This is a genomic window from Qipengyuania qiaonensis, assembly GCF_019711515.1.
Classification (GTDB): Bacteria; Pseudomonadota; Alphaproteobacteria; order Sphingomonadales; family Sphingomonadaceae; genus Qipengyuania; species Qipengyuania qiaonensis.
The window spans coordinates 57,672-102,500 of record NZ_JAIGNO010000009.1 but is presented as its reverse complement, the minus strand read 5'-3'; the positions used below and the strand labels follow the sequence as shown (position 1 = coordinate 102,500).

Annotated in this window: 44 protein-coding genes, 3 tRNA genes and 2 rRNA genes (2 of these 49 running past the window's edge); 21 read left to right on the top strand and 28 right to left on the bottom strand. The window is 61.5% G+C overall.

The genetic code is table 11. The features are described 5' to 3' along the window. The 4 genes from K3174_RS13295 to K3174_RS13280 form a co-directional block, all read right to left on the bottom strand. Positions 1–1,477: ribosomal RNA gene (locus K3174_RS13295) — 23S ribosomal RNA — on the bottom strand (it extends 1,313 nt beyond the left edge of the window). Positions 1,478–1,761: 284 nt separating this feature from the next. Beyond that, positions 1,762–1,837 (bottom strand) — tRNA-Ala (locus K3174_RS13290). Between the two features lie 16 nt (positions 1,838–1,853). Further along, positions 1,854–1,930 (bottom strand) — tRNA-Ile (locus tag K3174_RS13285). A 183-nt stretch (positions 1,931–2,113) separates the two neighbouring features. Continuing rightward, positions 2,114–3,599 (bottom strand): 16S ribosomal RNA (locus tag K3174_RS13280). Together the 16S and 23S rRNA genes with 2 tRNA genes alongside form the textbook arrangement of a ribosomal RNA operon. A gap of 631 nt (positions 3,600–4,230) precedes the next feature. On the opposite strand from K3174_RS13280, the gene K3174_RS13275 reads away from it, so the two are divergent. Continuing rightward, on the top strand, positions 4,231–5,769 hold the full coding sequence (locus K3174_RS13275) for a lipopolysaccharide biosynthesis protein (RefSeq protein ID WP_221559340.1): 1,539 nt from the start codon (positions 4,231–4,233) through the stop codon (positions 5,767–5,769). Here the strand turns inward: K3174_RS13275 and K3174_RS13270 are convergent. Further along, the gene (locus tag K3174_RS13270) at positions 5,690–6,559 is read right to left on the bottom strand and encodes a glycosyltransferase family 2 protein (protein ID WP_221559331.1); all 870 of its coding nucleotides are present in this window, start codon (positions 6,557–6,559) and stop codon (positions 5,690–5,692) included. The genes K3174_RS13275 and K3174_RS13270 overlap by 80 nt on opposite strands. A 157-nt stretch (positions 6,560–6,716) precedes the next feature. Here K3174_RS13270 and K3174_RS13265 point away from each other — a divergent pair, with 157 nt between their 5' ends. The 3 genes from K3174_RS13265 to K3174_RS13255 all read left to right on the top strand — a co-directional run bounded on the left by K3174_RS13265 (position 6,717) and on the right by K3174_RS13255 (position 11,131). Further along, the gene (locus tag K3174_RS13265) at positions 6,717–7,661 is read left to right on the top strand and encodes a retroviral-like aspartic protease family protein (RefSeq protein WP_221559329.1); all 945 of its coding nucleotides are present in this window, start codon (positions 6,717–6,719) and stop codon (positions 7,659–7,661) included. 51 nt (positions 7,662–7,712) lie between these two features. Further along, positions 7,713–9,515: an ABCB family ABC transporter ATP-binding protein/permease gene (locus K3174_RS13260; protein WP_221559327.1), complete on the top strand. Its 1,803-nt coding sequence runs from the start codon at positions 7,713–7,715 to the stop codon at positions 9,513–9,515. Positions 9,516–9,625: 110 nt separating this feature from the next. Further along, positions 9,626–11,131 carry a SulP family inorganic anion transporter gene (locus tag K3174_RS13255; protein WP_221559355.1) on the top strand — a complete coding sequence of 502 codons (1,506 nt, stop codon included), beginning with the start codon at positions 9,626–9,628 and terminating at the stop codon, positions 11,129–11,131. Here K3174_RS13255 and K3174_RS13250 read toward each other — a convergent pair. From K3174_RS13250 to K3174_RS13235, 4 genes are all read right to left on the bottom strand, one after another. Further along, positions 11,122–11,517: an ACT domain-containing protein gene (locus K3174_RS13250; RefSeq protein WP_221559325.1), complete on the bottom strand. Its 396-nt coding sequence runs from the start codon at positions 11,515–11,517 to the stop codon at positions 11,122–11,124. The two genes, K3174_RS13255 and K3174_RS13250, sit on opposite strands and share 10 nt — an antisense overlap. Further along, positions 11,517–12,818 carry an ATP-dependent protease ATPase subunit HslU gene (hslU, locus tag K3174_RS13245; RefSeq protein WP_221559324.1) on the bottom strand — a complete coding sequence of 434 codons (1,302 nt, stop codon included), beginning with the start codon at positions 12,816–12,818 and terminating at the stop codon, positions 11,517–11,519. The genes K3174_RS13250 and hslU overlap by 1 nt, the downstream gene beginning before the upstream one ends. Positions 12,819–12,891: 73 nt before the next feature. Then, positions 12,892–13,452 carry an ATP-dependent protease subunit HslV gene (gene hslV / locus K3174_RS13240; RefSeq protein ID WP_282099719.1) on the bottom strand — a complete coding sequence of 187 codons (561 nt, stop codon included), beginning with the start codon at positions 13,450–13,452 and terminating at the stop codon, positions 12,892–12,894. 53 nt (positions 13,453–13,505) lie between these two features. After that, positions 13,506–13,973: an outer membrane protein assembly factor BamE gene (locus tag K3174_RS13235; RefSeq protein WP_221559322.1), complete on the bottom strand. Its 468-nt coding sequence runs from the start codon at positions 13,971–13,973 to the stop codon at positions 13,506–13,508. Positions 13,974–14,135: 162 nt separating this feature from the next. Here K3174_RS13235 and K3174_RS13230 point away from each other — a divergent pair, with 162 nt between their 5' ends. From K3174_RS13230 to K3174_RS13215, 4 genes are all read left to right on the top strand, one after another. Then, entirely contained in the window at positions 14,136–14,651 is a 516-nt protein-coding gene (locus K3174_RS13230) for a ubiquinol-cytochrome C chaperone family protein (RefSeq protein WP_221559320.1), read from the top strand. Further along, positions 14,648–15,184, top strand: coding sequence for a YceD family protein (locus K3174_RS13225; protein WP_221559318.1), 537 nt, complete (start codon positions 14,648–14,650; stop codon positions 15,182–15,184). Before K3174_RS13230 ends, K3174_RS13225 begins: the two co-directional genes overlap by 4 nt. Before the next feature lie 266 nt (positions 15,185–15,450). After that, positions 15,451–16,818 carry a hypothetical protein gene (locus tag K3174_RS13220; protein WP_221559316.1) on the top strand — a complete coding sequence of 456 codons (1,368 nt, stop codon included), beginning with the start codon at positions 15,451–15,453 and terminating at the stop codon, positions 16,816–16,818. 74 nt (positions 16,819–16,892) lie between these two features. Beyond that, the gene (locus tag K3174_RS13215; RefSeq protein WP_221559314.1) at positions 16,893–17,240 is read left to right on the top strand and encodes a hypothetical protein; all 348 of its coding nucleotides are present in this window, start codon (positions 16,893–16,895) and stop codon (positions 17,238–17,240) included. A 10-nt stretch (positions 17,241–17,250) separates the two neighbouring features. Here K3174_RS13215 and K3174_RS17015 read toward each other — a convergent pair whose 3' ends face one another. Next, on the bottom strand, positions 17,251–17,379 hold the full coding sequence (locus K3174_RS17015) for a hypothetical protein (protein WP_282099718.1): 129 nt from the start codon (positions 17,377–17,379) through the stop codon (positions 17,251–17,253). Positions 17,380–17,752: 373 nt separating this feature from the next. On the opposite strand from K3174_RS17015, the gene K3174_RS13210 reads away from it, so the two are divergent. The 5 genes from K3174_RS13210 (at position 17,753) to K3174_RS13190 (ending at position 20,454) form a co-directional block, all read left to right on the top strand. Then, entirely contained in the window at positions 17,753–18,046 is a 294-nt protein-coding gene (locus K3174_RS13210; protein WP_221559312.1) for a putative quinol monooxygenase, read from the top strand. A 37-nt stretch (positions 18,047–18,083) separates the two neighbouring features. After that, entirely contained in the window at positions 18,084–18,494 is a 411-nt protein-coding gene (locus tag K3174_RS13205; protein ID WP_247712172.1) for a MarR family winged helix-turn-helix transcriptional regulator, read from the top strand. 2 nt (positions 18,495–18,496) lie between these two features. Then, positions 18,497–18,709 (top strand): putative antibiotic biosynthesis monooxygenase, encoded by a 213-nt coding sequence (locus K3174_RS13200; protein WP_221559307.1) that lies wholly within the window; start codon positions 18,497–18,499, stop codon positions 18,707–18,709. After that, positions 18,706–19,077 (top strand): carboxymuconolactone decarboxylase family protein, encoded by a 372-nt coding sequence (locus K3174_RS13195; RefSeq protein WP_221559305.1) that lies wholly within the window; start codon positions 18,706–18,708, stop codon positions 19,075–19,077. Before K3174_RS13200 ends, K3174_RS13195 begins: the two co-directional genes overlap by 4 nt. 321 nt (positions 19,078–19,398) lie before the next feature. Beyond that, a complete protein-coding gene (locus K3174_RS13190) occupies positions 19,399–20,454 on the top strand; it encodes a hypothetical protein (protein WP_221559303.1) in 1,056 nt (351 codons plus the stop codon). Positions 20,455–20,720: 266 nt separating this feature from the next. Here the strand turns inward: K3174_RS13190 and ssb are convergent, their stop codons facing one another. The 5 genes from ssb to K3174_RS13165 all read right to left on the bottom strand — a co-directional run bounded on the left by ssb (position 20,721) and on the right by K3174_RS13165 (position 24,924). Continuing rightward, a complete protein-coding gene (ssb, locus tag K3174_RS13185; protein WP_221559301.1) occupies positions 20,721–21,242 on the bottom strand; it encodes a single-stranded DNA-binding protein in 522 nt (173 codons plus the stop codon). A 275-nt stretch (positions 21,243–21,517) separates the two neighbouring features. Then, positions 21,518–23,365 (bottom strand): ferrous iron transporter B, encoded by a 1,848-nt coding sequence (gene feoB, locus K3174_RS13180; RefSeq protein ID WP_221559299.1) that lies wholly within the window; start codon positions 23,363–23,365, stop codon positions 21,518–21,520. Continuing rightward, a complete protein-coding gene (locus K3174_RS13175; RefSeq protein ID WP_221559297.1) occupies positions 23,362–23,601 on the bottom strand; it encodes a FeoA family protein in 240 nt (79 codons plus the stop codon). The genes feoB and K3174_RS13175 overlap by 4 nt, the downstream gene beginning before the upstream one ends. A gap of 54 nt (positions 23,602–23,655) precedes the next feature. After that, positions 23,656–24,315, bottom strand: coding sequence for a COQ9 family protein (locus K3174_RS13170; RefSeq protein ID WP_221559295.1), 660 nt, complete (start codon positions 24,313–24,315; stop codon positions 23,656–23,658). A gap of 3 nt (positions 24,316–24,318) precedes the next feature. Next, positions 24,319–24,924, bottom strand: coding sequence for an ankyrin repeat domain-containing protein (locus tag K3174_RS13165; protein ID WP_345719656.1), 606 nt, complete (start codon positions 24,922–24,924; stop codon positions 24,319–24,321). A 69-nt stretch (positions 24,925–24,993) separates the two neighbouring features. Between K3174_RS13165 and K3174_RS13160 the strand changes: the two genes are divergently transcribed. Genes K3174_RS13160 through K3174_RS13130 form a run of 7 tightly spaced genes read left to right on the top strand, consistent with a single transcriptional unit; the run spans position 24,994 to position 29,459 of the window. Then, positions 24,994–25,593 (top strand): SCO family protein, encoded by a 600-nt coding sequence (locus tag K3174_RS13160; RefSeq protein WP_221559293.1) that lies wholly within the window; start codon positions 24,994–24,996, stop codon positions 25,591–25,593. Further along, entirely contained in the window at positions 25,581–26,042 is a 462-nt protein-coding gene (locus K3174_RS13155) for a YcgN family cysteine cluster protein (protein ID WP_221559291.1), read from the top strand. Before K3174_RS13160 ends, K3174_RS13155 begins: the two co-directional genes overlap by 13 nt. Beyond that, positions 26,039–26,761, top strand: coding sequence for a M48 family metallopeptidase (locus K3174_RS13150; protein ID WP_221559289.1), 723 nt, complete (start codon positions 26,039–26,041; stop codon positions 26,759–26,761). The genes K3174_RS13155 and K3174_RS13150 overlap by 4 nt, the downstream gene beginning before the upstream one ends. Positions 26,762–26,804: 43 nt before the next feature. Next, positions 26,805–27,260, top strand: a complete 456-nt coding sequence (locus tag K3174_RS13145; protein WP_221559287.1) for a hypothetical protein — start codon at positions 26,805–26,807, stop codon at positions 27,258–27,260. Beyond that, a complete protein-coding gene (gene ribD / locus K3174_RS13140; protein ID WP_221559285.1) occupies positions 27,178–28,218 on the top strand; it encodes a bifunctional diaminohydroxyphosphoribosylaminopyrimidine deaminase/5-amino-6-(5-phosphoribosylamino)uracil reductase RibD in 1,041 nt (346 codons plus the stop codon). The genes K3174_RS13145 and ribD overlap by 83 nt, the downstream gene beginning before the upstream one ends. A gap of 19 nt (positions 28,219–28,237) precedes the next feature. After that, entirely contained in the window at positions 28,238–28,855 is a 618-nt protein-coding gene (locus K3174_RS13135; protein WP_221559283.1) for a riboflavin synthase, read from the top strand. 16 nt (positions 28,856–28,871) lie between these two features. Further along, positions 28,872–29,459, top strand: a complete 588-nt coding sequence (locus K3174_RS13130; protein ID WP_345719655.1) for a protein-methionine-sulfoxide reductase heme-binding subunit MsrQ — start codon at positions 28,872–28,874, stop codon at positions 29,457–29,459. Here the strand turns inward: K3174_RS13130 and K3174_RS13125 are convergent. From K3174_RS13125 to K3174_RS13105, 5 genes are all read right to left on the bottom strand, one after another. Continuing rightward, entirely contained in the window at positions 29,444–29,956 is a 513-nt protein-coding gene (locus K3174_RS13125; RefSeq protein WP_221559279.1) for a ComEA family DNA-binding protein, read from the bottom strand. The genes K3174_RS13130 and K3174_RS13125 overlap by 16 nt on opposite strands. Positions 29,957–30,089: 133 nt before the next feature. Further along, positions 30,090–31,340, bottom strand: a complete 1,251-nt coding sequence (locus tag K3174_RS13120) for an SAM-dependent methyltransferase (RefSeq protein ID WP_221559277.1) — start codon at positions 31,338–31,340, stop codon at positions 30,090–30,092. Continuing rightward, entirely contained in the window at positions 31,337–31,885 is a 549-nt protein-coding gene (locus tag K3174_RS13115; RefSeq protein ID WP_221559275.1) for a GNAT family N-acetyltransferase, read from the bottom strand. Before K3174_RS13115 ends, K3174_RS13120 begins: the two co-directional genes overlap by 4 nt. Before the next feature lie 6 nt (positions 31,886–31,891). Continuing rightward, entirely contained in the window at positions 31,892–33,073 is a 1,182-nt protein-coding gene (locus K3174_RS13110) for an amino acid aminotransferase (protein WP_221559273.1), read from the bottom strand. Positions 33,074–33,181: 108 nt separating this feature from the next. Then, positions 33,182–33,979 (bottom strand): DUF1134 domain-containing protein, encoded by a 798-nt coding sequence (locus K3174_RS13105; protein ID WP_221559271.1) that lies wholly within the window; start codon positions 33,977–33,979, stop codon positions 33,182–33,184. 231 nt (positions 33,980–34,210) lie between these two features. Here K3174_RS13105 and K3174_RS13100 point away from each other — a divergent pair. Beyond that, positions 34,211–34,302, top strand: a tRNA-Ser gene (locus K3174_RS13100). 537 nt (positions 34,303–34,839) lie between these two features. Here K3174_RS13100 and K3174_RS13095 read toward each other — a convergent pair. From K3174_RS13095 to K3174_RS13060, 8 genes are all read right to left on the bottom strand, one after another. Next, complete coding sequence (locus K3174_RS13095; protein ID WP_247712171.1) at positions 34,840–36,072, bottom strand: dipeptidase; 1,233 nt, start codon at positions 36,070–36,072, stop codon at positions 34,840–34,842. Then, complete coding sequence (locus K3174_RS13090; protein ID WP_221559268.1) at positions 36,072–37,667, bottom strand: serine hydrolase; 1,596 nt, start codon at positions 37,665–37,667, stop codon at positions 36,072–36,074. Before K3174_RS13090 ends, K3174_RS13095 begins: the two co-directional genes overlap by 1 nt. Further along, a complete protein-coding gene (locus K3174_RS13085) occupies positions 37,664–38,782 on the bottom strand; it encodes a YkvI family membrane protein (RefSeq protein ID WP_221559265.1) in 1,119 nt (372 codons plus the stop codon). The genes K3174_RS13090 and K3174_RS13085 overlap by 4 nt, the downstream gene beginning before the upstream one ends. Beyond that, positions 38,779–39,804, bottom strand: coding sequence for an N-acetyltransferase DgcN family protein (locus K3174_RS13080; protein WP_221559348.1), 1,026 nt, complete (start codon positions 39,802–39,804; stop codon positions 38,779–38,781). Before K3174_RS13080 ends, K3174_RS13085 begins: the two co-directional genes overlap by 4 nt. Positions 39,805–39,884: 80 nt before the next feature. Then, positions 39,885–42,209 carry a TonB-dependent receptor gene (locus K3174_RS13075; protein ID WP_221559263.1) on the bottom strand — a complete coding sequence of 775 codons (2,325 nt, stop codon included), beginning with the start codon at positions 42,207–42,209 and terminating at the stop codon, positions 39,885–39,887. A gap of 105 nt (positions 42,210–42,314) precedes the next feature. Beyond that, positions 42,315–43,652 carry a peptide MFS transporter gene (locus K3174_RS13070; RefSeq protein ID WP_221559261.1) on the bottom strand — a complete coding sequence of 446 codons (1,338 nt, stop codon included), beginning with the start codon at positions 43,650–43,652 and terminating at the stop codon, positions 42,315–42,317. Then, positions 43,649–44,647 carry a dipeptide epimerase gene (locus K3174_RS13065; RefSeq protein WP_221559257.1) on the bottom strand — a complete coding sequence of 333 codons (999 nt, stop codon included), beginning with the start codon at positions 44,645–44,647 and terminating at the stop codon, positions 43,649–43,651. Before K3174_RS13065 ends, K3174_RS13070 begins: the two co-directional genes overlap by 4 nt. Further along, a protein-coding gene (locus K3174_RS13060; RefSeq protein WP_247712170.1) for a serine hydrolase domain-containing protein crosses the window boundary here: on the bottom strand, positions 44,647–44,829 show its 3' portion. Its footprint extends 1,842 nt past the window's final position; 183 of the gene's 2,025 nt are visible here — the last part of the coding sequence; its start codon lies off the right edge, out of view; its stop codon occupies positions 44,647–44,649. The genes K3174_RS13065 and K3174_RS13060 overlap by 1 nt, the downstream gene beginning before the upstream one ends.

Genomic DNA, 44,829 nt, shown 5'->3' with positions numbered 1-44,829 from the left:
AATAAGGTCGAACAACTTCCACGATCCGTCACACATCTCCAGGCCCACGAATATTTACGTGGTTCCCATCGACTACCCCCTTCGGGCTCGTCTTAGGGGCCGGCTAACCCTGCGCCGATTAGCGTTGCGCAGGAACCCTTGGTCTTTCGGCGAGAGGGCATCTCACCCTCTTTGTCGCTACTCATGTCAGCATTCGCACTTCCGATACGTCCAGCGTCGGTTACCCTTCGCCTTCACTCGCTTACGGAACGCTCCGCTACCGCTGCAGTAAACTGCAACCCTAAGCTTCGGTGCATATCTTTAGCCCCGTTACATCTTCGCCGCAGGAACCCTTATTTAGACCAGTGAGCTGTTACGCTTTCTTTAAAGGATGGCTGCTTCTAAGCCAACCTCCTGGTTGTTTTGGGATTCCCACATGCTTTCCCACTTAGATATGACTTGGGGACCTTAGCTGTAGGTTAGGGCTGTTTCCCTTTTGACGACGGACCTTAGCACCCGCCGTCTGTCTGCCGGATAAGACTCGATGGTATTCGGAGTTTGGTTAGGTTTGGTACCGCTCGCGCAGCCCTAGCCCATCCAGTGCTCTACCCCCATCGGCATACATCCGACGCTCTACCTCAATAGATTTCGCGGAGAACCAGCTATTTCCCGGCTTGATTGGCCTTTCACCCCTAAACACAGCTCATCCGAGAATTTTTCAACATTCACCGGTTCGGTCCTCCAGTGCGTGTTACCGCACCTTCAACCTGGCCATGCCTAGATCGCCGGGGTTCGGGTCTAATTCATCGAACTCAGTCGCCCTATTCAGACTCGCTTTCGCTACGCCTACACCTAACGGCTTAAGCTTGCTCGATAAATTAAGTCACTGACCCATTATGCAAGAGGTACGCTGTCACCCCCTATGGGGCTCCAACTGCTTGTAAGCATCCGGTTTCAGGTACTGTTTCACTCCCCTAATCGGGGTGCTTTTCACCTTTCCCTCACGGTACTGTGTTCGCTATCGGTCATGTGCGAGTATTTAGGCTTGGAGGGTGGTCCCCCCATGTTCAGACAGGATTTCACGTGTCCCGCCCTACTCGAGTCCTTCATCATCACTTTCGCATACGGGGCTGTCACCCACTATGGCCACTCTTTCCAAAGTGTTTTGCTAGTTGAAATGAAGGCACTGGCCTGGTCCCGGTTCGCTCGCCACTACTACGGGAATCTCTGTTGATGTCTTTTCCTCCGGGTACTGAGATGTTTCAGTTCCCCGGGTTCGCTTCACCAAACCTATATATTCAGTCTGGTAATACCCTATCCACCTCTTTCCGCCCGAGCCGAAGCTCGATCGAAAGGAAATGGTGAGGGTGGGTTTCCCCATTCGGAAATCGCCGGATCAAAGTTTGCTCACAACTCCCCGACGCTTATCGCAGCGTGCCACGTCCTTCATCGCCTGCACATGCCAAGGCATCCACCAAATGCTCTTACCTCACGCTTGAGAATCCACACCATCAACGACAGACCTGCATAAAAGTCCGAAGTCTTACGATAGTGCGGAGGAATATCTCAGCCAGATAAATCAATTTGATTGATCTTGCTTGTGATGCACGCGCTCGATCATCCACCGGCCGAAGCCAGTTAGTTGATCAAACCCATGCGCCACGGCATCGATTTAAAAACCCATTCACAATGTCAAAGATCGCAAGGCGCAAACCGCCTTGCTACCGGCCCTAAGTTTTACCCTGGGCCGGATAGCTTTTCGTTTCATCTCTGGAGTTTGGCTGGTGGAGCCTATCGGGATCGAACCGATGACCCCCTGCTTGCAAAGCAGGTGCTCTCCCAGCTGAGCTAAGGCCCCGCACCATTCCAAAACTTGGTAGGTCCGAGTGGATTTGAACCACCGACCTCACCCTTATCAGGGGTGCGCTCTAACCAACTGAGCTACGGACCTACACCACCGTCGCCGGCGATTAAGCCGCGAGGGGCGTGAGCCGGCTCAGGCGTCATGCCGCAAGACGCAAGGCCTTGAGGCAATCTCCAGTGATGAAAGGACATGAGGACGACGGCAATGTTCTTTGAAAAGTCGCGAAGCACTTCCCGGCTCGAGGCCAGGCGCTTTCGTGACGATCCTTAGAAAGGAGGTGATCCAGCCGCAGGTTCCCCTACGGCTACCTTGTTACGACTTCACCCCAGTCGCTGAACCCACCGTGGTCGGCTGCCTCCTAAAAGGTTAGCGCACCGCCTTCGGGTGAATCCAACTCCCATGGTGTGACGGGCGGTGTGTACAAGGCCTGGGAACGTATTCACCGCGGCATGCTGATCCGCGATTACTAGCGATTCCGCCTTCATGCTCTCGAGTTGCAGAGAACAATCCGAACTGAGACATCTTTTGGAGATTAGCTAACCCTCGCGGGATCGCTGCTCACTGTAGATGCCATTGTAGCACGTGTGTAGCCCAGCCTGTAAGGGCCATGAGGACTTGACGTCATCCCCACCTTCCTCCGGCTTATCACCGGCAGTTTCCTTAAAGTGCCCAACTAAATGATGGCAACTAAGGACGAGGGTTGCGCTCGTTGCGGGACTTAACCCAACATCTCACGACACGAGCTGACGACAGCCATGCAGCACCTGTCACTAGGTCCCCGAAGGGAAGGAATCTGTCTCCAGAAACCGTCCTAGGATGTCAAAGGCTGGTAAGGTTCTGCGCGTTGCTTCGAATTAAACCACATGCTCCACCGCTTGTGCAGGCCCCCGTCAATTCCTTTGAGTTTTAATCTTGCGACCGTACTCCCCAGGCGGATAACTTAATGCGTTAGCTGCGCCACCCAAGCTCCATGAGCCCGGACAGCTAGTTATCATCGTTTACGGCGTGGACTACCAGGGTATCTAATCCTGTTTGCTCCCCACGCTTTCGCACCTCAGCGTCAATAACTGTCCAGTGAGTCGCCTTCGCCACTGGTGTTCTTCCGAATATCTACGAATTTCACCTCTACACTCGGAATTCCACTCACCTCTCCAGTATTCTAGCCATCCAGTTTCAAGGGCAGTTCCGGGGTTGAGCCCCGGGATTTCACCCCTGACTTGAAAAGCCGCCTACGTGCGCTTTACGCCCAGTAATTCCGAACAACGCTAGCTCCCTCCGTATTACCGCGGCTGCTGGCACGGAGTTAGCCGGAGCTTATTCTCCAGGTACTGTCATTATCATCCCTGGTAAAAGAGCTTTACAACCCTAAGGCCTTCATCACTCACGCGGCATTGCTGGATCAGGCTTTCGCCCATTGTCCAATATTCCCCACTGCTGCCTCCCGTAGGAGTCTGGGCCGTGTCTCAGTCCCAGTGTGGCTGATCATCCTCTCAGACCAGCTAAGGATCGTCGACTTGGTAGGCCATTACCCCACCAACTATCTAATCCTACGCGGGCCCATCCAAAGGCGATAAATCTTTGGTCCGAAGACATTATCCGGTATTAGCTCAAATTTCTCTGAGTTATTCCGAACCTAAGGGCAGGTTCCCACGCGTTACGCACCCGTGCGCCACTCCCTCCGAAGAGGGCGTTCGACTTGCATGTGTTAGGCATGCCGCCAGCGTTCGTTCTGAGCCAGGATCAAACTCTCAAGTTTGTGTCACACACCAATCAAGCACGGGGATAACCCCGCCAGCCTGCTTGGCATGAGCTTCAAGGAGCCGATACCTGCACTGTCAAACGTAATGGATACGAATGGACATGCATCATCGAAACCGCCTGTGGAGGCGATCAGGATGTGGCAATCGGCTTAAGGTTAAACCGGTACACGGAGCCTTGAGGTCCCCGGACCGGGCGCCGTCGCCCACATGTCCCTTCATCAAAAATCAACAATGTCAAAGAGCCGCTCAACAATGTTAGAAGGGACAGCTTTTGTTCCCCCGATTTACACCGGGGGGACCGGCTATCTCTCTATGTTGGCGACCGAAGCAGTGGGCGGTGGAAGCCGCCAGCGCCGCGTCGGTGAGGGCCATCTAGGCCTGGTGTTGGATTCGGTCAACGGCTTTTTGCAATTTTATTTCGCATTTTTTGCAAACTCGCGGAAATCCGAGGGTTTGAACCCATCTGGCGCCCGGCCGATCTAGGATCGCTGCGGTAGCCTTCAACCGCACCGCTATGTGAGACTCAGAAAAGCAGCCGATTCACGGTCTGAATCGGACTCGATTCATGGGTGAATCGCGAATCTCACCGCTCGCTTTCGGCTCGAATCGTCATTAGCACCCTTGGACATGACGGCAGACAGGGTCAGCGACCAGGAAGCACCGGAAGGTTTTGGTGCGCGCGTGCGGAACGCGCTCGCGTGGAGGTGGGGCAGCCAGCTTGTCGCGCAGTTCATCACCTGGGGCTCGACCATCATGGTGGTCCGCCTGCTCGATCCGTCCGACTATGGTCTGTTCGCGATGAGCCAGGTCGTAGTGTCCGCACTGGGCTTCCTCAATGGCTGGAGTTTCGCCAGTTCGCTGATCCAGGCGGAAAAGGTGGGCGAGCGGGAAATCGGCCAGGTATTCGCGCTCCTGTTGCTGACAAACGGCATCCTCGCGTCCGTGCAGCTGACATTCGCCCCCATAGTCGCGGATTATTACGGGCAGCCTGCTGTGGCCGAACTGCTGCGCGTGCAGGCCCTGATCTTCCTGACCATCCCCTTCACCGCCCTGCCCACGGCACTGCTCGCGCGGCGACTGGAATTCCGCAGTCAGGGAATCGCCAATCTGGTTTCGGCGATCTTTGCGGCTCTCACGGCGCTGGGTCTGGCCTGGACCGGCTTCGGCGTCTGGGCGCTCGTCTACGCCCCCATTGCCGGTTTCTGCGTCCGGGGTGTGATCATGAGCGTCGCCGCCCGGCTATGGGTGCGCCCGGTATTCGACCTGAAAGGCGCGGGCCGACTGATCGGCTTCGGCGGCGCGCTGACGCTGTGCCAGTTGTTCTGGATCATCCAGAGCGAAAGCGACATCGTCATCGCGGGTCGCCTGTTCGATACTCACGATCTGGGGCTGTATTCGGAATCGCTGTTCCTGACCCTGATCGTCACAGGACGCTTCATACCTCCGCTGAACGAGGTGGCGTTCCCCGCCTATGCCGAATTGCACAAGTCCGGCCGCAGCCTCGGCCCCTATTTCCTGAAAACCGCGCAGAGCGTGCTGCTCGTCGTGTCTCCCATCTATATTGGCCTGGCGCTTACCGCTCCCGAAGCGATACTGGTGATCTTCGGCCCAAAATGGGTGGAGATGGCACCGATAGTCTCCGGCCTCGCAGTGGTCATGCCACTAATGGCCGTCCAGATCATCTGTTCACCCACCTGCACGGCGACCGGGAAAGAGCGGATCTACCTCGCCACCAGTATCGCCGGGGCCGCGATTTTCGCGACGTCCTTCTATATCGGCGTGCAATTCGGACCCGAAGGGTTGGTGCACGCCTGGTGGTTAGCGGCGCCACTCTTGCTCGCTTTCACGCTGGCCCTGACCTTGCCGCAGATCGAGCTACCGGCCGCGCGCCTGCTTGGGGCTGCCATCCCGCCGGCTGCCGCTTGCGGGGCAATGGTGCTGGTCGTGCTCGGAATCAGGACTCTGCTCCCGGACGACATTCCCGCGGCGCTGGCACTGGCGGCATTGGCATGCGGTGGGGCAGCCACCTACGCCGCGATCTTGACTCTGGCCTGGCCCGACGTCGTGCGGTCGAGCATCGCAATGCTCAAACGCCGGCCTGCAAGTCCGATGCCGCCCGCATCCGGGCAAGCGCCTTTCGGTCAAACCAATACCATCGTGGATTGAGCCTCGGCCTGAAACCCGGCACCGCCGCGGCGTAAGCCTCGGCCAGATGCTCCGGCAGACCCTGCGGGCCGCGCGACCGCATGATCCCGGTGATGATGCGGTTCTGAAATCGGCGAACCGCATAGTTGGTCATGCGCTGGGACTGGTTTCGCAAGCCCGTGACCGTGATGCTGTTAGGCTCGCAATAAAAGCCGGCGTCCAGGCACACTTCGACCAGATCGTGCCGCCATTCCGATTCCGGCCCGAGATCGGTGTGAGCCAGCGCGCAAATCAATCCGTCGTCGCCGACAAGATCGTTGGGGAGTCTGACTCCGCTCGCCCGAAACCGCCGGATGAAATCGCCAGCCAGGGCATAGCAATCGCCGAACAGGCCGCCTTCTTCCACCATAAGCCGACGATAGTGTTCGGCGTTGCGCCCATTCATGGGAATGGCCGAAGCCGCATTGATATGGGACCGCCGTGTCAGGCATGATTCGAGCGCGGCTATGGCCCCCGGGGTGAGCTCCGCATCGCCATCGACGAACACATATGTATCGGCCTGTGGCGCCTCGTCGAGAACGAAGCGGTTCCAGCTGCGTGCCTTGCCGCCCTCGGCATATTCCACCAGCCGGACGCCCCGTGCTGCGAAACCGCGAACGATCTGTGCGGTACGGTCGGCACTCCCGTTCACCACCACCGTTACCTGCACGCCCGGCTCGTCCAGCGGCAAGCTTTCAAGACAAGCGGCAATCCGCGCTTCTTCGTTATGGGCCAGCACGGTGACCAGCACGCGATTCGATTTTCCGTTCATGCGACGATGTCACCAAGCTTGCCGAGCGCACTGCCATTACCCCGATTGACTTCCCGCGTCAGCCACGTTTCGCGCAAGGCGGTTTGGCCACGGGCCGACCGAGTGGTATGATCGCCCGAGCCGTAGACACCAAGACCTGCGGCCGGGGAGATGATCGATGTTCCGCGGAACGGCACTTGCCGCCCTTCTGTGTCTTGCGACCGGCAGCCTCTCTGCGACGGCGCCCGAAGCGGAAAGCCCGTCCGCCGAGGAGGCAGCGCTCGCAAGCGACAGGTACGAACGGATGACCGTGCCCGTAACTATCGGCGATTCGGGATCCTATCGCTTCCTGATCGACACGGGGGCGCAGGCGACGGTGGTCACGCACAGGATCGTCGACAAACTGGGCCTGACACGTCGCGGGCAGGCCAGGCTCGTCGCGATGGGCAGTTCGCAGATGGTCGATCTGGTCGAAGTCGACGAACTTCGGTTCGCCGATCGCCTCATTACCGGGCTGATGTCGCCCCTGCTCCATGCCGGGCATATCGGCGCCGACGGCATTCTCGGGCTCGACAGCCTTCAGGATCTGCGCGTCCTGATCGATTTCCGCCGGGAGCGCATGCTTGTCGCCGATGCAGATATCCTCGGCGGCAATTCGGGATACGAGATCATCGTGCGCGCGCGGCGCAAGCTGGGACAGATGGTCATCACCGACGCCGAGGTCGACGGCATCCGCGTCGCCGTGGTTATCGATAGCGGGGCACAGAACAGCATCGGCAATCGCGCGCTGCTGCGAAAATTGAAAACGCGCGACACCGGCCTGTTGACCAGCATTGACGTTCACGGAGCAGAGGTGCTCAGCGATCTCTCCTATGTCCGCGAACTCGAGATAGGCGGGATGACCATGGGCAATGTCCCCATCGGCTTCACCGACAGCCCGATCTTCCAGGCATTGGGGCTCGACAGGCGACCGGCTCTGATCCTCGGCATCGGCAACATGCGCGTGTTCGACCGCGTGGCGATCGATTTCCGCACCCGCCAGGTGCTCTTCGATGTGCCCGGACAGGTCGACGCATCCCGTGCTCGGGCGATGTTCACGACTGGCGGGCCAAAGCTCCGCTAGCGCGACAGACACCTTGCCCCGCCGCATTACCTATACCAAGTAAGCGGCCGCATGCCGCCCGATACCGTCACTCCCCCCCAGCAAGACGATCCCGAAGGCTGGGCCACGATCCGGCGCTTCCTCCCGTATCTCTGGCCCAAGGACAACCGTTCGCTGCGCCGGCGCATCGTCGGGGCGATGATCTTCGTCCTGCTCGCCAAGGCGACCACGCTGGCCCTGCCCTTCGCCTATAAGGGCGCGGTCGATGCCATGACCACGCCTGCCAACGAAGCGGCGATGGCGGCGCTGGCCTTCGTCATCGCCTATGCCGCGGGGCGCCTGGCATCGGTGGTGTTCGACAATCTGCGCAACATCATCTTCGAACGCGTCGGGCAGGACGCCACCCGCCAGTTGGCAGAGGATACCTTTGCGCGACTGCACCAGCTTTCGCTGCGCTTCCACCTGTCGCGGCGCACGGGCGAGGTCACCAAAACGATCGATCGCGGGACCAAGAGCATCGATGTCATGCTCTATTTCCTGCTGTTCAACATCGCCCCGACGGCCATCGAACTCATCGCCGTCGGTGTCATCTTCTACATCAATTTCGGCTGGGAACTTGTCGCGGCGACTGCGGTTACCGTGGCCGCCTATATAACGGTGACGCGCAAGATCACCGAATGGCGCAACGAGCTGCGGCGAAAGATGAACGAGCTCGACGGCACGGCGCTCGCCCGCTCGGTCGACAGCCTGCTCAATTACGAGACGGTGAAATATTTCGGCGCCGAAGGGCGCGAACACCAGCGTTATGCCGAAGCCACGCGATCCTATGCCGAAGCTGCGGTGAAGAGCGAGAATTCGCTCGGCCTGCTCAATATCGCGCAGGCGGTGATCATGAACCTGCTGATGGGCGGCGCAATGGCATTCACCGTATGGCAGTGGAGCAAAGGTAGGCTGACCACCGGCGATCTGGTGCTGGTCAACACCTATCTTCTGCAGCTGTTTCGCCCGCTCGACATGCTCGGCTTCGTGTATCGCACCGTGCGTCAGGGTCTGATCGACATGGCCGAGATGTTCCGCCTGATCGATACCGCCGCCGAGGTGAAGGACACGCCTGGCGCCCCGGCGCTGGTGGTGCGTCGGCCGACGGTCGTCTTCGACAAAGTCCGTTTCGGCTATGAAACCGACCGCGAGATTCTACATGGGCTCAGCTTCGAAGTGCCCGCCGGCAACCATGTCGCGATCGTGGGGCCCTCCGGAGCGGGCAAGAGCACGATCGGGCGTCTGCTGTTCCGCTTCTACGATCCGTGGCAGGGACGCATCCTGATCGACGGACAGGATATCGCCGAGGTCACGCAGTCCAGTCTGCGAGAGAAGATCGGCATAGTCCCGCAGGACAGCGTGCTGTTCAATGACACGATCGGCTACAACATCGCATACGGCCGCGACCGAGCGAACCGCGACAAGGTGATCGAAGCGGCACGCGCCGCAGCGATCCTGCCCTTCATCGAGCGCCTGCCGGACGGTTTCGACACCGAGGTGGGCGAACGCGGCTTGAAACTGTCGGGCGGAGAGAAGCAGCGCATCGCGATTGCGCGGACGCTGGTCAAGGATCCGCCCGTCCTGCTGCTGGACGAGGCGACGAGCGCTCTGGACAGCCGTACCGAGCAGGCGATCCTCGCGACGTTGCGGCGCGTGTCCGAAAATCGCACCACGCTGGCCATTGCGCATCGCCTTTCCACCATTGCCGATGCAGACCGGATCCTCGTCCTCGAACAGGGGCGGCTGGCAGAGGCCGGGACGCATGGGCAGTTGCTGCAGAAGCGCGGGCTCTATGCCGAAATGTGGGCGCGCCAACAGGCCGAAAGCGAAGGCTGAACTTCCGCCCCCGCCCTTGTGCTGCAATGCAACATAGTCCATAGAGCTGCGCGATCTCTCGCATGCGCCGCCGGCTGCGTGCGTTCTCCGAACCTGACAGGACATTTGCCATGCTCGACCGTGCCGCGATCCGCCGCGACTGGTTCTCCAATATCCGTGCCGACTTGCTTGCCGGCCTTGTCGTCGCGCTGGCACTCATTCCAGAAGCGATCGGTTTCTCGATCATCGCCGGTGTCGATCCCCGGGTCGGGCTTTATGCTTCGGTCGCCATCGCCATGGTTATTGCCTTCACCGGCGGACGACCGGGGATGATCTCAGCTGCCACCGCCGCTGTTGCCGTGGTAGTCGTGCCGCTCGTGCGCGATCACGGGGTCGAATATCTCTTCGCGGCAACCATCCTGATGGGCGTGTTCCAGGGCATAGCAGCGTTGCTGCGCCTCGATCTTCTGATGCAGTTCGTCTCGCGCTCGGTCATCACCGGCTTCGTAAATGCACTCGCCATTCTCATTTTTACGGCGCAGTTGCCGCAGCTCGATCCCGGTGCTGCCGGAATCGGCTGGATGACCTACGCCATGGTCGCTGCAGCGCTGGCGATGATCTACCTGATCCCCAAGTTGACCACCGCCGTGCCAAGCCCGCTTATTGCGATCATCGTGCTGACCGCGCTGTCGATCTGGATCAATGCCCCGGTCAACACGGTCGCCGATATGGGCGAACTGCCCGAAGGTCTGCCCTATTTCGCCCTGCCCGATGTTCCGTTGAGCTGGGAGACGCTGGCTATCATCGCTCCCTATTCCGCAACCATGGCCGCGGTCGGCCTGCTCGAAAGTCTGCTGACCGCGCAGATCGTCGACGACATGACGCATACCGGCAGCGACAAACGCCGTGAGAGCGCCGGTCAGGGCGCGGCGAACATCGTCGCCGCTTTCTTCGGCGGCATGGGCGGCTGCGCGATGATCGGCCAGTCGGTCATCAACGTGACCAGTGGCGGCCGCGGGCGCTTATCGACCTTTACGGCGGGCCTCGCCTTACTGATCCTGCTCGCGCTGCTCGGCGACCTCGTCGGTCAGGTGCCGATGCCCGCGCTGGTGGCGATCATGATCATGGTTTCGGTCGGCACCTTCAGTTGGAACTCCATCCCCAATATCGCCAAGCATCCGTGGCAGAGCAGCGTCGTCATGGTGACCACGGTCGTGGTGGTAGTTGCCACGCACAACCTCGCGCTGGGCGTGCTGGCGGGCGCGGCCCTCTCGGGCGTGTTCTTCACCCACAAGGTGATGACGATGTTCGAGGTCGTGCGCGAACGCGAGGGCGAGAGCGCGATCTATCGCGCCGGGGGCCAGATCTTCTATGCCAGCGTCGAACGCTTCGAAGCCGCGCTCGGTCCCGAAAGCATCCAGCCCGATCCCGCAGACCACGTCGTGATCGACGTATCCAAAGCGCATTTCTGGGACATCAGCGCAGTCGGCGCGCTCGACAAGGTGGTCGAGCGGATGCGCCGCAATGGCCGCAGTGTGCAGGTCGTCGGCCTCAATCGCGCGAGCGCAGACCTGGTCGACAAGTTCGCCCTCACCGACAAGACCGGCGTCGAAAGCGGGCTTGCGCCTCACCCCTGACCTGCAGCGAGTTCCTTCAGGATTTCGAGCGCCTCGGCGGCGCGACCTTCCGGCACGAAGGCATGGTCGTGGTGGAGCGCAGCGACCATGTTGCAGGCGATCCCGGCCTCGGCCAGCACGCCGGAAACCGCCGCCGTCAACCCGACGCCTTCGAGGTCGGAGAATACTTCCAGCACGATCCGCGCGAAAACGGGCGCTCCCTCCGACGCGAGCTGGACCGGGACGATTGCCGAAACCCCTTCATCCTCTCGAAACGTGCCCAGCGCCGCCCCCAGCAATTCGGAAGCCCGGTCCGGCGTGACCGGTACGAAGCACCAGCGCCGCTCGTCGAGTCGCGGGCTCATTTGTTCGATCATCGCCCGACCGTCACGTGTCGGGCTGGTCATCACAGGATATACTTGCTGAGATCCGCATCGCCGGCGAGCGTTTCAAGGCGTTCGCGCACATAGGCCGCGTCGATCGTGATCGTTTCGCCCTTATGGTCTTCGGCCTCGAAGCTGATCTCCTCGAGCAGACGTTCCATAACCGTTTGCAGGCGGCGGGCCCCGATATTCTCGACCGTCTCGTTCACGCGGGCAGCCAATTTGGCGACTTCCGCGATCGCATCTTCGGTGAAATCGAGCGTCACCTCCTCGGTGCCGATCAGCGCCTTGTACTGCTCCACGAGGTTGGCGCGCGTTTCCTTCAGAATGCGCACGAAGTCCTCTTCGGTCAGTGCCCGCAGTTCGACGCGGATCGGCAAACGGCCCTGAAGTTCCGGCAGCATGTCGCTGGGCTTGGCCACGTGAAACGCGCCCGATGCGATGAAGAGCACATGGTCGGTCTTCATCGGCCCGTATTTGGTCGCCACGGTGGTACCCTCGATCAGCGGCAGCAGATCGCGCTGCACACCCTCGCGGCTGACCGATCCGCCGCGAACGTCGGACACGGCGATCTTGTCGATCTCGTCCAGGAAGACGATACCGTTGGTCTCCGCATTCTCCAGCGCGACGCGATTGACGTCGTCCTGATCCATCCGCTTGTCGGCCTCTTCATCGACGAGGCGGTCCCAGGCATCTGGCACTTTCAGTTTGCGCCGTTTCAAAGGGCTCTTGCCCATCGCCTTGCCGAGCATGTCCGACAGATCGATCATGCCGACACCGCCGGGCATACCGGGAATATCCATTTGCTGGCCCGGCTGCTCGCGCACTTCGATCTCGACCTCGGTGTCGTTCATCGCATTTTCGACGATGCGCTGGCGGAACGCCTCGCGCGTCGCTTCGCTGGCATTGTCGCCCACCAGCGCGGTGAGCAGCCGGTCCATCGCTGCCTTGCTGGCCGCTTCGCGCACCGCCTCGCGGCGACGCTCCTTCTCCAGCCTGATCGCTTCTTCGGCGAGATCGCGCGCGATCTGGTCGACATCGCGACCGACATAGCCGACCTCGGTGAACTTGGTCGCTTCGATCTTGATGAAGGGCGCTTCGGCGAGCTTCGCCAGTCGGCGGCTGATTTCCGTCTTGCCGCATCCGGTGGGGCCGATCATCAGAATGTTTTTCGGCGTCACTTCATCGCGCAGCTCGGGGCCGAGCCGCTGGCGGCGCCAGCGATTGCGCAGCGCCACGGCGACCGCACGTTTGGCGTCTTTCTGGCCGATAATATGTTCGTCGAGGGCGACGACGATGGCTTTGGGGGTCAGGTTGTCGGTCAATTCATTTTTTCCAAAGTCGCGCTCACGCGCGGTGGATGGGCGAGGATGAGTGGGTTTGCCGAGGGCAAATCCGTCACACCGTTTCGAGCGTCACATTGCCGTTCGTGAATACGCAGACGTCGGCGGCGACCGCCATGGCCTTGCGTGCAATGGTTTCGGCGTCGTCTTCGTAATCGACCAGCGCCTTGGCAGCCGACAGCGCGTAATTGCCGCCCGAGCCGATGGCAGCGATCCCGCCTTCGGGTTCGAGCACGTCGCCATTGCCGGTCAGCACCAGCAGGTTGTCCTTGTCCGCCACGATCATCAGCGCTTCGAGATTGCGCAGATACTTGTCCATGCGCCAATCCTTGGTCAGTTCGACCGCGGCGCGCAGGAGCTGGCCGTTATGCTGTTCGAGCTTGCGTTCGAGCCGTTCGAACAGGGTGAAGGCATCCGCGGTCGCGCCCGCGAAGCCGGCAACGACCTTGCCGCCCTCGCCGATCCGGCGAACCTTCCTGGCATTGGGCTTCATCACCGTATTGCCCATGGAGACCTGTCCGTCTCCGGCAATCACGGTTTCAGTGCCGCGCTTGACGCCAATGATGGTGGTGGAATGCCACTGGGTCAGGCCGTGGCGATTGTCGTTTGCATCCATGCCGCGCGATATGGGGGGCGCAAAGCAGTGGTCAAGCTATGCGCTCGACAGCGTCAGGAGCCCGGGCCCTGACCGCCGACGCCCGGCGCGCCGACCGCACCGATATTTCCGAACAGATCTTCGAGGAAAGTGCGTTCCCTGCCCAGCGTCGGCGTCGCATCGCCATCGGGGCTGAGATAGACGACCTTGTCCATTCCCGTCCGTTCGGCGGACACGACGTTGCCGGCCTGATCGAACTTTACCGCCAGCACCGAATGTTCCCGAATGCGCGGACGCACGAAGGGTTTGCGCGCGGTCGTGCTGGACACATAGTACCACGTTTTCTCGCCATACTGGCTTTCGAAAGTCGGCCGGCCGAGAACGCCTGCCACGCTCTGTTCGTTATCAATGCCGGGCTGGACCGATTGCACCAGCGCCGCATCGACGATGTAGCCGCGCGGCTCGCGGATGGAGGTGCAACCGCTCGCGGCAATGGCGCCTGCGCCGATGGCGGCGAGACCCAGAATTTTCGCTCTGTTCATGGGAACAGCAAATCTCCGTCTTCCGGCAGGTGCTTGGCCGCGGGCGGCCACCTGCCTATATGCTCGGCCAACGCCTTAATCCGAAAGCGTCGGCCCATGCAACTCGGCAATGGGCGGCGCTTGGGGATCGCGGCCTGTATTGCCGCTGAACGGAGTAGTCTCGTGTCTTTCCTCGCCCGCCTTTTCGGCACTCGGCCCGACCCGCGCGAAGAATGGCGCGCCCTGTGGCATCGCATTGTCGGCGAAGCGCGCGATCCCGACTGGTATCGCATGTGCGGCGTCGCCGATTCCGTCGAAGGGCGGTACGACATGATCACGCTGGTGCTGACCCTGGTCATGCTGCGGCTGGAGGACGAAGGCGATCAGGGCCCTGCCACCGCCCGACTGACAGAGCTGTTCGTCGACGACATGGAAGGCCAGATGCGCGAGGCGGGGATCGGCGATCCGACCGTGGGCAAGAAGATCAATGCGCTGATGGAAAGCATGAACGGGCGCATCGGCGCCTATCGCGAAGGCCTGCGCAGCGATCCGAAAGTGCTGGTGGAGGCGGTGCGCCGCAATGTCACCATGGCCCAGCCCGACGAGGCCGAGGCGCTGGTCCAGCGCATGGCGGCCCTGCATGCGCGGCTCGAACGGACCGGGCTCGATCAGCTGCGGGCGGGCGAGATCGCGGCATGAGCGCGGTCGAACTCAGCCGTCCGGTCAAGCCGCGCGTTCTGCCCGCCGAGCCAATCGTGGTGGAGGCCAGCGAGGCCGAGCGCGCCGCGCTGGCGGAACGGTTCGGCATAACGTCGATCCCGGCGCTTAAAGCGACGATCGCGTTCGGGACCCGGGACGACGCGGTGCTGGCCAATGGCACGCTGACCGCCACCATCGAACAGCCCTGCGCGGTCACGCGCGAAGACCTGACCTACGATGTCGAGGAGCCACTCGCATTGCGCTTCATACCGGCAGGATCGCTGCCGGACCATGCGCCCGACGAGGAAATCGAACTCGACAGCGAGGATCTCGACGAGATCGAATATGAGGGCGACACCTTTGACCTCGGCGAAGCGATCGCGCAGACGCTTGCGCTGGCCATCGATCCCTACCGCGAAGGCCCGGGCGCCGACGAGGCGCGCCGCAAGGCGGGCATCGCAAGCGACGAGGATCAGGCGCCAAGCGGCCCACTGGCCGAAGCACTGGCAGGGTTGAAGGGCAAGGAAGGGTAGCGTCCGCTAGTGGGGTGGTTTTGCGACAGTCTGCTTTCGGTGGTTGGCCGGGTCAAAGCGGACATCCACTGAACTTCGTCCAGGGCTTTGTAGCCGGTGGTCACCCAGTTGACCAGCGGCAGGACGGCGAACACCGCGCCAAGGGCGAAGAGCGGCACGTGGCGAGCAGCGCAAGATAGACCGAATTCGATCTAAGCGATCTGCCGATGGTGGATCGGACGGGCTGCGGGCACATTGGAGGCATCGAAATCGGAAAGGAGCCCCCCGTGTCCGTCGAAGCCACCACTGCCGCGAACGATATCCGTCAATTGACCCAGGACAATGGTCTCTTGGGCACGAGTCGAAATGGACAGATGCAGGAGGTTCGCGACATTCTGGACGGACTGTCGCCCGCCGACCGGAACATCGCGATCAGCCAGCTGTCCGACGCCGATCTCCAGGCCCTGGCCGATGATGTCAACGCTGGCGGCATCCTGGGGGCGCAGGGCCTGTCGGCCGATGAGAAACGCGATATGTTCGTCGACCTTGCGCGAGGTCTCGAGGGCGATCAGCTGGCGCGGATCAGCGAGGCCTTCGACGATCGCGCGGATGTGATTGCCTTGGGCGACGCCGTCGCCACCCATGCCACCGCCGAAGTCAAGGTGGACTTCGTCGCCGCCACCGCGGACCGAACGACCGATAATCCGACGACCGACCATGTCAGCATTGGTTCTTCGTACTCGCAGAACGGCGACGCCGATGCCGTGGCGATCGGATCGGTGATCGCCAGCCTGAACGGGAACGCGTCCGCCGTGAACCGGAGCCTGGCCAGTCTGAGCGACGACCAGCTTCAGGCCGTCGCCACCGCCGGTGCCGGCCAGGTCAACTTCTACAGCCGAGCCGGGGTGTCGATCAGCCTGAGTCCCGACCGCCTGACGGACTTCCTGGACGCTGCAGCCACGGCTTCCAGCGCCGAACAGAAGGGCCGAGCCTTCGAAGCGGGTGCCACCACGCTGAATGCCATCGGGCAGGACACGGGCTTTGGCGTGATCAATCCGGAGCTGGGCACAACCTCCGAAGCGATCCAGGCCTCGCTGACCCGAATCCTGGATGCCGATACCAATGGCGTCCTCCGTTACCTCGAGACAGCGGACCGGACCGGCGGGGCTCTGTCGGCCTACACGACTCAGACCCTGTCCCAAGACGGCGGGCAGGAACAGATCGGACGGCTGATCGAGCGGGTGCAGCAGGGCAATGGTCTGAACCAGACGCCCCAAAGCCGCTTCGAGACCCTCGAAAACGGCCATTATCGGAACGCTCAGGTGATGGGGTATCTGTCCGGGGCGATCCAGGTAGGGATCACCAAGAACGCCGAGAGCGCCCGCGAACAGGCCGAGCTGGTGACGGGCATTTTCTCCGAAGTAGTCGGCCTGGGCACAGGGAATCTGCCAGGTCCGGTTGGATCGACGATCGGCGTCCTGACCGATCAGGTCATGGACCAGATTGTCGACGAGCTGGCCAGTTCCGGCGATCTCAGCTCGGCGATGTATGAGCTCACCTTCCCCACCGACACTGGCACCAGTCGCCCCTATGAGGGGCCGGCCGAGGCCGACTATGATTCCGCTTCCAGCCGTGTCATACTCGCCAATCGCTAGGGAGCATGGGTTGATCGGTGCGTGTTTTTTGGACAGGCTTGGCTTTAATGTCGGCCCTACTGGCGTGCGCGCCGATGGCTGAGGAAGTGCCACCGCCTCCCGACGGCGCGAGTCCCTATCGACCGTCGACCGGCGTGCCGGAACAGGTTTCGCGCATGGAGATTGCCTTGGCCTCGCGGATCGAGGAGCGCTACAAGCCGCTCGACTGGACGCTATACTCGCTGCCTGAAACGACCCCTGAAGACGAAGTTCTGCGCTATTACGAAACCCGTCTTTCCGACTGGGATGGGTCGGGCGATGGAAATGACCGCGATGTCCGTTATCGCATCTGGACGCGTGAGGATCAGGTCATCGCGGTCGCGGTGTTGCCCCGGACCGTCGAAACCGGGGCATCCGTGCTGATGGTTCTGCAGGATCGCTGACACGGAGTGTTCAAGTGCGGTGTTTGGCAAGAGCGACTTCGTTGGGGTCGCCGAGTTCGTCTGGATGTTTGGTGCCGGCAGTGGGACTATCGCCTGCTCGGAGATAGGCGGCCAGGTCCTTCGGACCGACGGTATCCATTTCAGTCGGCGGGTTCGACGTTCCGACCACGATACGGCGGCGGTTGCCAGCAGACGGGTCTTGGCGAACATAGTACGGTGTCTACCGGATTCGATGGACATCCTGCTGCCCAATTTCCGTCGATATCACCAGGCCGTTCGCCGATACGAGGGGCGCGCTGATGGAAAATCGGGGCGGCATACAAATTGCACAATTCGCCAAATCTGACGATGTGGCCCGTTACCACCGAATGCCATGTGCGGTGCAGTGTTGTAGTTAGTAGTTGTCACCCGCTCTTGGGTGGTTTTGCGACCGTCCGCCTCCAGATCGAGGACAGGGTTGACCAAACACGTGCTCCAACCATATAGTTATCATGGTAACCATGAGGGATTTCATGAGCAATCAGTTGAATGTCGTCGCGCGCATCGTTCCGAAGTCGGAGCATTTAGATGCAGCACGAGATGCAATCCGGAACATCCTTGAACAAACCCGGGCCGAACCGGGCTGCATCGAATTTCGCCTTAGCGAAAGCGCGAGCGAAGGCTCTTTGCATCTCTACGAGGAATGGCGCGATGAGGCAGCGCTCGCATCGCATCACGAGCAGCCATACACGAAGGCTGTTTTCGCGGCCTATCGGGACTGGCTAGCCGAAGAACCCGAGATTTTGCACCTGCGCCCAGTGCGATAGTATTGTGTTTTTTCTCAAGGAACTTCCCAGTCGACAGATGGTCGATGGCTACGCCGATCGTTTCGATGATGTCGATGCCGGCAAGGTGCTCGATGCGCTTCAGATCTTGCGCACCGCAAGTCGGCTCATCCGCGAACTCGAAGCCTACTTCGCTCGGCACGACCTTTCCCAGCTACGTTTCCTGACCTTGATCGTCATCGACCGCGAACCCGATCGGGATAGTCTCGCCGTGAGTGACATTGCCGACAGACTGGACGTATCCCGCCCCGTCGTGACGCGAACGCTGCAAGGTTTGGAAAAAGCTGGCCTCATCCGAATTTCCCATAACGAAAGCGACGCGCGCTCACGGAACATCTCGCTTAGCGATAGCGGCAAAAGCACGCTCGAGAGAGTCTTGCCGGGATATTTCGCGATTTTGCACCGCCACGTAACCGGTGCCGACGGTTGATCATGCGGATCGTGATTTTTCGAACCGTTCTGGTCTGGATGATCGTCTGGCCGCTAGTGACCGGCATACTCATATTGCTCGGCCTTCTGGCGAACGATCTGGCGTTGGTCGTTCAGACCCTCGTTCTCACAGCAATTCTCGTCCCTCTCATCAGCCTGTGGCTCGCACCGGCGATGCAAAGATTGGCGACGCACCTATTGAAAGGAAAACAATGACAGATAGATTCCAGCGGGGATTGGAAAACCTGAAGAAGATCGACGGCGAAACTGGGCAGAAGGTGATCGACGGCCTCCAGAGTATATCGCCCGATCTCGCTCGCTATACCATCGAATACCCCTTCGCCGATATCTACGCGCGACCAGGCCTAGGCCTGCGTGAACGCGAGATCGCGACGATCGCCGCACTGACGGCCACGGGGACGGCACAACCGCAGCTAAAGGTTCATATCCAAGCGGGCCTGAATGTTGGCCTGACAAAGGCCGAGATCGAGGAAATCATCATACAGATGACCGTCTATGCAGGTTTTCCCGCTGCCTTGAACGGAATGCAAGCAGCCAAGGAAGTGTTCTCGAACACAGAATAGGTGCCCTTTCCTGGAGCATTTATATCTCCTTCGAGGAATGCGACAAAAGGAGTTCGATGTGCGGTATTAAGGTCGAAAGCCGATTTTCGCCGCTGACTTTCTTTCGTTCTTTTATGCCCCAGCGCGTCGGCAATGGCAGAGAGATCACCAATCCGTTCTGGGCAAGCGAGAATACTATGTGCCGGTGCGACGCCGTCTTGGACGAAAGATGGAAATCGAGGAGAATACTACGCTGGCGAATTAGGGCTTCGCTGCACAGGCCCAATTTATTATGATCCAATGATGTTTGGCACCCTTCGCCGCGGATGGAAACTGGCTGTCATGACCTTGCCAGCGGTGCTGATCAGTACGCCCTTGGCAGCGCAGCTATCCCTACCGCCGTGGGAGGGGACACCTGCGGCAGGTCAGACGATGCTGGAATGGATCGATCCGCCGATCCTGTCCTACGAGATCCCGCCCGATCGCCGGGCGGATACCAGCTCCTGCAAGGAACGCAGTGAAACGGAGCTCGACGAGGTCGTGCTGACCTGCGAGCCGTTATTGCAGGCAGCGAAGCTTTTCCTTCGCATGGAGTTTGCGGCGCAGGAGCCGACCGGCGACCGTCGGCGCAATCAGGACGAGGCGCTGGCCCATGCCGACACGCTGATCGCGATGACGGAAGAAAAGGCTTGGCCGCTCCAGAGATATTTTCTGATGAAGGCGCTCCTGCAGAAGGCCAATATCCATCAGCGGCGGGCTGAGCCCTCGCAGGCTCTCGACGCATTGTACGAAGCGAGCGAGAACATCTTCGGGATACCTGGTTTCGACTACGAACTTCACCAACTTGAGATCGAGCGCAAAATCATCGATGCCTTGCTTGATCTGGACCGGCGCGATGATGCCGGTCTGGTCCATGTCACAAGCAGCCTGATCTTTGAACGCGGGGTCTATCCGTCCGGGGCCATCTCCATGTACAAGGCGACCGAACGGCTGGCGGTCACATCGATCTATGCAGATGACCGGGAGTACGCGCGAGAGATCGTCGACACAAATTTGCGCGATCTGATCACGACGATTCCCGATCGCAACGAACAGTTCGGCAGGACCACACTGGAGGATCTGCAGATCTACCTCGCCGCGGGACGTGGCGACGAAAGCGAGATCGTGCAGATCATCGAAAGCCGCATGGCCGAACGTCCCGGACGCCCGCCCTGTCGGCAGACCAGTTCCTATTTCCCGCAGGTCGTCGCCCCAGTCCATCGTGCGCCGCAAGTCCAACAGGCCTTGCGCGATGCTGGTTGCACCGACCAGGATTTTGCAACGATCGACACGGCGATTGAAAGCGGCGTCGCGAATCTTGGCGGCAAGCAGATTCTTCCGCCCAACACGAAGCCATAGTCGAGGCAGAAGCCGCGTCCGCTTTTAGGCATCGGCGATTTCAAGTTGAACGACCGAAATGCAGTCGGGAGCAGCTACTCCGAACTTTCCTACAAGCAGGCGATCGTGCCAGCCATAGGGCCATGCCGTGCACGCCTCATCAACTTGCTGAAATTGCCCGCTCGGACGGGTTCCATACAGAGGCAGCTTTTTCCTGCCTGGACAGTGTAACAGGCGGTCCATGTCTCAGCTTCGCCCGCGCAATGCTGAATGCAGAAGCCATCGAATCAGAACGGAATATCGTCGTCGAGATCGTCGTAGTTCGAGCCACCGCCGGAGCCGCCCGACGAGCCGCCGCCCTGGTTCCAGCCGCCCTGGCCGCCGCCCGAGCTGCCACCCTGGTCCCACGAACTTCCGCCGCTGCGCTGGGCGCCGCCACCGCCGCCCGAACCACCCTGGGCGCCGTCGAGCATGGTCAGCGAGCCGTTCATGCCGCGGATGACGACTTCGGTGGAATAGCGATCGTTGCCCTGCTGGTCCTGCCATTTGCGGGTCTGCAGCTGACCTTCGATATAGACCTTGCTACCCTTGCGCAGGAAGCGTTCGACCACGCCGACGAGCCCTTCGGAAAAGATCGCGACGGTGTGCCATTCGGTCCGTTCCTGCCGCTCGCCGGTATTGCGGTCCTTCCACGTTTCGCTGGTGGCGATGCGCAGGTTGGCGACCTTGCCCCCGTTCTGGAAGCTGCGGATTTCCGGGTCGGCGCCCAGGTTCCCGATCAGCATGACTTTGTTGAGGCTACCGGCCATCGAATCGTTCCTTCGTATCTGTTGGGCTTGGCCTATCGGATGCAGGCTGTGGCTGCCAGTGAAGATGGTTCCGTGTTCACAGGTCCGATTTTGGCGCTCACGGAGACACAGGGGCGCAGAGAATCCTGCGGCAATGCCGCATATATTCACACGAAGCCACGAAGAGGGCAGCACGACAGCGGACTGTCCCGCCCTCTTCGTGGCTTCGTGTGAGACTCAAAATACGGCGACGCCGCGGCTCGAACCTCTCTGCGCCCCTGTGCCTCCGTGAGCGCCTACAACCCCGCAGCCGTCGCGATCCAGAAGGTCAGTCCGGCGAAGACATAGGCCAGTGCGAAGAGGTAGCCGACCATGAAGGCCGGCCATTTCCAGCCATTGGTTTCGCGCCGCGCGACCGCGATGGTCGAAATGCATTGCGGGGCGAAGACGAACCAGGCGAGGAAGGCCAGCGCGGTCGGCAGGCTCCACAATGCGGCGATCCGGTCGGTCACGCCTTCGGCGGCGAGATCCTCGTCGTCGGCATCGACGGCGTAGGTCGTGGCGAGCGCCGAAACTGCCACTTCGCGCGCGGCCATGGCCGGCACCAGCGCCAGGCTCATCTCGCGGTTGAAGCCGATCGGAGCAAGTATCGGATGGATTCCATCGGCCACCATGCCGGCGAAACTCGCATCCATCTGGCTTTCGCCGGGCTCCGCCTTGGGGAAGCTCAGCATCAGCCACAGAGCGATAGTGACCATGAAGATGATCGTGCCGGCGCGGCGCAGGAACACCCAGGCGCGCTGCCACAGGCCGATGGCGAGATCCTTAATCCGCGGCAACTGGTAGCGCGGCATTTCCATGATGAAGCCGCTGGCCGCGCCCTTGGCGACCGAATTGCGCAGCACCAGCGCCACCACCATCGCGCCGACGATCCCGGCGATATAGAGGGCGAATAGCACGAGACCCTGCAGCCCGATACCCGGGCCGACGGTGGTCTGCGGGATGACCGCGGCGATAATCACGGCATAAACCGGGAGGCGCGCCGAACAGGTCATCAGCGGCGCGACGAGAATGGTGGTCAGCCGGTCCTTCGCGTCGGGAATGCTGCGGGTCGCCATGATGCCGGGAATGGCGCAGGCGAAGCTGGACAGCAGCGGAATGAAGCTCTTGCCGGACAGGCCTACGCCCGCCATCAGCCGGTCCATCAGGAAGGCCGCGCGGGCCATGTAACCGGTCGCTTCCATGATCAGAATGAAGAAGAACAGGATCACGATCTGCGGCAGGAAGACGACCACCGCACCGACACCCGCCAGCACGCCTTCGGTCAGGAAATCGCGGAAGAAACCGCCGGGCATGGTGTCGATGACCAGCCCCGAAATCGCGCCGACCCCGCCCTCCAGCGCGTCGGCGAAAGGCGTTGCCCAGGCGAACACCGCCTGGAAGATCACGAATAGCAGGCCGAACATCAAAACCGGCCCGATCCAGGGATTGAGCAGCACGCGGTCGACGCCGTTTTCGATCGTATGGCGCGCCGATTGCGAGAGAATCGCCCCGCGCGCCATGTGCTTGGCCCCAAGGCGCCGCTCCGGCAGGGTGATATGCCAGCGCTTATGCGCTTCCTCGTCCGCATGGGTTTCCGCTTCGGCAATCGCGGCGGAGAGGTCCTCGAGCCCCTTGCGCCTGACGGCGACGGTCGGGATGACGGGCACGCCGAGCGCTTCGGACAGCGCCGCGGGATCGAGCACCAGCCCGTCGCGCTCGGCGAGATCGATCATGTTGAGCGCAACCACCGTCGGCCGGCCGAGCTCGAGCACTTCCTGCGCGAAGACGAGATGCTGTTCGAGATTGGCGGCATCGATCACCAGCACGATCACGTCGGGCAGCGCTTCGCCTTCGAATTCGCCATGGACGACCTTGCGCGTCACCTCCTCGTCGGGGCTGGCGGCATCGAAGCTGTAGGAACCGGGCAGGTCGATCAGTTCGACAGGCTCACCGCTCGGCAGGATAAGGCGCCCGGCCTTCCGCTCCACCGTCACGCCGGGATAATTGGCGATCTTCTGTCGTGCGCCGGTCAGCGCGTTGAACAGGGCCGACTTGCCCGCATTGGGATTGCCGACGAGAGCGGCGGTACGTTTGCGGCTCATACCGGTTCCACCTCTATCGCAAGGGCGTGCGACCGGCGCAGCGCGATGGTCATGCGTCCGATGCGGACGGCCAGCGGATCGCGCGTGCCGAAAATGCCGCGATGGATCACGGCGACTTCGGCCCCCTCGTCTACTCCCAGGGCTTTCAGGCGCTTGCCTTCATCCTCGGCCAGTGCGACCCAGTTGACCGCCACGATCCGCGCGGTCTTGTCGTGTTCGTATCCGTCGAGCGTCATGCCATGGCCGCTGCCAGATGCAATCGCCTATTGCAACCGATTATCAATAAGGAACTACCGCGCGGGATAGCGCAGCCGCCCCAGGAAGCGCGACATGCTGAAGCTCTCGCGCTCCGGATTCAGCCATTTGGCCTTCGTCCGCTCGAACTTCATGACGCCTTCTATCCGGCGGTCGAGGAACGCACCGGTATCGGCCTTGTCTGGACTTTCATCCTGCGCGAACACGGTCAGCGTGGCACCGTAGATCGAGGCGAGAATCGCACGCTTGGTATAGTGGTTGTAATCGGTCGCCGTATCGCCCGCGAGCCGCCACATCACATCGGCGCTGCGCCAGCCGACCCGCAGCGCGCGCGGGGCATTCTGCGGCATGGCCATGATCGCGAGCGCGCGGCGAAGCGATTCTTCGAGCCCGGCTACGGCATCGAGACGATACTGCACGAGACTGTGGATGCGTTCGCGGATCTTCATTTCGGCCAGCTTGTCTGCCGGAAGGTCCAGCGCCATCTGCCGATCGATGGTTTCGATCCACGCGCAGATCATGCCCATTGCGCCCTCGTTCTTGTAAGCGAGGCGAGCGACATCGCGGTCCGCGCCCAATTGGTCGGCGGCCATGTCGAGCGCATCCGCGCTCCAGCCATCGAACACCGCCGCCTCGGCAATGCCGGGGGCCAGCGCCAGCCGCAGCTCGTCGAGCGTCAGATCCTCGACCTCCATATCTCAGCTCGGCCCGTAGGATTCGGATTGGTCGCCGCGATCGGTTTCGGCCCGCTCGATCTCCTCCAACATGCTGGAATTTGTTCCCATCAGCTTGGCATAGTCGCGCGCCGTCCGGCCGGAATTGTCCGCCCGATCGGGGCTTGCCCCTTTCTGGATCAACAACCGTACCAAGCCGCTATCGCGCCGGTGGACGGCAGTGATCAACGGGGTTTCGCCCGTGCTATTGGGCACGTCGACCGCCGCGCCGCGATCGGCGAGAATTTCGACGCCTTCGGCAAAACCGAGCTGGACCGCCAATTGCAGCGGCGTCCTGCCGTTCTTATCGGCGATATTGGGGTTCGCCCGCTTGGACAGCAGGAAGCGCAGCCATACCGCATCGCGCCGCTGAGTGACGACGTGCAGCGCGGTCTCACCGCTCGTGATGTCGCGCGAATTGACGAGTATGCTGCCCGGTTGTTCAAGAAACCGCGTGACCTCGTCTCCTTCGCGCTTCTTCACCGCGTCGAGAAATTTATAGCCGTCGCTCTGAGACTGAGCATAGAGCGGCGATGTCATTATCGCCCCTGCCAGCGTGGCCAGAAGAATGTTTTGTGTGAAACGCTTCACCGTGCGAAAGCCCCTATTATCCGCAAGTAGATGGACGGCACGCCCTTGCCGATGCGCGCTTAGCAGAGCATGAACCGTCAGACCATGTTACACAACCGCATCGCGATTTTCGCCGCCCTGCTGACGCTATCCGCCTGCAATGCCGCCCCTGCTGCCGAACCGCCGCTGGCTGGCGCCGCAATCGGCGGGGAATTCACGCTGACCGGCGAGGACGGCAAGCAGGTCAGCTGGAGCGATTTCGACGGAGAATACCGCACAGTCTATTTCGGCTATACCTACTGTCCCGACGTGTGCCCGGTCGATACTCAGCGTGCGATGGCGGGGCTGAAAGCTTTCGAGAAGAACAGCCCGCAGCTCGGCGCGCAGATCCAGCCGCTCTTCATCAGCGTCGACCCCGAACGCGATACGCCCCAGGTTCTCGCGGAATTCACCGACAACTTCCATCCCCGACTGATCGGCATGACCGGGACCAGGGAGCAGCTCGATCGGGTCGCAGGCGAATTCGCGGTGACCTATTCGATCGGGGAAAAACAGGAAGGCGGGGGCTACCTCGTCGGGCACACGAACATCACCTATCTGTTCGGTCCCGATGGCAAGCCACTCGCCCTGCTGCCGACCGACGAGGGCGCGGAAGCAGTCGCTGCGGAACTGGAAAAATGGGTGCGCTGAGGGACCGCTTCTGGGAACGGCCCCTGACGGATCTCAACACCGAGGAATGGGAAGCGTTGTGCGATGGCTGCGGGCGGTGTTGCCTGCACAAGGTAGAATACGAGGACACCGGAGAAATCGAGCATACGAATGTCGCGTGCAAGCTGCTCGATACGCAGACCGCGCGCTGCACGGACTATCGGCACCGGCGGGCATTCGTGCCGGACTGCCTGCGGCTGACACTCAGGATCGTCGACAAGGTAAGCTGGCTGCCACCTACCTGTGCCTACCGTTTGAGGGCCGATGGGCTACCGCTTCCACGTTGGCATTATCTCATCTCGGGTGACCGCGATGACGTGGTAAGCGCGGGCGTTTCCGTGGCAGGCCGCGTGATCGGCGAGGACCTGGCCGGGCCGCTGGAGCATCACATCGTCGACTGGGGCGACGATAATGAAGAGAGCGCGGCGTGATCGACTGGCTCCGCCGCGAAGCACTGGAGCCGGTGATCAAGCTCAACGGGCGCGAGTTGCCAATCGAGATCGCCCGCAACCGCCGCGCCAAACGCCTGACCCTGCGGCTTGCGCCGGACGGCAGTGCAATACGCATCACCTTGCCCCAGTGGTGCCGGAGCGCAGAGGCTATCGCCTTCGCCCATGCGAGGCGCGAGTGGCTGAGCGCCCAACTCGCCAAAGTGCCCCAACGTCGCGATCCGGTGCGTGACGGAAGCCTGCTCTATCGCGGCGGCGAAATCGCTGTCGACTGGCGCGAAGAACTTCCGCGGAAGCCCCGTTTCGAAGATGGCGCGCTTATCGTCGGAGGTCCGCGGGATACGCTATCCAGGCGTCTCCGGCGCTGGCTGGAGGACGAAGCCTTGTACCTGTTCGGCGCGGATGCCGCCGATTACTGCGCGCGTGCGAAGTTGAAACATGCGGAGGTAAAGCTGACCCGTGCCCGACGACGCTGGGGAAGCTGTTCTTCAGAAGGCGTTTTGCGGCTCAACTGGAGGCTGGTTCAGGCCCCCGATTTCGTCCGTCGCTCGGTCGTCGCGCACGAGGTCGCGCATCTCGCCTATTTCGACCATTCACCCGCCTTCCATGCGCTGCTCGATCGGCTCTACGAAGGCGATATCGCACAGGCGAACGATTGGCTCAGCCAACATGGGCGCGGACTCTACGCGGCATTCGACTAGCGCATACTGGCGCGGTTCATCGAAAAACCCTATCCTGTAGCCCATGCGCCTCAAGACACGCTTCAATGCCAAGGCCGGCTTCGCGGATTTGTGGGACTACATCCGCGAACCGCGGCCCTATCGCTGGACCTTTCTGACGATTTCGATCCTCATACCGCTGGTTGCCATCGCAATGCTGGCGCAGGAATCGCACTTCCGCCCGCCCGACGCGCCGAAGGTGACCTTCATTTCAACCTTTGCCGAAGGCCGGAGCGACGAGGAAATCCGCCAGACGAATATCGAGAACCAAAAGCGCAAGGAGGCCCGCGAGGCAGAACTCGCCGAACTGCGCGAGCAGAAAGTGGAGGCGTACAAGACCCTCGGACGCGCAACCGGGCTCGATGTCGACGAGATGGAGCGGGAAGCACAGATCGAGAATGCGCGCGAAGAAGCCGCTGCCGAAGCGCGCCGCCGCGAACTTTATCCGGCAGGCACAACGGTTGACGACAGCGGCGAGTGACTCGCGCTGGCTCGACGCGGCGGCACGGCTTGCCAGTCGCGCCCGGCCGGAGAGCTACCCCAATCCGGGCGTGGGATGCATCCTCGTAAAGGACGCTGCGGTCGTCGGCCGCGGTTGGACCGCCCCGGGAGGCCGGCCTCATGCAGAGGCTGCCGCGCTGCAACAGGCGGGAGAGCAGGCGTTTGGCGCAACGGCTTACGTGACTCTCGAACCTTGCGCGCACCGGTCCCGACGCGGCCCCGCCTGCAGCGACCTACTGATCGAGGCTGGTGTCAGCCGAGTGGTAGCGGGCGTCGAGGACCCCGATCCGCGTACCGCCGGCGACGGTCTTGCGAGGCTTCGCCAAGCCGGGATCACGGCAGATCTCCTGCTTTCCACCACAGCCGAAACGAGCCTTGCGGGATATCTCGCCCGCGCACGGCATCAGCGCCCGCATGTCACGATGAAGCTAGCCATATCGCTCGACGGCTGCATTGCGATGGCGAATGGCGAAAGCCAGTGGATGACGGGCCCGGTTGCGCGCGCGCACGTCCATTCGCGCCGTGCCCTTGCCGATGCGATACTGGTAGGCGGCGGCACCTGGCGGGCGGATAAGCCCAAGCTCGACGTGCGCCTTCCCGGGCTCGAGGGCCGCGACCCGCAGCGCGTGGTACTCACCCGCGGGGTTGCACCCGATGGAGTCAAAGTCATCAACTCGCCTGACCAGATCTGCCAGCTCGACGCGCTATATCTCTATGTCGAGGCGGGCGCGAATATCGCGGCCAGCTTCCTCGAGGCCGATCTGGTCGATCGTCTGGAACTCTATCGCGCCCCCATAGTCATCGGCGGCGGGCGCAGCGCAGTCGGCGATCTGGGGCTGGAGAGCCTTGCCGAAGCGCATGGCCACTGGACGCTGGCCGAACGCCGCCAGCTTGGCAGCGACAGCTTCGAAGCCTACAGCCGCCTGCGCCAGAAATAGAGGGTAGCCAGGAGCACACATGTTCACCGGGATCGTCACCGCCATCGGCACCGTCAAGACTATCGAGGACAAGGGCGACATACGTGTCGTCATCGGCTGCCCATGGGACCCGGCAGGGATCGATATCGGCGCGTCGATATCCTGTTCGGGCGTGTGTCTGACCGTGGTCGAGAAAGGCGGCAGGGAAGGCGATGCCTGGTTTGCGGTCGATGTGTCCGGCGAAACGGTCAGCCGCACCGCGCAGGACCAATGGCGTGCGGATCGCCGCCTCAATCTCGAACCTGCATTGCGGCTGGGCGACGAACTTGGCGGCCATCTCGTTACAGGTCATGTGGATGCGGTCGGCCGGGTGGCCCTCGCCGAGGATTTCGGCGGGTCGACCCGGCTGGAAATTCTCGCCGACGAAGATATCGCGCCTTACGTGGCGGAGAAGGGCTCGATCACTGTCGATGGCGTGTCACTGACCGTCAACGATGTCGAGGACGAGGAAAGCGGCGATGTCCGTTTCGCGCTCAACATCATCCCCCACACCGGCGAGGTGACGACGCTGGGCGATCTGTCCGAAGGCGATGCGGTCAATCTCGAGATCGACGTGTTGGCGCGATACCTCAGGCGAATGCAGAGCCTCGCGGTCTGAGAACACCGGCGTCCACGTGTTGAGAGCAGCTGCGAACTCCCGCCCGCTCCTGTGGCTGGTCCTCGCCTTGCCGGGGTTCTGGATTGCCTGGCGCTGGATCGCCACGCCCGATCTCTACGGCTATGGCCACGCGATCGGGGAAAGCGGCGACTGGGCCGTATGGTTGCTCATGGCCACGCTGGCAGTGACCCCGCTTCGGCTGATGTTTCGCAAACAGGCCTGGGTGATCTGGCTGATGCGTCGCCGTCGCGATATCGGGGTTGCCAGCTTCGCCTATGCGCTGGGCCACACAATTATCTATCTCGTCAGGAAGGGATCGCCCGACCTTGTGCTTGCGGAGCTTTCCACGCCCTATGTCCTGGTCGGCTGGATCGCCCTCGCCCTGTTCCTGCCATTGGCCATCACTTCCAACGACGCTTCGGTGCGCTGGCTCAAGCGATCATGGAAACGGCTGCATCGGCTGGTCTATCCCGCCGCCATCCTGACTTTCCTGCACTGGGTCTGGTCGGCCTTCGATCCGACCACGGCCTGGGTCCATGTAGGGATACTGGCCGCGGTCGAGATCGTCAGGATTGCACTGCAACGGCGTCAGAGAGTGACGTAGCTCCTGAAGCGTGCGACTTCGGCTTCGTCGACATACTTGCCGATTTCGCGATCGAACACGCTTATGTCCGCATAGGGGCGGTATTCCTCGAACTCGTGGACCATCTTGTCGGTCATGCCCGGGATCAGGCGGATTTCTTCTTCGGTGCCGGTATTGAGGTTCACCGGAACGAACACATTCACCAGAACATTCGCCGCTTCTTCGTCACTTAGCGTTTCCACGAGCTTGGCGTTGAGATCGGTGACGCTGGCATAAGGCTGGCCGGCAACGATCGCCTCGGCAAGCTCGGGAGTGACGCCTTCCGCGCCGGCGAGCTGTTCGGCCGTCGCTGTATTGGCGTCGAGCACCGTCGACGCCTCGGCAGCAGTGTCCTCGGCTGCGGCATCGCTGGCCTCCACCATGTCGGGCTTTTCCGCGGCCTCCTCGGCGCCGCCCGAGCAAGCTGCAAGGACGAGCACGGCACTCGACAGGGTGGCGGCAAGTATCATTCTACGCATGAACGGATATCCTCTTTTTGATAAGTGTTCGCATTAGCAGGGTGAGGCAGGATTGGAAGGGCTTTGGCGGAGTGCGCAACACAATGGCCGATCGCCAAGCCAATCTGTGCCATCCGGAATGACGAATGGGGACCTATGGCTCCTGCAGCAGCTTTTGCTCGCCTGCGCCCATATACCCGCGTGTCAGCGGAAGGCTCCGGCGGTCGCGCACGAACTGGATCTGGTAATTGACCATTCCGCCCCATTCGAAAGCAGCCGTCGCACCGGCGAGGTAAAACGTCCACATGCGGTAGAAGCGCTCGTCATAGAGGTTGACGATCGTCTCGCGATTGGCTTCGCAGTTCGCGTACCAGGCACGCAACGTCTTGGCGTAATGCAGCCGCAGCGTTTCGATATCGGTGTGGATCAGGCGACACTTTTCGCTCGCCGCAAGAGTTTCCGACAGTGCCGGGATGTAGCCGCCTGGGAAGATGTATTTGCGGGTAAAGGCATCGGTGATGCCCGGCCCACCCAGGCGGCCGATAGTGTGCACGAGCATGACGCCGTCATCTTCGAGCAGATTGGCCGCGGCACGAAAGAAGGTTTCGAACTGCGGACGCCCCACATGCTCGAACATCCCGACCGAAACTATCCGGTCGAATCTTGTCCCCCGGTCGGCCAGATCGCGATAATCGACGAGCTCGAAACTGACCCGGTCGCTCACCCCCGCCGCCTCGGCCCGGTGCCGGGCCAGCGCAAGCTGCTCTCCGGACAGGGTAATGCCGAGCACGCGAACGCCGAAATGATGCGCAAGGTAGATCGCCATTCCACCCCAGCCGCAGCCGATGTCAAGGACATGCTGGCCATCGGATAGCGCCAGCTTGGCGGCGATATGGGCAAGCTTCGCTTCCTGGGCCTGACCCAGCGTCTCGACGCCATCGTCCCAATAGGCGCAGCTATACTGCATATGCCCTGGATCGAGCATCAGCCGATAAAGGTCGTTGCCGATATCGTAGTGATGCGCGACGTTGCGTTTCGAACCGACCCGGTTGTTGACGGACTCCGCGGCGAAGGCAGCCCGGTTGCGCAGGCGCTTGAACAGGCTCTGCGCACGCAGCCGGCCACCACGTTCCCAGGGTGAATTCGAACGCAGAAGCTGCACCAGGTCCATGATGTTGCCGTGCGTTAGCCGCAGACGCCCGTCCATATAGGCTTCCGCAGCGCCAAGGCGTGGATCGAGCAGAATATCGCGCGGGACCTTCTTGTCCGTGAAGCGCAGAGCTACATCGGGAAAGCCCTGTTGGACGCTTCCCAGTTCCACGACCTCGCCATCGGCGAAGGCGATACCCAGCTTGCCGCGTTGGATCACGCCGCCGAGAAAACGCTTGAGCAGCCGTTTGCTCATTCCGAGTCCACCGACGAAAGCCGCCCGAATGCCTCTCGCGTAATCTCGTAGATGAGATGCACCACGCGCTTGCCCTGATATTTTTCCAGTTCGTAGCGGTCGGAGCGCACGGCGCCGATGGCCTCCAGCGCATTGCGCGAGCGGTAATTGGTGTCGCCCACGCGGAATTCGACCAACGCCACGGTCTCGAAAGCATGGGCGAGCATGGCGCGCTTCATCTCGGGATTGATGCCCTTGCCCCAATAGCAGGGCGCGAGGAAGGTCCAGCCGATCTCAACCACCCCGCCCTCTTCTGGATCGAAACGGTCGTAGCGGGAAGAGCCGAGAATCGTTCCGCTCGCCTTGTCTGCTATTGTCAGTCCACCGCCACTCGCCAGTCCCTGATCGAAGAAAGCGTCGAAAACCCCGCGGCGCCAGCGATCGTGCATGGGATGCTGTTCCCACACTGCGGGATCGCTCGCAATCGCATAGAGCGCTTCACGATCGGCCTCGACGAGCGGACCGATGACCAGCCGAGCGGTCTCGAGTGTCGGCTGGCGATCCATGGCAACTCATTGCCTCGTGACGTCGGCCAGCGCGGCGATGAACTGGTCGGTATTGCCGGCATGCAGGCCGGCCACGTTGATCCGGCCCGAACCGGCCATGTAAATGCCGTGGTCCTCGCGCAGTTTGACGATCTGGTCCTTCGACAGGGGCAGCATCGCGAAAAGGCCGTTCTGTTCGCCCAGCATAGCAAGGTTCAGCCCAGGTGCCTCGTTGTCCGCCGCAGCCAGCCGTTCGCGAACCCGGCGCATGCGCGCGCGCATCTCGTCCAGCTCTTCGAGCCATTGGGTGGTGAGGCCTTCGTCGCATAGGACCGTGCGAACCGCCGCGCCGCCGTGATCGGGCGGCATGGACCAGTTGGCGCGCGCCAGCGCATTGGCGTTGGACACGATGGCGGGAAGGCCGGAAGAACTCCGCGCGACCATGTAGAACGCGCCTACACGGTCACGATAGAGACCGAAGTTCTTGTCGCAGCTATAGGCGACGAGCGCTTCCGGCACCTTGACCAGCACCGTGCGCACGCCCGCAACGTCCTCTTCGAGGCCCTGCCCCAGCCCGTGATAGGCGACATCGAGGATCGGCAGGATGCCCTTGTCTGCAAGGGCCTTGGCGATCCGGCCCCAGTCATCTGCGGTGTAGTCGATGCCGGTGGGGTTGTGGCAGCAGCCGTGCAGCAGAATTGCATCGGTTTCGCGCGCATTGGCGATGGTTTCGAGCAGTGCATCCGTATCGGCGGTGCCATTCGCCCTCGCGTGTCGAAACGTGACCGTCTCCACACCCACATCCCGCAGGATCTGCGCGTGATTGGGCCAACTCGGCACGCCGAGATGAACCCGCGTCACCCCAGCCGCCTTGGCCAATGCGACCGCAAGGCGGACCGCCCCGGTGCCCCCAGGTGTCTGCATGCCTTCCAGCCGCCCGCGTATGCCGGCATCATCGCCGAAGAGATAGGGTTTCATGGCATCGACGAAACCGGTGTCACCTTCCGGCCCGAGATAGCTTTTCGAATCCTGCGTATCGACCAGGCGTTGTTCGGCCGCCTTGATCGAGCGGAAGACCGGCGTCGCGCCGTCATTGGTGCGATAGACACCCACACCAAGGTCGATCTTATCATCGCGCGGGTCCTGCGCGTACATCTTGATGAGCGCGAGGAGCGCGTCGGGGGCCTGGGCTTCGAGTTGGTCAAGCATGCGGTCTCATTGCCGGATATGGAAAGGGCCGCAACAGGAAATCCCGTTGCGGCCCCGGAGCTCTTCAGGAATTATCGTTGGGCGACCCGAAGGGCTCCTTGTCCGGTATCAGAAGGGCAACCAGCGCTGCTTCTTCGAAAACTTCATATACCCTGCGTTGACACCCAGCCGCAACCCTGCGCCCATACGTATAGGGATCAGCACTACGTCGCCTTTGCGCATGTAGCTCGCCGTCAGCCCGCCGATGACATATGCCTGCCCCTCGCCGGCGGGATAGCGTTCATACAGCTCTTCCGAATCGTAGAGGTTGTAGACCAGCACGAATGTGCTGCCGGCATTCGCCCCCGCATCGAAGCCGACCGAAGGGCCGGTCCAGTAAACCGGACGTTCGCCCTCGACCTTGTGGTAAAGCGTGCCGGACCCGTAGCGCGCACCGACGATGAAGGCACCGCCCGCTTCGCGTCCGACGATGTAGGCGTTGGGCTCGCCCTGCTTGGCGAGCAGATTCTTGATCATGTCAGCCACGCCCTTGGCGCCCTTGCCGAAGACGCCTTCGGCCGCGCCGATCAGATCGTCTTCGCGGTAGGTCGTGCCGGGATCATCGACCCCGGCGCTGCTCACGGCATCGCTGGCCGCCTCTTCAGCTTGTTTCTCGGACCATTGCGGTTGTTCGGGATAAGCATCGACCGGCGCGCTGGTATCCGGTTCGGTCGTATAAGTGGTCGCGTCATCCGGCTCCTGATATTCAGGATATATCGGCTGGTCACCCGGCTGTTCGGCCAAGTCGCCATCGATCGCGGTGTTCGGATCGATCGTCTCGACCTGCGCTGCAAGCGGGCCGGCCGCCATGCCGAAAGCGGCGAATACCAGGCCGAAGCGTGGCAGTTTCTGTGCGAATTTGATCATCGATCCCTCCGTGTCGGCGGCCCGTACGCAGACAGTTGCGGCACGAGAAGAATCCTCTTTGAGCGTGCCGGCAATGAAACGGCGATGAACCGAATCGAAAATGCGGCGAGTCGAGTCGTCACAAGGGCCGGGATGTTCTTGGCATCCCTGCGCAAAACTCCCCTTGATGGCATGCGGGGCCGTGGCTATAGCGCGCCCCTCGCAGTCGGCATCGCCAACGCTGCGACATGCGGAGACGTGGGTGAGTGGCTGAAACCAGCTCCCTGCTAAGGAGCCATACCTGGTAACGGGTATCGAGGGTTCGAATCCCTCCGTCTCCGCCATTTACTCGTCCGGCAAAATTCGAATGCGTCCAAACGTATTTGTAATTCCTCAGTTCTTTCTCAGCGTACCGTCCGACCGCTTCCGGCCCCATCCGGACAAGCGTGGGGTACTTTGGGGGCACTCGCCGAAGCATCTGGGGGCATGCTGAAAGACGCAGCCATTGGCAACCAAGCCTCGCGATAAGGCTTACAAACTCTCCGATTTTGGCGGGCTACCGTACGCCGGAGATTGACGAAGAGGAAGAGAATGACGCCTCGCTGGAGTATTGGCTCGCCGGGAAAAGTGGCAAATTTGCGCCCTTGTCTTAGCCGTTCAAGTAGATGCGACTTTCGTTCGAAAGCGGCCGTTCGTTCAGTTTGACTGGCGCAGATGGTAAGAATGCGCTCCTATCTCCGCCCATCCCGCTTTTATTCTCCTGAAGGCCGACATCACCATCAGAGGCTTAAAACTATGCCAGCACTTCAATAACCTTGGTTCAGTGATGCATTTTTTCAGTGGTGCCGACTTGTTTTCCATCGGGCATATATAGCGACCATTTAGCGCTCCCGCATGGCCTCGACGGCGCGCAGGATCCTAAGAACGTTGCCGCTGGTCATTTTCGCTATATCCTCACGGGAATAGCCGGCATCGATCAGTCGGGCGGTGACTGCGGGGAGGTCGGTGATGTCCATCAGGCCGTCGATCCCGCCGCCGCCATCCCAATCGGTTCCGAAGCAGACGTGATCGACCCCCGCTACGTCGATCAGGTGCAGCAGCGCCTCGACATATTGATCGAAGCTTGAGCCCCACAGCGGCTGAGTCGCGTCGAGAGCGCGCCACCTGCGGCTGAGTTCGCGCTGCTCGGCGGGCGACATCTGAGCGATGCTGTCGTACCGGTCGAAAAGCTCCCCTCGTTCGCCGGACAAATCGAGTTCGCTCAGGAAGATCGACGACATGCAGACGGCACCGCCTTTCGCGGCGATCGCGCGAATGCGATTGTCGTCGATATTCCTAGGATGGTCGTAGGCCGAGCGCGGCGAGGAATGCGACAGGATGATCGGCGCTTTCGACAGCGCGAGCATCTGGTCGAGCACGGCGTCGGAAGAGTGGCTGGCATCAATGATGATGCCCAGCCGGTTCATTTCGCCGACCCATTCCTTGCCGAGCGGGCTCAGCCCGTTCCAGCGCACGTCATCGGTGGACGAATCGGCCAGTTGGTTGGTGCCTCCGTGAACCGGCCCCGCCATGCGCACGCCGGCCTCGTAGAATTCGCGCATCAGCGAAAGATCGTCGCCGATCGGATAGCTATTTTCGATCGATTTGAAAGCGATCAGCTTGCCCTGCGCGTTCAGCGCTTCCGCTTCAGCGGCGGTCGTGGCGAGGCCCACCATCTCGGGAAACTTCGCCAGTTCGCGGTCGATCGTGTCGGAGCGTTGCCGCGCATGCTCCAGCGCGGCACGGTACCCCTCGGCCGTCAGCGGACCCTGGCTCGTGAAGATAACGAAGAATCCGCCGTCCAGATTTCCCGCCGCCATCCGGCCGAGATCGACCTGCGCGATCTCGCTCTCCAAAGGATGCGCCTCGGAGAAGTCCCAGCATTCGCGACCGAAATTGATCGCGGTATCCATGTGGGCGTCGAGCACGAGGAGGTCGCGGTGAATCTCGTCCGCCGAAGGCTGCGGGTCGCTTCCCTGGCTTGTAGCGCAGCCGGCAAGGGTCGTGACAACGAGCGCAACGACGATGCTTCTGACGATTCTGGACGTGCCCTTCCGGATTGTGGTTTGCTCCATCATTGCCCGCCCGCAGCGACGGGCTCAAACAGAAGATCGTGGTAGTCCCAGCTGAAATCGGCGACCGGCGAGACGGCCTTCATAGTGACTCTTTCCACCGCCCCTTCGGCATCCAGGGCGAAGGTGACATAGGCTGGCTCAAGGCTGTCCTCGTTGTAGTGGGTGATGAAGGTATCGTACTGATAGTGTTCGAGCCGGGCGGTAATCCCATCCCAATGCGGGTAGCTAACAGTGAGAGCGCCATTCTCTGCGGTCAATTCGATCGTCCCAAACCATGGATCGGCATATTTCCCAACATAGCCTGCCAACGGCAGCGAAGGGCCGACATCGTCAGGCTCCTTGCCCGGCGCGCCCATCTGCTCTGCCGCATTGCCGAAGTAGGCTGCGATGAAATCGCCGAATGCCGCGGGCCAGTCGTTGCCTTCGACGCCCAGATAATGGTCGAGTAGTTCGAACTGCAGCCCGGTCAGCAACCCTGCTTCCTCGCTATTGGTGGCGAGGAAGAACCCGACATTGCGATCGGGCAGCAGGACGAGACGCGTGATCGAACCATAGACCCCCCCGCCATGCATGATGACCCGCTCGCCGCGATAATCGCGAACGTTCCAGCCAAGCGCATAGGTGTTGAATAGCGGTGCGGTCTCGGAAATCTCTCCGGCATATATCGGCGTCGGCATGAGCACGACCGGATTCCACATTTCGCGTGCCTGCGCTTCGCTGAACAGGCGGGCATCGCCGGGCAGGTCGCCGAGCGCCAGTTGAAGTTCGATCCATTTAGCCATGTCGTTGGCGCTGGCAGCGATTCCGCCCGCTGGTGCAGCGACTTGCGCCACGACGAGCTTGTCGTCGAGCCGCTCCATCGTGCCGAGCCCGCGGATCGGCCCATTTATCCGAGCGTGTGGATCGGCCACCAAATTGCCGGGCCCGCGCATGTCGTTTTCCACGGTCGCGCGCGTCATCCCCGCAGGCCGCAGAATGCGGTCGGTAACGAATCTCTCCCAGCTTTCGCCGGTCACCCGTTCGATCAGTCGGCCCGCAACCATGTAGAGGATGTTGTCGTACGCGTAGCTGCTGCGAAAACTGGTTTTGAGCGGGATTTCGCCCAGACGCTCCACCACGTCGGCGCGGGTCAAGACGCTGCGTGGAACGAACAGCAAATCGCCCGCGCCAAGGCCAAGGCCGCTTCGGTGGACCAGCAAATCGCGCACGGTCATCTCGCGCGTCACCCAAGCGTCCTTCATCCGGAACTCGGGCATAATGTCGACGACCTTCTGGTCCCAACCGATACGCCCTTCGTCGACAAGGATCGCGAGCGCGGTCGCAGTGAAGGCCTTCGTGACTGAGCCGATCGCGAAATTGGTATCGGGGCCGACCGCGACGGGGTTTGCCAGATCGGTGATGCCAAAGCCGTCGGCAAAGGTCACCTCGCCGTCCTCGACGATGGCGATCGAGAGTCCTGGCGCTTCGAACCGCTCCAGCAGGACGTCGGCGCGCTCGTTGAGGTTCGCTGGCGGCGCGGATGCCGCGCGCGAGGCGACAAGGCCGAAGCAGACGACGACAAGGGGCAGAATGCGGAGCGGTCTCATGCAGGTCATGATGGGGCGATCTCCATAGGTTTGGAAAAAATACGGAACGTGCCGATCGTCAGCAGTGGCGCGACGAATAGGGCGAGCATGATCCAGCCGAACACGCCGTAGCCCCCGGCGATCAGATCGATGAAGCCGAGGTTCGTCGCTAGAACGCCCGCTCCAAGGACTATGAGGGCGCTGAAGCTCAAGCGTGCGGCCGCCGGGATGATCATCCCACGGCTGCGCGCTGCAGATATTGCCCGGTCTCCTAGCGCATTGACCATGCCGACCCCGGTTTCGAGCAACGCGACGAAAATCATCGCCTGGAATGCAAAGGTGAACCATGGCAGGCCGATGCGCGAAAGAAGATAGTCCGACGGCAATGCAACTTCGCTAATCTCCGGCACGAAGGCGACCATGCTAAGGTAGAACCCCAGAGCGGGCAACATCGCCAGCGGGCCTGCGAGCAGCCCCGACACCAATGCATCGCGACGGGTCCCGTGGTACCGCAGGAATGGCAGGATGAGGACCGCACCGATCACGTTATAACTGGCATAGGTGACCCCGCCCACGATCCAGCCAGAGCCGGGTGTCGAGGCAGCCAGCTTACCCCCGATCTGATCGCCGAACGCCCACAGCGCGAGCGCCACGAAGACCGCATAGACCGCGTAGATCAGTGCGGACGAATATCGGAACATGCGCTCCGCTGCGGCGGTGCCGAGACTGACCACGACGATGACGAATGTCAGGAGAATTGCCGTGCCGATCCATCCCGGCCCTGAGAAGAGTGCCGCGAAGATTTCGCCCGCCGCCGCCGCGATCACCGCAATCACCAGGATCATGAACAGGACATAGGCGATTTCGAACATGATCCAGCCCGGACCGAGAAGATTCGCGAAAAATGCGCGGTAGTCGGTCGCCTGAACCTGACGGGCGAATTCGAAGGTGAGGGCGCACACGACGCTCCAGATCGCCATCGCGAGCAGCAGGCCCAGCAGCCCACCCTGGGGGCCGCTGCCGATGAAGAACTCCGCAATCTCGCGTCCCGTAGCGTAGCCGCCGCCGATCACCACCGCCTTGAACGCGAGGCCTGGCAGGATCAGCCGCCGAAACAAGCCGTTCGAGGCGGCCGCCTCGCTCATGGGGCGAGACAGTTCTCGACAAGGCTGTCGAACAGATCGCCTCTGCGGATCGGATCGGCCACGGGCATCCTCAGCCGTACGGCCTCCCGGGCGAGCAGATCGTTTGCCTCATCTAAGCGGAGCGCCGAGGTATTTAGCGATACGCCGACGCAACGGATCGCCGGATTAGTTCGGCGGCCCAGCTGAATCGTGAGTTCGACAACCTGTTCGATATCGGGAAGAGGGAACTCGGAGTGCCCGAGCACATGCGTGCGCAAAGGATCGTGGCAAACGACGAACACGTCGGGTTGGCTGCCGTGCAGCAATGCCATCGCGACACCCGAATAGGCCGGATGATAGAGCGATCCCTGCCCTTCGATCACGTCCCAGTGATCGTCAAAATTGTCGGGCGAGAGAACCTCTGCTGCTCCGGCGGCGAAATCAGCGACCACCGAATCGAGTGCGATGCCCGCGCCCGCAATCAGGATGCCGGTCTGGCCCGTGGCGCGAAAATCGCTCGCCACCCCGCGTGCGGCGAAAGACTTGGCGATCGAAAGCGCGGTATATTTCTTCCCCAGCGCACAATCGGTGCCGACCGTCAGAAGACGTTTTCCGCTGCGCTTGCGACCCGTGGCCACCGGTAATTCCGCCGGGGGCTGCCTGACATCGATGAGGCGCCCGGGCGATATCTCGGCAGCCTCACGCAAGCCTGGCAGATCTCCGAGCTTCGCGTGCATGCCGCTTACCAGGTCCAGCCCCGCCGCCAGCGCCATTTCCAATGCCGGGAGCCATTGCGGGGCGATCCGCCCGCCGGAATTCGCGATACCGATGACCATTGATTTCGCGCCGCGCGCGGCCGCTTCTGCCGGGTCCATTCGGGGCAGCCCGGTTGAGACGGTCGCGCCCGGCAAGGCGTACTCGCCCACGCATTTGTCGCCTGCCCAGTCCCGCAGTCCGAAAGCGGTTTTGGCATAGCCCGGCTCCGTGCAATCCCCGATGAAGAGCAGATAGGGAGTTCGAAGTCCGCAAACTTCTTCAGTCATCTCCCCTTGCGTACTCGAGCGCGTATTGGCCGCGATAGCACCGGACGCCAGCGCCAGTTTACCACCTTTGCTATCCATCGTCAGAAGCTGGCTGCGGCGGTCAAGCCAAAGGTCCGCGGGCGGATCGGCGAGGCGGCCAGCAATGTGCCTGGCCGGTTACCGAGGTCGCCGAAGCTGGTCAGCCCCTGGCTGTTGGTGAGGTTGTTTGCAAAGGCAGTGATGCTAAAATTGTCGAACGCCACCCCGGCACGCAAATCAACCTTCTGGTAGCCGTCGATCTCCAGCCTGCGGCCGAACAGGGTGCGATAGGTCTGGTCGAACGCGCCTGCCTGATCGCTCACCAGCCGGACATCGCCGCCGACGAAGGCGAGCGCGCTTCCACCGATGTTCCATTCGTAATCGACGCTCATCGTGGCGGTTAGCTCTGGCGTGTAAGGCAGTTGGTCGCCGTCGAGGCCGCCAGTCACCGGCGGCGTGTCGTCGGTCAGTTTTGCATCATTATAGGCTCCGTTGAACATGACGGTGAGCCCGTCGACCGGCCGAACCGTCGCGGTCAGTTCCGCGCCGTAGACCCGTGCGCCACCGCCGTTGTCGTTCGCACCCACCGGGCCGATCGCGCTGTCGAATGCGCCGAAGATGAGGATGTCGTTCCAGTCGAGATAATAGACCGCACCGTCGAGCGCGAAGCCACGATCTACTGTTTCCGCCCGGAAGCCGATCTCGTAGCTGACTAGCGTGTCCGCGTCGTATTGAATCGGAAAGTCGGCCGCGGCTCCGGGCGGAACGACGTTCGGGCCACCCGGCCGATACCCCTTGGCGACGCGCGCATAGACTGAGCTGAAGTCGCTCAGTTCGTATCGGGTATCGACCGACCAGGTGACCACGTCCTCGTTCGATTTGCCTTCGTTAATGTTTGGCGAAGGAAGACCTTGCAGCGGCTGGAAGGCGCCCCGCTCGGTCTGGATTACGCTCTGGTCGTTCTTGGAATAGCGGATGCCACCGCCCAATTCCCAGCGCGGTTTCAGCTCGATGTTCACATTCGCAAAGGCCGCGATCTCTTCATATCGGGAATCGAGATTGAGGACGAGAAGGTCCGCGAAGCCGAGGACAGTCGGATCGAAAAGCGCCCCGGTGTCCTGCACGAAAGGAATGAGGCTCTGTTCGATATTGACGGTCTCGTCGGTGTAATAGCCGCCGATCTGCCATTCAAACGGGCCGTCGGCCGAGGAGAGGCGCAGCTCCTGCGTGAACTTCTCCTGTTTCAGGGGCGCGTCGAGAAACACGCCGACATCGTCGGTACGCCCGCCGAAAGTCTGATAGACAAAGGTCACGGTCGGCCCGAACCCGATAGTGTTGTCGCTCCGTTGCCGCTGGTCGAGCTGACCGAAGCTGGTCACCGAGGTCAGCGAGACCGGTCCGAAATCGTATTCAAGCGTTCCGTTGTAGAGGCGATAGTCGACATCGTTATTTTCGGCATAAAACTCGGTCCGAACCAGACCGTCGACCGGGTTGCCGGTGTTAGGGTCGATGTCGATCGGCTCTGCCGTGACCGGGTCGGCGTCGAAAGAGCTTGGCGAGCCTGCACGAATATTCTGTGCAAGTGCTGTCAGGCGAACAGAGAAGTCCGGGGTCGGCTCAAAAAGGGCGGAAACACGACCGCCGTAGATTTCTGCTTCGTCGATCTCTTTCTCGGGCGTGCGACCGATTGCGTCCACGAAGCCTGCCCGCTTGCGATAGAAACCGCTTGCCCGCACTGCCAGGTTCTTACCGAGGGGCACGTTCAGCACACCGTTTGCATGGTAGCCCGTCCCGCCCGCGTCTACCGTGTCGATACCAGCTTGTACGCTGGTCTCGAATTCGCCGAGCTTCGGCGCAGCAGTCACGAAACGGATGACCCCGCCCAGTGCATTTGACCCGTACAGCGTACCCTGCGGCCCGCGCAGGACCTCCACCCGCTCAAGATCGAAAGTGTCGAAGTCCCCGGCCAGAACGGCCGCGTTTCCTAGGCTCGAGCTGGAGCCAAACGGCGTATCGTCGACATAGATGGCAACCGTGGAGCCGACCGAGCCGGTGTTCACACCACGAAGTATCACACGGGTTTCGCCCGGAGTACTCTGTGTGAGGCTGAGGCTGGGCACGAGTTCGACGTAGTCGGTAAAGCTGTCCGCCTGCTGCCGATCCAGCGTGTCGCCACCGACGACGCTGATCGACTGGGGCACTTCCGAAAGCGCCTGCGTGCGCTTTTGCGCAGTGACGATGATGACTCCGCTTCGCTCGTCGAGGCTATTTTCCTCCACGTCGTCGTCGCCAGTAACCTGGGCCGACGCAACCGCTGGCATCGCCATGCCGAGCAGGGCGGCACCGCTTACGAGAATGGCGCGGCTCGAAATCGTTGCTTTCCTCATATCCACTATCCCCCTTCTCACTTTGGCCTGTCGAAATCTCATCCCACTCGACTCGATAGGCCAATATTTTCTAATCAGGACAATAATGTCTCTATAAGAGAAATGTCAAATTTCTGCCTTCGGCTGGTCCTGCGTGTCGCCAGCCGCGGGATCCTCGTCGAAACGCACGGCAAATACCTTGCGCGCCGGGGCATCCAGCAGCCGCAGCAACGAGGCTGCAATCACCGCGATCCCGGCAAGCAAGCTAAAATAGATCGCCGGAGAAACTTGGCTCCAGAAACTCCCGACCACGCCCCCGGCCAGACTGCCCGTGAAGATCGCGAAGAACCAGCTGGCGACCGTGCTGGCGCCGAGACGTTGCGGGGCGAGCCGGGCGAAAATGCCGAGGCCATTGGGAAGAATGTACAACTCGCCGGTCGTCAGTATCAGGAAGAACGCCACCAGCCAGATCCAGCTGGCCTGTCCGTGTTGTTCGATCGCCGCGGCGAAGGCGAGCAGCACGTATGCGCACGCAACAACCAAAGCGCCGATCGCCATTTTCTGAAGCGGCGAATGCTCCGTTCCCGCCTCCGCCTGCCGCCGCCACCGCGCGAGCAGGAAGGGCGTTAGCAGAATGACGATCATCGGGTTGAGCGACTGGAACCAGGTCATCGGGATTTCGAAGGCGCCTGCCATGCGGTCCACGCCTTCATTGGCCCACAGGGCAACCGTGTTGCCGACCTGTTCGTAAGCACTGCGAAACAGAGTGACCGCCAGCAGCAGCGCACCCAGCAGCGTCAGCGTGGCACGGTCGAAACCTTGCCAGCTTCCGCCAACTTCCTCCTCCGCAGGCCGATCCCGCGTTTCCGGCGGCAGGTACTTTCCGCCGATCAGATAGATTGCCAGCCCGAAGACCATACCGATGCCCGCGGCACCGAAACCGTAGTGCCAGCCGTAAAATTCGCCCAGCGTCCCACAGATCAGCGGTGCCAAGAAGCCGCCGATGTTCACGCCGACATAGTAGACGTTGTATGCCCACGGCCTGCGCGGATCGTCCGCTGCGTAAAGATCGTTAATTTGGCTCGGCAGGCTCGGAAGGAAGAAGCCGTTGCCCAGCGCGATCGTGGCCAGCGCGACGTACAGCATGAGCTCGAAAGTCATGAGGAAGTGGCCCAACGCCATGATGGTGCCGCCAAGAATGACCGCACACCTCTTGCCCAGCCAGCGGTCAGCGATGATTCCGCCGAAGATCGGCGTGAAATAGGCAAGCGCGGTGTAGGTGCCATAAATGTAGGAAGACACGCTCTGCTCGATCAGCAGTTCCATCGTCATGTAATAGACAAGCAGCGCGCGCATGCCGTAGTAGGAGAATTGCTCCCACATATTGGTGAGAAACAGCACGGTCAGACCGCGCGGCTGGCCAAACCAAGTCTTCTGGCCGTCGGCTGCCAGCGTCTCGGTCACCCTGCGTAACCCCAGACGTTCTGATCACAGCGAACCTTTCCCTTGGCGTAGGAAATCGATGGATCCCGATCCTTTGCCAGGAAGGTCGGCCCGTCAAGGTCGACGTAATCACACAGTTGAGCGAGGATATATGCAGGTGCCATGGCAAGGCTCGTGCCGACCATATTGCCGACCATCACTTCGAGCCCGGCCTCGCGGCACCGCTTTGCTGTAATGAGGGCTTCGGTCAGTCCGCCGCACTTGTCGAGCTTGATGTTGAATACTGAAAATTTGCCGACCAGCGAGGCGACGTCTGCACTGGTCAGCGCGCTTTCGTCGGCAGCCAGCGGTATCGGGCAGTCGAAACCAATCAGGTCGTTCTCGCATCCGCGCGCGAGCGGCTGTTCAAGTAGAGAGACATTGCAGTCCACCAGCGCCCGCACCAGACGGTCGAGTTCGCCGACGGCGAAACCCTGATTGGCATCCACTCCGATCCAGACATCGTCCCGAGCGGCGCGGATCGCGGCGACACGCGAAATGTCCAGATTGAGTTCGCCCGTTAGCTTGACCTTGATGGCCTGCGCTTCGGCGTAGCGTGTCGCTCCGGCGGCCATCGCCTCCGGTGTGTCCGCGCCAAGGGTAAAGGTCGTCACCACCGGTTGCGGTTGATTGATTCCCGCAACCTGCCAGGTCGGTGTGGCCTGCCGCCGTGCTTCAAGCTCCCATAATGCGCAGTCGATGGCGTTACGTCCGCCCCCTGCCGGCATGGTCTGCAGCAGACCTTCCCGGTCGATCCCCGCTTCGATTGCTGAACGAGCCTTCTCTATGTCAGCCAACATATGATCGGCATCGTCGCCCAGATAATAAACTCCGCCGCCTTCGCCGCGACCCTCGTGCTCTCCATCGGACAAGGTTGCCACGATCACGTCGCAGTTCTCGAACACATGCCCGGATATGCGGAATGGGGCAGCGAGGCGTAGCGTTTCGCGCCGCGCCGCCAGCTTAAGCTGTGTCATTAGAAGTTGGTCCCGAACCCGATCATGTGGAATACGAGACCGATCCAGAGGACGACCAAGCCTGCAAGCACCAGTAGAACGCTCCAAGCCTTAGCCGTCCATGGACGCCCGCCACTCCAGACCTGCCAGAGATACCAGCAGAACACGGCCGGTGCGCCAAAGAACACGACGACAGTGGCCAA

Bases quoted from the DNA above. Each gene is read 5' to 3' on its own strand.
- K3174_RS13275 (WP_221559340.1), top strand. From the start codon at position 4,231: ATGACGGCAGACAGGGTCAGCGACCAGGAAGCACCGGAAGGTTTTGGT.
- K3174_RS13270 (WP_221559331.1), bottom strand. From the start codon at position 6,559: ATGAACGGAAAATCGAATCGCGTGCTGGTCACCGTGCTGGCCCATAAC.
- K3174_RS13265 (WP_221559329.1), top strand. From the start codon at position 6,717: ATGTTCCGCGGAACGGCACTTGCCGCCCTTCTGTGTCTTGCGACCGGC.
- K3174_RS13260 (WP_221559327.1), top strand. From the start codon at position 7,713: ATGCCGCCCGATACCGTCACTCCCCCCCAGCAAGACGATCCCGAAGGC.
- K3174_RS13255 (WP_221559355.1), top strand. From the start codon at position 9,626: ATGCTCGACCGTGCCGCGATCCGCCGCGACTGGTTCTCCAATATCCGT.
- K3174_RS13250 (WP_221559325.1), bottom strand. From the start codon at position 11,517: ATGACCAGCCCGACACGTGACGGTCGGGCGATGATCGAACAAATGAGC.
- hslV (WP_282099719.1), bottom strand. From the start codon at position 13,452: ATGGATGCAAACGACAATCGCCACGGCCTGACCCAGTGGCATTCCACC.
- K3174_RS13235 (WP_221559322.1), bottom strand. From the start codon at position 13,973: ATGAACAGAGCGAAAATTCTGGGTCTCGCCGCCATCGGCGCAGGCGCC.
- K3174_RS13225 (WP_221559318.1), top strand. From the start codon at position 14,648: ATGAGCGCGGTCGAACTCAGCCGTCCGGTCAAGCCGCGCGTTCTGCCC.
- K3174_RS13215 (WP_221559314.1), top strand. From the start codon at position 16,893: ATGGCTGAGGAAGTGCCACCGCCTCCCGACGGCGCGAGTCCCTATCGA.
- K3174_RS17015 (WP_282099718.1), bottom strand. From the start codon at position 17,379: ATGGATACCGTCGGTCCGAAGGACCTGGCCGCCTATCTCCGAGCAGGC.
- K3174_RS13210 (WP_221559312.1), top strand. From the start codon at position 17,753: ATGAGCAATCAGTTGAATGTCGTCGCGCGCATCGTTCCGAAGTCGGAG.
- K3174_RS13205 (WP_247712172.1), top strand. From the start codon at position 18,084: ATGGTCGATGGCTACGCCGATCGTTTCGATGATGTCGATGCCGGCAAG.
- K3174_RS13200 (WP_221559307.1), top strand. From the start codon at position 18,497: ATGCGGATCGTGATTTTTCGAACCGTTCTGGTCTGGATGATCGTCTGG.
- K3174_RS13195 (WP_221559305.1), top strand. From the start codon at position 18,706: ATGACAGATAGATTCCAGCGGGGATTGGAAAACCTGAAGAAGATCGAC.
- K3174_RS13190 (WP_221559303.1), top strand. From the start codon at position 19,399: ATGACCTTGCCAGCGGTGCTGATCAGTACGCCCTTGGCAGCGCAGCTA.
- ssb (WP_221559301.1), bottom strand. From the start codon at position 21,242: ATGGCCGGTAGCCTCAACAAAGTCATGCTGATCGGGAACCTGGGCGCC.
- feoB (WP_221559299.1), bottom strand. From the start codon at position 23,365: ATGAGCCGCAAACGTACCGCCGCTCTCGTCGGCAATCCCAATGCGGGC.
- K3174_RS13175 (WP_221559297.1), bottom strand. From the start codon at position 23,601: ATGACGCTCGACGGATACGAACACGACAAGACCGCGCGGATCGTGGCG.
- K3174_RS13170 (WP_221559295.1), bottom strand. From the start codon at position 24,315: ATGGAGGTCGAGGATCTGACGCTCGACGAGCTGCGGCTGGCGCTGGCC.
- K3174_RS13160 (WP_221559293.1), top strand. From the start codon at position 24,994: ATGAACCGTCAGACCATGTTACACAACCGCATCGCGATTTTCGCCGCC.
- K3174_RS13155 (WP_221559291.1), top strand. From the start codon at position 25,581: ATGGGTGCGCTGAGGGACCGCTTCTGGGAACGGCCCCTGACGGATCTC.
- K3174_RS13145 (WP_221559287.1), top strand. From the start codon at position 26,805: ATGCGCCTCAAGACACGCTTCAATGCCAAGGCCGGCTTCGCGGATTTG.
- ribD (WP_221559285.1), top strand. From the start codon at position 27,178: ATGCGCGCGAAGAAGCCGCTGCCGAAGCGCGCCGCCGCGAACTTTATC.
- K3174_RS13135 (WP_221559283.1), top strand. From the start codon at position 28,238: ATGTTCACCGGGATCGTCACCGCCATCGGCACCGTCAAGACTATCGAG.
- K3174_RS13125 (WP_221559279.1), bottom strand. From the start codon at position 29,956: ATGCGTAGAATGATACTTGCCGCCACCCTGTCGAGTGCCGTGCTCGTC.
- K3174_RS13120 (WP_221559277.1), bottom strand. From the start codon at position 31,340: ATGAGCAAACGGCTGCTCAAGCGTTTTCTCGGCGGCGTGATCCAACGC.
- K3174_RS13115 (WP_221559275.1), bottom strand. From the start codon at position 31,885: ATGGATCGCCAGCCGACACTCGAGACCGCTCGGCTGGTCATCGGTCCG.
- K3174_RS13110 (WP_221559273.1), bottom strand. From the start codon at position 33,073: ATGCTTGACCAACTCGAAGCCCAGGCCCCCGACGCGCTCCTCGCGCTC.
- K3174_RS13105 (WP_221559271.1), bottom strand. From the start codon at position 33,979: ATGATCAAATTCGCACAGAAACTGCCACGCTTCGGCCTGGTATTCGCC.
- K3174_RS13095 (WP_247712171.1), bottom strand. From the start codon at position 36,072: ATGGAGCAAACCACAATCCGGAAGGGCACGTCCAGAATCGTCAGAAGC.
- K3174_RS13090 (WP_221559268.1), bottom strand. From the start codon at position 37,667: ATGACCTGCATGAGACCGCTCCGCATTCTGCCCCTTGTCGTCGTCTGC.
- K3174_RS13085 (WP_221559265.1), bottom strand. From the start codon at position 38,782: ATGAGCGAGGCGGCCGCCTCGAACGGCTTGTTTCGGCGGCTGATCCTG.
- K3174_RS13080 (WP_221559348.1), bottom strand. From the start codon at position 39,804: ATGACTGAAGAAGTTTGCGGACTTCGAACTCCCTATCTGCTCTTCATC.
- K3174_RS13075 (WP_221559263.1), bottom strand. From the start codon at position 42,209: ATGAGGAAAGCAACGATTTCGAGCCGCGCCATTCTCGTAAGCGGTGCC.
- K3174_RS13065 (WP_221559257.1), bottom strand. From the start codon at position 44,647: ATGACACAGCTTAAGCTGGCGGCGCGGCGCGAAACGCTACGCCTCGCT.